Origin of the sequence: Aminobacter sp. HY435 (assembly GCF_027568395.1) — a bacterium.
Classification (GTDB): domain Bacteria; phylum Pseudomonadota; class Alphaproteobacteria; order Rhizobiales; family Rhizobiaceae; genus Aminobacter.
In genome coordinates this window covers 333,071-389,412 of the sequence record NZ_JANKZL010000006.1, presented here as the reverse complement: position 1 = coordinate 389,412, position 56,342 = coordinate 333,071, and the positions used below count along the sequence as shown (strand labels likewise).

Below are 56,342 nucleotides of genomic sequence, written 5' to 3'. Positions count from 1 at the left end.
GACCAAAAATGCGGCCGAACTGGCCGCCAGGGCGGAAAGTCTCAAAGATTTGATCGCCTCGCTGGACAAGCAGGCAGCCCGGAAAGCCGCCGATGCGGAAGCCGCCAGAAAAGCCGCAGAGGCGGCGGCAAAAGCGGCCAACGAACCGATCGTCGCGGTCGTTCCGGAGGCCAACCAACTGATTGCTTCTGCTCCGTTTTCGGTGCTTCAGGGGCAAGTTTCGCTGCCCGTCGCCGGGCGCATCAAACGCCGCTTTGGCGCCGATGACGGGATCGGCGGAACCATGCTTGGGGACATGGTTGCGACACAATCGGGAGCCATCGTAACCGCTCCGGCGGATGGAAGCGTTCTTTATGCGGGGCCTTTCCGCTCCTATGGTCAACTCTTGATCCTCAATGCCGGCGACGGCTATCATGTCGTCTTGGCGGGGATGAGCAGAATCAGCGTCGCGCCGGGTCAGTCCGTACTAGCAGGCGAACCGATCGGTGCGATGGGAGAGGCGAGGGTGGCGAGCACCTCAGCCTCTGACAATGCAAATGCGACGCCGGAGCTCTATGTCGAGTTCCGAAAAGATGGAAAACCCGTCGATCCGGCCCCATGGTGGGCGGACCGCACCTCTGGAAGGACATGAAATGATGCGTAAACTGTCGCTTCTGCTTGCCGGAGCGCTGATGGGGGCCACGGCAATGAGCGTGGTCTATGGAGCGGCCGGCACTGCGGCCAATGCGGCAGGTTCCGAAACCTATCGCCAGCTCGCCATCTTCGGCGATATCTTCGAACGGGTGCGTGGCCAGTATGTGACCCCGCCGGACGAGAAGTCGCTGATTGAGAATGCCATCAATGGCATGCTGACCTCACTCGATCCGCACTCCTCCTATCTCAACGCTGAAGCCGCCAAGGACATGCGCGTCCAGACCAAGGGCGAGTTCGGCGGCCTCGGCATCGAGGTGACGATGGAGAACGAGCTGGTCAAGGTGATCACGCCGATCGACGATACGCCGGCGTCCAAGGCCGGTGTGCTGGCCGGTGACTACATCTCCAAGATCGATGGCGAAGAGGTTCGCGGCCTGACGCTGAACGACGCCGTCGAGAAGATGCGCGGCCTGGTCAACACACCGATCAAGCTGACGATCCTGCGCCAGGGCGCGGACAAGCCGATCGAGCTGTCGATCATGCGCGACATCATCAAGGTGAAGGCGGTCAAGTACCGGGTCGAAAACGACGTCGGCTACATGAAGATCACCTCGTTCACCGAGAAAACCTTCGACGATCTGCAGAAGGCGATTGCCGACATCAAGAAGCAGGTGCCCGACGACAAGCTCAAGGGCTACGTTCTCGACCTCCGCCTCAATCCGGGCGGCCTGCTCGACCAGGCGGTCAGCGTCTCCGACACCTTCCTCGACCGTGGCGAGATCGTTTCGACCCGCGGCCGCGATCCGAAGGACATCACCCGGTTCGACTCGCGCGCGGGCGATGACATCGACGGCAAGCCGCTGATCGTGCTGATCAATGGCGGCTCGGCGAGCGCGTCTGAAATCGTCGCCGGCGCGCTGCAGGACCTGCGCCGCGCCACGGTGGTTGGCACGCAGTCCTTCGGCAAGGGATCGGTGCAGACGATCATCCCGCTGGCCGAGAACGGCGCGCTCAGGCTGACGACGGCGCTGTATTACACGCCGTCGGGCAAATCGATCCAGGGCAAGGGCATCACGCCCGATATCAAGGTCGACCAGCCGCTGCCGGAAGACATGCAGGGTCGCGACGTGACCCGTGGCGAGTCGGAACTCAAGGGTCACATCAAGGGTGCCGAAGAGAGCGACCAGGGCTCGGGCTCTGCAGCCTATGTTCCGCCGGAAGCCAAGGACGACCTGCAACTGCAATATGCGCTGGAACTGCTCCGCGGCCAGAAGACGGATCCGGCTTTCCCGCCGAATCCCGACAAGGCCGTGATGAACCAGCAGTAATGGCGGCCAGCGAAAAGCTGGCCTGCACGACGAGGCAATGCAATGCTGCCGGGACCGCAAGGTTCCGGCAGTCTGATTCGGGGCAGGCGTAGAGCGCCGGGCGTCTGTTCGGACGCGCAAGGGACGCTCTAAGTTTTTGAATTCGTGCATCGAGCTTTCCGAGAATCGTTTCCGGTTTTCGGGCCGATGCGCCAGGCCACAGGGCACGGCGTGGTGCAGATCGACAAGGAAATCGACCGTCCTCTTGGACAGGCGCCGAAGCGCCGTCCGGCGGCTGCGCGGACGCCATGGCTGCGCAAGGGCACGGTTGCGGCGAGCGTCGGGGTCCTCGCAGTTGTTGCGGTCTCCGCCGGCATCGCCTGGCGCGACAAGCCGTTTCGCGTGCCGGAAGTGGTTGCCGAGGTCCAGCCGGCGGTGCCTGCGGCCGCGCCGGCTGCAGCGCAGCACAAGGCGCCAGCTTCCAATGGTGGGCCGACGATCATCAAGGTCAATCCGCAGGCCGGCGACAGCGGCGCCATCGTCATCAGGGATCCATCAGCAGTCAGCCAGAACGAACGCATCGCGCATCTCCCCGACAGGGCGCTGATCGAAGACAGCGCCAGCGGGCCGCTGCCGGTCCGCGCAGCGGACGGCCGGCGGCCGTTCGACGTCTATGCCCGCGCCTGGTCGGGTGCACGCGGCGCGCGCGTGGCAATCGTGATTGGCGGGCTGGGGCTGTCGCAGACCGGGACGCAGCAGGCGATAGGCAGGCTGCCGCCGGAGATCACGCTTGGCTTCGCACCGCAGGGCAACAGCATCGGCCGGTGGATGCAGGAAGCACGGCGCGAGGGCCACGAGATCGTCATGCAGGTGCCGCTCGAGCCCTTCGACTTCCCCAACGTCAATCCCGGCCGCAATACATTGACTGTCGATGCAAGCGCCGACGAGAACCTCAAGAACCTGCGTTGGGCGCTGTCGCGCACCACCAACTACACTGCCGTGATGAATTACATGGGCGCGCGGTTCTCGACGTCGCCGGAAGCGATGGAAGCGATGATGGCCGAGCTTGGCAAGCGCGGCATAGGCTATGTCGACGACGGCTCGACGGCGCGCAGCCTGGCTCCCGAGTTCGCGCTGAAGAACGCGGTGCCTTTCGCGGCGGGCGATGCGATCATCGATGCTGTCCAGGAGCGCAGCGCGATATTGAACAAGCTGGACGAACTGGAGCGGACGGCGCGCGCCAAGGGATTTGCCATCGGCACCGGCAACGCCTTTGACGTGACTGTCGATGCGGTGGCGTCCTGGGCAGGCGAAGCGCGCAAGCGCGGCATCGAGATCGTGCCGATCTCGGCGGTCGCGAGCGATCCGGAGCGAGGGTAGGAAAAGCATGTCGAAAAACAAGGTTGCGCCTCAGGATCTGCCCTATCGGCCCTGCGTCGGGATCATGGTGCTGAATGCCGCCGGCCTGGTGTGGGCCGGCCGGCGCATTGCCGAGCCGGACAGCGAGCTGTCGAATACCGACCGGCTTTGGCAGATGCCGCAGGGCGGCATCGACAAGGGCGAGGATCCGTTGCCGGCGGCCTTGCGCGAACTCTACGAGGAGACCGGCATGCGCAGCGTCTCTCTGCTGGCCGAGGCGCCGCAGTGGATCAATTACGACCTCCCGGAACATCTGATCGGCATCGCGCTCAAGGGCAAGTATCGCGGCCAGACACAGAAATGGTTCGCCTTCCGCTTCGAAGGCAGCGAGGACGAAATCGCCATCAACCCGCCGCCCGGCGGCCACTCGGCGGAGTTCAGCAACTGGGCGTGGAAGCCGATGCCGGAACTGCCGGAACTGATCGTTCCGTTCAAGCGGCCTGTCTATGATCAGGTTGTCGCTGCGTTCAGGCATCTCGCCTGACGGCTCATTTCTGACGCTGAAAAACCATCGAGAACAAATAGATAGCCTGTCTCCTCTGCCCGGCCTTGACATTGCAGGCCGGGTCGGCAACCCTTGGGCGATGTGCAATTTCGCTCACATCGGCAGCTTTGCCCTGTTTCGGGTCTGCCCCATCGCGGGATCTTAGCCCCGGCTCGGTCGCCATGCGACTTCCGAGCCCTGGGGGCGCACACTCCAACGCATGAAATCATCAGTACCGAGCCGCGTCGCGGTTCGGCTTGAATTTTGACCACGTCCGCTTGCAGCGGGCGACCGGACGCGCGCCATCGATGCGGCGGCCGGACGAGAACTTATGAGGCTTCCATTGCGCCAGAACATCAAGCAACGCCGCGAGCACGACATCGTGCTGAGCGAGAGCGATCATGCCAGGCTGACCGGCCTTGCCGAGTCCAGCCTCGACCGCCTGCCGGAAATCGCCGAGGAACTGCTCTCCGAAATGGAGCGCGCCAAGATCAAGCCGCTGGGCCGCATCCCGGCCAATGTCATCCGGATGGGGTCCAAGGTGACGTTTCGTGGCGACGACGGCGAGGTCAAGATAGTGACGCTTGTCTATCCCGGAAAGGCTGACATTGCCGAAGGCAAGGTCTCGATCCTGACACCAGTGGGCGCTGCCCTGATCGGCCTGCGCGAAGGCCAGTCAGTGGCGTGGACCTCGCGCGCCGGCCGCCGTCTTGAAATCGAGATCGTCGCTGTCGAGGCGCCGCTCGACGGCGTCAACTGAAGGTTCGCCTTGCCAACTTTGGAACTGTGCGCACGCCGGGCCGCAGCCCGCGTCCGTGGAGACAAGCCATGACCGAATGTCAGTTGACGACCAAGGATTTCGCCATCGTCCGGACCATGCTTGACCGGTTGGCCTGGTCCGGAGGCCCGCTTGTCGCGCTGTTGCGGCGCAAACTTGCAACGGCGCAGGTTGTGTTCTCGAACGAGGCCGACCCCGACGTGGTCACACTGAACAGCCGGGTGGTGTTCAGTGTCGACGGAGGCGCGCCGCATACGCGGGTTGTTACGCAGGGGGCGGTGGACGGCATGGTCGGACAGACCATTCCGATCACAGTTCCGCGCGGATTGGCGCTGCTCGGGTTGCGGAAAGGTCAGTCGATATCGGTCGAAGGCGGCCGAGGTGCGACCGAGACCGTTCGTGTCGACAACATCCTCTACCAGCCGGAAGCGACCCGCCCGGGCATTTCGTCGGTGCCGGACGTCAATGAAACGGCTCAACGCCGCTTCCCTGTGCTGGTGTTCAGCGCCGACGACCCGAAGCCACTTGGCGCGAGCACGAAAATCCGGCACATCTCGGGCAATGGCGATGATCCGGGGCCTTCGGCGGCCTAGCGCATCGGCCCGAAAATCGGACCCGATTTTCGGAAAGCACGATGCGCCAACTCAGTAAGTGGAGCGTCCTTTGTGCGTCCATTCGGACGCACGCCGCTCCAGGGTGCGCCACCGAGAGGGGAACAATGCGGGTAGTGGTCATAGGCGGCGGGGTGATCGGGGTCACGACTGCCTATTATCTCGCCGAAGCCGGGCATGAGGTGGTGGTCTACGATCGCCAGAGCGGTCCGGCGCAGGAGGCGAGCTATGCCAATGCCGGCGAGATTTCCTCCGGCCATGCCGCGCCGCTGGCCGCTCCGGGGATGCCGCTCAGGGCGCTCAAATGGTTGGTGGCCAGGGACAGCCCACTGGTCTTCAGGCCGAAGTTCGATCCGAAGTACTGGCTATGGATGGCCAGGACGTTGCGCAATTGCACGGCAGAGCGCTACGCGTCGAACAAAGCCCAAATGATGGCGCTTGCCGAATACAGCCGCGACTTGCTCAGGGTGCTGCGACAGGCGACCGGCATCTCCTATGACGAGCGCAGCATGGGTACGCTGCAGTTGTTTCGGAGCCAGGAGCAGCTTGACCAGGCAGTTGCCGATTCGAGCATGCTTGACCGTTTCTCGATCCCTTACGACATCCTGGATGCGGACGGCTGCCTTGCCGCCGAGCCCGGCCTGGGATCGCTGCGCGACAAGATTGCCGGCGGCATGCGCTTGCCCGATGACGAAACCGGCGATTGCCGGTTGTTTACCGAGCGCCTTGCCGAGCTGTGCGCGGCACGAGGTGTCGTCTTCAAGTTTGGCAGGAAAGTCGTTTCCATCGATCACTGGGGTGGCCGGGTACGCCGTATCGTTGCAACTGACGGCAAAGTCGAAGCCGATGCTTACGTAGTTGCTGCAGGCAGCTATTCCGAGCGCTTCATGCGCAAGCTCAGCCAGCGTTTGCCGGTCTATCCATTGAAGGGCTATTCGCTGACGGTTCCGATCTCCGATGCACGCTTGGCACCGGTCTCGACCGTGATCGACGAGACCCGCAAGGTTGCGATCACGCGGCTGGGCGACCGCATCCGTATCGGAGGTACGATGGAGATGTCAGGTTTCGACGTGGCGCTTTACGAATCGTGCCGCCCGCCGCTGGAGCGCGCGCTCGACGAACTGTTTCCGGGCGCCGGCGATCTTCGTGAGGCGCGTTTCTGGTGCGGGCTGCGGCCGATGACCCCCGATGGTCCGCCGATTGTCGGCAGAGCCAGGTTTCCCAATCTCTTCGTCAATTCGGGTCACGGCATGTTTGGCTGGACGATGGCCTGTGGCTCCAGCAAGATCTTGGCCGACATCATCTCGGGCCGTGCGCCGGAGATCGATGCGAGCGGCCTTGGACCTCAGCGGTACTGGAACTGAGCCAGGAAGCCGGCGATGTCGCCGCAGCCAGATGCCGGCGCTTCTTCCGACGCGGCGGCAGGGGCGATGAAGCACGTCGGAAAGGTCGGCGGTTCGGCATGCTCGGGCACGGCTGAAACGCCCGCGCCGTTGCGCCGGCGTCGCATTGTCGTCGAGCGTGACTCAACGGCTGCGCGACGACGCGACGCCCCCTTCGAGCCAACGGCGGTTCTCGACGCAGGTTCGTTCGACCGCCTTCAGATGAACAGGGCGCGTTCGTGCTCGACAGCCTTGGTGATGAACCCCGCGACCGTCTGGATGCGGCGAAGCGGCCGGACGGATTCGTGGTAGACAATCCAGTAAGCCCGCCGGATCGGAGCGACCGCGGCAACCGGGACGATCTCGGGAATGGTGCGGGCAATGAAGGTGTGCAGGATGCCGATGCCGGCACCCGAACGCACGGCCTCGACCTGGCCGAGCGCCGACGAGATCGAGAAGGCGGAGTCCCAGGCTGGATTGAACTCGGTTGCATAGTCGAGCGACTGGCTGACGACGAGGTCGGGGACGTAACCGATCAGGCGATGACTGGACAGGTCGCTGCGTGCTGCCGGCAAGCCATGCTCCTGTGCATAGGCGCGCGAGGCGAACAGGCCGAGCGAATAGTCGACAAGCTTGGCTGCCACCAGTCGACCTTCGCGGGGCCGCTCGGTGGTGATGGCGATGTCGGCCTCGCGCCGCGACAGGGAGAAGGTACGCGGCACCGGGACGAGCTGGATCTTGAGATCCGGATGCAGGGCGGTCAGCTGGCCCAGCCGTTGCGCCAGGAAGGCCACGCCGAAACCATCGGGAGCGCCGATGCGCACGGTGCCAGCTACCTCGTCGCCTTCTCCCGATATCTCGGCACGGGCAGTCAGCATGTCGGCTTCCATTCGCTCGGCTATTTCCAGGAAGCGCTCGCCTGACGGCGTCAGCTCGCTGCCGGTGGTCAGCCGCCGGAAGAGCTTTGTCTTGAGTGCCTCCTCAAGTGCTGCGACGCGGCGTGAGACGGTGGCGTGGTTGAGTTCCAGCCGACGTGCCGCACCCAAAATCTGGCCGGTGCGCGCGACTGCGAGGAAGATGCGGACGTCATCCCAGTTCATGTGGCCCCCTGGCGGACACATGACCCCTCACGCATGCAGTGCGGGGCCAATGTCTCAGCAGCACCTTACTATGCGTGAAATCGCATTCAATCCGACTTTGCACTTTATTTTTTGCACAACGGGTGCGTTTGCCGTCGCGTTGCAATGGGGCGCGTTAAGCAGGACAATGAATTATCCAACAAGGAATTGGGAGAGAAGCAATGGTCGACTATGGTCATTTCATCGGCGGCAAGCAGGTCGCCGGAACTAGCGGACGCAAGCAGGACGTTCTTCAGCCGATGGACGGCTCGGTCCGTGCAACGGTAGCACTGGCTTCGGCGCAGGAACTGCGTGCCGCCGTCGAAAACGCCAAGGCCGCACAGCCTGCGTGGGCCGCGACCAATCCGCAGCGCCGCGTGCGCGTGCTGATGCGCTTCCTCGAACTGGTCAACAAGGAATATGACTCGCTTGCCGAACTGCTGGCCCGCGAGCACGGCAAGACCATTGCCGACGCCAGGGGCGACATCCAGCGCGGCCTTGAAGTGGTCGAGACCTGCATCGGCGCCCCGCACATGATGAAGGGCGAGTTCACCGACGGCGCTGGCCCCGGCATCGACGTCTACTCGATGCGCCAGCCGCTCGGCGTCGTCGCCGGCATCACCCCGTTCAACTTCCCGGCGATGATCCCGCTGTGGAAGATCGCTCCGGCGATCGCCTGCGGCAACGCCTTCATCCTGAAGCCGTCGGAGCGCGATCCGGGCGTGCCGATGCGCATCGCCGAACTGTTCCTCGAAGCGGGTCTGCCGGCAGGCATCCTCAATGTCGTCAACGGCGACAAGACGGTGGTCGATGCGATCCTCGACGACCCTGACATCAAGGCCATCGGCTTTGTCGGCTCGACGCCGATCGCGCAGTACATCTACAGCCGTGGTTGTGCCAACGGCAAGCGCGTGCAGTGCTTCGGCGGCGCCAAGAACCACATGATCATCATGCCTGACGCGGACATGGACCAGACCGTCGATGCGCTGATCGGCGCCGGCTACGGTTCTGCCGGCGAGCGTTGCATGGCGATCTCGGTTGCCGTTCCGGTCGGTCATGAGACTGCCGAACGCCTGATGGAAAAGCTGGTCCCGCGCGTTGAAAGCCTGAAGGTTGGCCCGTCGACCGACTCGTCGGCCGATTTTGGTCCGGTGGTGACGCGCGAGGCGCTCGAGCGCATCAAGGGCTACGTCGACATCGGCGTGAAGGAAGGCGCAAAGCTCGTCGTCGACGGCCGCGGCTTCAAGATGCAGGGCTACGAGAACGGTTTCTACATGGGCGGCTGCCTGTTCGACAACGTGACGGCAGACATGCGCATCTACAAGGAAGAGATCTTCGGCCCGGTGCTCTCGGTGGTGCGTGCGCCGACTTATGAGAACGCCATCAAGCTCGCCAACGACCACGAGATGGGCAACGGCGTTGCCATCTTCACCCGCGACGGCGACGCGGCGCGCGATTTCGCTTCCCGCGTCCAGGTCGGCATGGTCGGTATCAACGTGCCGATTCCGGTTCCGATCGCCTACTACACCTTCGGCGGCTGGAAGGCGTCGTCCTTTGGCGACCTGAACCAGCACGGCCCGGATGCCTTCCGCTTCTACACCAAGACCAAGACGGTCACCTCGCGTTGGCCGTCGGGCGTCAAGGATGGTGCGGAATTCGTCATCCCGACGATGAACTGACCAGCCGCAATTTTTGTGATGAAAGGCAGCCCGGAACTCGCTTCCGGGCTGTTTGCTTGCAGGCCTTGCCGTCTGTCGTCTGGGTCACCATATCGAATCCAGGGAGCGCGATGACGCTCTCTTGTGACAGACCGGAAACAGAAGGAGCGACGCGATGAAGACGTCGGAGCCGGCCTGGATCGTTCCGGGACAGTGAGGCAGCCCATGGACCTGCCTTTGCCGGAACGTGAAGGCAAAGGAGGTGCCACATGGCACGCAATTTCTCGACCAAATGGATCAGAATGGCCACGCTTGGCGCTGCGATGGTGCTGGCCGCGGCACCCGCGCAGGCGCAATTTGTCTGCGATGCCCACGACAATCTGGTCGCGCGGCTCGCCGAGGCCTTCCAGGAAAGGCAGATCGGCTATGGCGTGGTCGGAAACTCGGCCGTCATTGAAGTTTTCGTTTCGGCGACCGGCACCTGGACGATGACCATGACCGACGTCAGGGGGCGGAGTTGCATCGTGGCCGCCGGTGATGGCTGGGAAAGCACGCTCGACGTCGTGGCTTCGGACCAGGGCCGCTGATTGCCGGTCGCCAGTTCCGCCGCGCAGCGGTGCCCGTTTTTGTCTTGGTATTTGTCCATCGATGACGGGTGGCATGTTGCGTCGCTTGCATTGCGAGCGCACCATCATTCTCTGCAGATGCGGCAAGGAGGTGCCAGATGGCACTCGTGCTCGTATTGCGCGTAGGCTGTCTCGTAGGGATGGGTGCTGCGCTGGCGTTGTCGTCAACCGAGACCGGCGCGCAAGTGATCTGCAGCGATCACGACGCAATCGTCGACGGACTTGCCGATGGCTTTCAGGAATGGCGGCTTGGCTACGGCGTGGCCAGCATCACCACCATTGTAGAGATCTATGTCTCCGACAGCGGCACCTGGACGATGCTGATGACCGACGTCAGGGGGCAGAGCTGCGTTCTGGCAGCCGGAGACGGATGGGAGAGTTCGGTCGATCTGGCCGACAAGACCGGGCCGCAGCGACACTGATTGCTCAGGCGCCCGGTTCGGCTCACCGCGTCGCGGCGGCTTCGGCGTGGGCGCGCAGCATCGACATCAGCCGCTCGGATTCCTGCGCTGCACCGTCTTCGTCATGTTCGAGGATCGAGCGGATCAGCGCCACATGATGTTCGGCCGAGGCGGCGAGGCCGGTGTCGCGCTGGTAGCGAAACCAGAAGCGGCGACTGTGGGTTTGCAATGGGGCCGCGAGACGTGCGGCGAAATCGTTGTCGGCGGCAAGCGCAAGGGCTTCGTCAAGCGCCTTGTCAGCGGCGAGGAAGCCGAGAACATCCGCTGCCAGAACGGCCTTCTGCATCGCCAGGGCCGCAGCGTGAAACTGGTTGGCCGCATCGCGGGTGACGAAACGTGCCGCCGAGCGGGCAAGCACGATCTCGACACCGCGTCGCGCATCGAGCACGCGCAGCCAGTCGCCGGGGTGCAGCGGCGCGATCGCCAGGCCGGCGCGCGGCCGGATCTCGACCAGACCTTCCCAGGCCAGGCGCTGGATCGCTTCGCGCACAGGCGTGCGGCCGAGACCGAGCATGTCGATCAGGGAGCCTTCCGTGGCGATGGTGCCAGGGGCCAGCTCCAGCGTCACGATGAGCCGCTCGAGCTCATGATAGGCGCGTGTCGCAGCCGGTTCCAGTTTCTCAGCTTGCATGACCGAATCGCTTGATAGTACAATGATATATTTTTGATATATCAGAGCTGAATCTGGATTGACAGCATTGGTTTGGTCGTCATATATCACTGATATATCAGAGGAGATATCGCCATGTGGGCCGGAGTCATTCCAGCAGTCACCACCAAGTTCACCGCGGAAGATCGTCTCGATCATGCCGAGATGGAACGTTGCTTTGCGCTGCAGATGGAGGCTGGGTGCGATGGCCTGATCGTCGCCGGCTCGCTCGGCGAAGGCCCGATGCTGTCGCATGACGAGAAGATCGAAGTGCTGAAGACGGCGCAGAAGGTGGCTGGCGGCAAGCCGGTGCTGCTCACTGTCAACGAGGCTGGCACCCGCGAAGCCGCCGCGATCGCCAAGCGCGCCGCCAAGGAAGGCGCCTCCGGTCTGATGGTCGTGCCGAGCCCGATCTACCACACCAATGCGGAAGAGACGGTCTCTGCCCTGCGCGCGGTCGCCGAAGCCGGCGATCTGCCCGTCATGATCTATTCCAACAGGCTCGCCTACCGCGTTGACGTCACCGTCGACCAGATGGAGGAACTGGCGTCCGACAAGCGCTTCGTGGCGGTCAAGGAATCGTCCGACGACATCCGCCGCTCGACCGAGATCATCAATCGCCTCGGCAATCGCTACGATCTCTTCACCGGCGTGGACAACCTTGCCTTCGAAGCGCTCTCGGTCGGCGCCATTGGCTGGGTCGCCGGCCTGGTGGTCGCCTTCCCGCGCGAGACGGTCGCCATCTACCAGCTGATGAAGCAGGGCCGCCGCGAAGAGGCGCTGGCGATCTACCGCTGGTTCCGCCCGCTGCTCGACCTCGACGTGTCGACCTATCTGGTCCAGAACATCAAGCTGGCGGAAGTGCTGGCGATCGGCTCCAACGATCGCGTGCGCATGCCGCGCAAGCCGCTGTCCGGCGAGCGCCGCAATGCGGTGGAAAAGATCATCAAGGACGCGCTGGCCGTTCGGCCCAAGCTGCCGTCTTTCTGAGTGGACGATCCCGAGGATCGAAACCGATTTTCTGGATCATGCGCTAGTTGAATGCCTTGCAGCGCTTGCGCGTCCAATGGGACGCGCGACACTGCTGGGGAAGAAGGCCCTGGGGGAGGGGCAAGGCATGAGCGTAGCGGTCGATGAGATCGACATCGCCATCATCGGCGCCGGCATTGTCGGCATCGCTGCGGCTGCCTATCTGGCCGAGGTCGGGCAGAAGGTCACCGTCATCGACCGCACCGGCATCTGCGAGGAGACGAGCTCGGGCAACGCCGCCGCCTTTGCGTTCTCCGACGTCTTGCCGCTCGCTCACAAGGGCATGATCGGCAATGTGCCGAAATGGCTTGCCGATCCGCTCGGTCCGCTCAGCATTCCGCCCGCCTATCTGCCCAGGCTGCTGCCCTGGCTCTATCGGTTCTGGCGCGCCGGCTCGTCCGCCAACTACGAGGCAAGTCTTGCGGCGCAGGCCGGGCTGATGAAGCTGGCCGAGCAGGAATGGGCGTCGCTGATGGCACGCTCGGGGACCGGCTCGATGCTGCGCGAGGATGGGGCGCTCGAACTCTACGAGAGCGACGACGAGTTTCGGGCTGCCCTGCCGAGCTGGGAGGCGCGCGAGCGCTTCGGAATTTCGGGCCGGCATCTCGGCAAGGCCGAGCTTGCCGGCTATCAACCGGGTTTGTCCGATCGCTTCACGCGCGGCACGTTCGTCCCCGGCTGGAAGACCGTGTCGGACCCCCAGGATCTCGGCAAAGCGATCTGGCGCCACGCCGAAGGCATGGGCGCGCGGTTCCTCAAGGGTGATGTCGCTCTCGTCCGGCCGGTCGACGGCCGTGTGCTCATACAGCTCAAGCAGGGGCGCACGCTGTTTGCGCAAAAGGTGCTGATTGCGGCGGGCGCGTGGTCGCACAAGCTGACGCGCCAGCTCGGCGACATCATCCCGCTCGAGACAGAGCGCGGTTACAACACGACGCTCCCCGTCACGGCCTTTGAGGTCAAGCGGCAATTGACCTTCCCTGGCCACGGCTTTGTCATTACGCCGCTTTCGACCGGCCTGCGCATTGGCGGTGCGGTCGAGCTTGGCGGCCTCACACGCCGGCCCGATTATGCGCGCTCCAGGGCCATGCTCGAGAAAGCGAAGAAGTTTCTGCCCGGGCTCGACCCATCTGGTGGACGCGAATGGATGGGCTTCCGTCCGTCCCTGCCCGATTCGCTGCCGGTCATCGGCGGTTCGCAGCAACACCCCAACATCCACTATGCTTTCGGCCACGGCCATCTTGGCTTGACCCAGTCGGCGGCGACCGGTCGGCTGATCCGCGACCGCATGCTCGGCAATCCGCTGCCGCTGGATATCGCCCCCTTTTCCGCCCAACGTTTCTGACGCAAGGTGTTACCCATCATGGCCCGCCATTCCTTCTTCTGTATCGACGGTCATACCTGCGGCAATCCGGTGCGGCTGGTGGCCGGCGGCGGTCCGCGCCTCGACGGTTCGACGATGATGGAGCGCCGCGCGCACTTCCTCGCCGAATACGACTGGATCCGCACCGGCCTGATGTTCGAGCCGCGCGGGCATGACGTGATGTCGGGCTCGATCCTGTATCCCCCGACGCGCGACGATTGCGATGTCGCGATCCTGTTCATCGAGACCTCGGGCTGCCTGCCGATGTGCGGTCACGGCACCATCGGGACGGTGACGATGGCGATCGAGCACGGTCTGGTGAAACCCAAGACCCCCGGCGTGCTGCGCCTGGATACGCCGGCTGGGCTGGTCATCGCCGAGTACAGGCAGGTCGGAGAATATGTCGAGGAAGTGCGCATCACCAACGTGCCGTCCTTCCTCCATGCCGAGGGGCTGACCGTCGAATGCCCTGGGCTGGGCGAGATCCGCGTCGATGTAGCCTATGGCGGCAACTTCTACGCCATCGTGGAGGCGCAGGAGAACTTCCGCGACATGGCCGACTACTCGGCTGGCGACTTCATCGCCTGGAGCCCGGTCGTGCGCCAGCGGCTGAACGAGAAGTATTCGTTCGTGCATCCCGAGAACCCCGGTATCAACCGTCTGTCGCATATGCTGTGGACCGGCGTCGCAAAGCACCCGGAAGCCAGCGCGCGCAACGCCGTATTCTATGGCGACAAGGCGATCGACCGTTCGCCTTGCGGCACAGGCACCTCGGCGCGGATGGCCCAGCTGCACGGCAAGGGCAAGCTCAAGGTTGGCGAGGACTTCATCCATGAATCGATCATCGGTTCGCTGTTCAAGGGACGCGTCGAACGCGAGGTCGAGGTAGCCGGCAGGAATGCCATCATACCTTCCATCGGCGGCTGGGCGCGGATGACCGGGCTGAACACGATCTTCATCGACGAGCGCGATCCGTTCGCACACGGCTTCGTAGTCAATTAGTCGTATGGAAGGTGTTTTGCAGGGCTAATATGTCTAGACAATCTTTAGGAGGAGATTGACGGCGAGACGCAAGAACCTGTTGCTTTTGTGCAATCGAACGCAGAATTCTTCGGTATTTGCGCAAAATGTGACCGGAATCGACAAAGACATTGCGTTGAGCCAATGTTAGGTTCGCGATGGTCCAGAGCCTGGATCAGACAAAAACAACGGCGGTCGCAAGGCTGCTCCATAAGGCGCGGCGAGGTTGAAAAATCCCGTTGCAATCCGGGCTCGAAACTTTAGGACTAGGGGAAATATCAATAGGAATGCGCGTTTGCGCGACATTCCAGGGGAGCCGCTTTCATATGCAGTATTTTGTCCAGCAGATGGTCAACGGGCTGACGCTTGGGTCCATCTATGGCCTGATCGCGATCGGCTATACGATGGTCTACGGCATCATCGGCATGATCAATTTCGCCCACGGTGACATCTTCATGCTCGGGGCCTTCGCCGCCCTGATCGTGTTCTTGATCCTCACTGCGATGTTCACGTCGGTGCCTGTCGTCGTCGCCTTGTTGCTGATGATGGTCGTGGCGATGGCGATGACCAGCCTCTACAACTGGACCATTGAAAAGGTCGCCTACCGGCCGCTGCGAGGGTCGTTCCGACTGGCGCCGCTGATTACGGCGATCGGCATGTCGATCGCGCTGTCCAACTTCGTCCAGGTCACCCAGGGTCCGCGCAACAAGCCGATCCCGCCGATGGTTTCGACCGTCTACAACGTCAACGGCATCTCGGTTTCGCTGAAGCAGATCATCATCGTCATCGTTACGGTGCTGCTGCTGGCCCTGTTCTGGTATCTGGTCAACAAGACTTCGCTCGGACGCGCCCAGCGTGCCTGCGAGCAGGACCGCAAGATGGCTGCGCTGCTCGGCATCGACGTCGATCGCACCATCTCGATCACCTTCATCATGGGCGCAGCCCTGGCCGCCGTCGCCGGCACGCTGTTCCTGATGTACTATGGCGTCGTCGCCTTCTCCGACGGTTTCGTGCCCGGCGTCAAGGCGTTCACCGCAGCGGTTCTCGGCGGCATCGGCTCGCTGCCCGGGGCGATGCTCGGCGGACTGATGATCGGTTTCATCGAAAGCATGTGGTCGGCCTACTTCTCGATCGACTACAAGGACGTCGCCGCCTTCTCGATCCTTGCCATCGTGCTGATCTTCCTGCCCTCCGGCATCCTTGGCCGGCCTGAAGTCGAGAAGGTCTGAGATCATGGCCAATATCGCCAAAATCGATCGCGAAGATACCAGCCCCATCCAGCGCGGCATACGCGAGGCACTGTTTGCGGGCGTCATCTCCTTCGGCCTGTTCTTCCTGTTCATCGGCCTGAAGACCGACCAGAACATCTCGAACGAACTTATCCTGGTTCAGCGCTGGGGCCTGCTCGCCATCGTCGTCGCCCTTGTGATGGCCGGTCGCTTCACCATGGTCGCCTTCGTGCGGCCGATGATCGACCGCCGCAACGCCGAAAAGGCCAAGCTGCCGCCGGTTGCCGAGGAGGCAGGCTTCTTCCGCAAGAACTTTTCCAAGATCGCGATCCTGGTGCTGTTCATCTACCCGGTCCTGATGGTGCTGCTGTTCGGCTTCCAGGGCTCGCTCAAATGGGTCGACAATTTCGGCATCCAGATCCTGATCTATGTGATGCTGGCCTGGGGGCTGAACATCGTCGTCGGCCTCGCCGGCCTGCTCGACCTCGGCTATGTCGCCTTCTACGCGGTCGGTGCTTACGCCTATGCCCTGCTTGCAACGCATCTCGGATGGTCGTTCTGGATCCTCTTGCCGGTCGCCGGCATCATGGCCGCCTTCTGGGGCGTCATCCTCGGCTTTCCTGTCCTGCGCCTGCGCGGCGACTATCTGGCGATCGTGACGCTGGCGTTTGGTGAAATCATCCGTCTGGTGCTGATCAACTGGCGCGAAGTCACCAACGGCGCCGCCGGCATCTCCGGCATCCCCAAGATCAGCTTCTTTGGTCTGGTGTCGTTCAATGTCTCGGACCCGAACTACATCGCCAAGGTGCTCGGCATTGCCCAGTCCGGCGCCTACTACAAGATCTTCCTCTACTACCTGATCCTGCTGCTGGCGCTGCTGACGGCCTTCGTCACCATCCGCCTGCGCCGTATGCCGGTGGGCCGCGCCTGGGAAGCGCTGCGCGAGGACGAAATTGCCTGCCGTTCGCTCGGTATCAACACCACGACGACCAAGCTGACGGCATTCGCCACGGGAGCCATGTTCGGCGGCTTCGCCGGCTCGTTCTTCGCTGCGCGCCAGGGTTTTGTTTCGCCTGAATCCTTCGTGTTCCTGGAATCGGCGATCATTCTCGCCATCGTGGTTCTGGGAGGCATGGGCTCGCTGGTCGGCATTGCGGTGGCTGCCGCGCTGATGATCGGCGGTACCGAAATCCTGCGCGAAATGGAGTTCCTGAAGCACGTCTTCGGACAGGACTTCACGCCTGAACTGTACCGCATGCTGCTGTTCGGCATGGCCATGGTGATCGTGATGCTGTGGAAGCCGCGAGGTTTCGTCGGCAGTCGAGAACCCACAGCCTTCCTGCACAAGCGAAAGGCCGTCTCAAGCGCCTTCACCAAGGAAGGACACGGCTGATGAACGCGAGCGTTTCCATGAACAAGCCGATCCTCCAGGTCGAGCATCTGTCGATGAAGTTCGGCGGCCTGGTCGCCATCGGCGACCTGTCCTTCGAGGCCAAGCGCGGTGAGATCACCGCGCTGATCGGCCCCAACGGCGCGGGCAAGACCACGGTCTTCAACTGCATCACCGGCTTCTACAAGCCGACCGAAGGCATGATCCGGTTCAACGGCCGTGACGGCGGGGAATTCCTGCTCGAGCGCATGCCCGACTTCCAGATCACCGCCAAGGCCAAGGTGGCGCGCACCTTCCAGAATATCCGGCTGTTTTCGGGCATGACGCTGCTTGAAAACCTTCTCGTGGCACAGCACAACAAGCTGATGAAGGCTTCGGGCTTCACCATCCTGGGCTTGCTTGGCCTTGGGGGCTACCGTAGCGCGTCAGCGGAGTCGATCGAACTGGCCAAGCACTGGCTTGAGAAGGCCGAGCTCATCGACCGGGCCGACGATCCGGCGGGCGATCTGCCCTACGGCGCCCAACGGCGGCTCGAGATCGCCCGCGCCATGTGCACAGGTCCCGAACTGCTCTGTCTCGACGAGCCGGCGGCTGGCCTCAATCCCAAGGAGTCGCTGGCGCTCAACACGCTGCTCAACGACATCAAGGACAACACCGGCACATCGATCCTGCTCATCGAGCACGACATGTCGGTGGTCATGCAGATCTCCGACCATGTCGTGGTCCTCGAATATGGTCGCAAGATCTCCGACGGCGACCCGCTGTCGGTTCGTACCGATCCGAAGGTCATCGCCGCCTATCTCGGCGTCGACGACGAAGAGGTCGCGACCGTCCTGGTCGAGGTCGGCGACGAACAGGTCATCGAGGAACTGGAAGGCGTGCCGGATCCGGCGCATGGCCCAGCCTCGTCCGCATCGATGATGGCCGGCCCGGTCAGCGACACCATCAACCATCCCGTCGACCATGGCGAGATCGTCAGCGTCGCCAAGGGAGCGTCGAAGGCGGCCCAGGTCGAGGCGCGTTCGGCAGCGGCCAAGGCCAAGACGAAAACCGAAAAGCCCGTGGGCCTGATGGCTTCACCAGCCACCAAGACAGCCGCGCCAGCTGCCAAGCCTGCAAAGGCTGCGGTTGCGCCAGCCGCCAAGGCTCCGGCCAAGGCTGCTGCAAAGCCGGCTGGAAAGGCCGCTGCGCCGAAGGGCGTGACAGTCTCCAAGGCGGCAGTTGCGGCAAAGCCCGTGGCGGCGAAGGCCGAGCCCAAGCCGGTGGCCAAGGCTCCAGCCAAGCCAGCCGCGTCGGCAAAGCCGACTGCCGGCAAGAGCGCAGCGGCGAAGCCTGCCGCAGCTAAGGTTGCCCCGGCGGCCAAGCCTGCGCCGGCTGCTGCCAAGCCGGCCGCAAGCAAGAGCGCTCCGGCAAAGCCGGCGGTGGCAAAAGCAGCGAAGGCGCCTGCGGCGGCGAAGACCATCGCCAACGTGCTGGCTGCGCCGCGTGGCGGCGTCGCCGACCGGCTGATCCTCATCAAGGGCATCGGTCCGGTCAACGAAAAGAAACTCAACGATCACGGCATCTTCCATTTCGACCAGATTGCGGCGTGGAAGAAGTCCGACATTGCCGCGGCGGAGGCGTATCTCGCCTTCGACGGCAGGATCGAACGGGAAGACTGGGTGGGGCAGGCCAAGGCGCTGGCGCGTGAAGCGGCCAAGCCGGCGAAAGCCAAGCGCGGAGGTGGCAAGTGACGGACCAGGTCTTGCTCGACGTCAAGAATGTCGAGACTTACTACGGCAACATCCGGGCGCTCAACGGTGTCAATGTCACCGTCAACCAGGGCGAGATCGTCGCCCTGATCGGAGCCAATGGTGCTGGCAAATCGACCCTGATGATGACCATCTTCGGCACGCCCCGGGCGCGCAGCGGCACCATCACCTTCGCCGGCACAGACATCACCGACATGCCGACGCATGAAATCGCCCGGCTGCGCATCGCGCAGTCGCCGGAGGGGCGGCGCATCTTCCCGCGCATGACGGTGCTGGAAAACCTGCAGATGGGCGCGAGCCTCGACAAGCTGCAGCATTTCGACGAGGACGTGGAGAAGGTCTTCACCCTGTTCCCGCGTCTGAAGGAGCGCATCAACCAGCGCGGCGGCACGCTGTCGGGCGGCGAACAGCAGATGCTGTCGATCGGCCGCGCGCTGATGGCGCGTCCGAAGCTGCTGTTGCTCGACGAGCCTTCGCTGGGCCTTGCGCCGCTGATCGTCAAACAGATTTTCGACGCCATCCGCGAACTCAACCGCACGCAGGGCCTGACCGTGTTCCTGGTCGAGCAAAATGCGTTCGGCGCGCTCAAGCTCGCCACACGCGGCTATGTCATGGTCAACGGCGTCGTCACGATGAGCGGCTCCGGCAAGGACCTGCTCGCCGATCCAGAGGTTCGCGCCGCCTATCTCGAAGGCGGTCGCCACTAGGAGTTCCTATCATGCAAGGTATTCTCTACGAGGAACCCTCGATCTGGCAGTTCTTTTTCGTCACCTGCCTTTTGGGCGGGTGGGCGGCGTGGATGACCGGCCGCGCCTGCGCCCAGACCTGGCGCAGCTATCCGCAGCTGCTGATCTACATTCTCGGGCTTGGGCTCGGCGTGCGGTTCATCCATCACGCCCTGTTCAACGGCACGATGTTCTCGCTGCAATACTACGTGGTGGATACTATCGTGCTGCTGGTGTTGGCGACGCTTGGCTACAAATACACGCGCACCAACCAGATGGTGAAGCAATACCACTGGCTCTATGAAAAGGCGTCGCCTCTTTCTTGGCGCGCGAAGACTTAAGGGGTTCTACGACGCCGATTCGCCAATGAATCGGCGTGACAACTGCCGGAAAATCGGCAAACTCGCCTTTCTGCGATATGGGTGGGCATCGCATGAAAGAAACTCCACGCCCACTCAATTAATGGGAGTGTGTCAATGAAGAAGTCACTTTTGTCGGCGGTTGCGCTGACGGCGCTCGTCGCTTTCAGCGGCAGCGCATGGGCCGAGATCATCGTCGGCGTGGCCGGCCCGATCACCGGTCCTAACGCTGCCTTCGGAGCGCAGCTCCAGAAGGGCGCGGAGCAGGCCGTTGCAGACATCAACGCAGCTGGCGGCATCAACGGCGAGCAGATCAAGCTCGTGGTCGGCGACGACGTCTCCGATCCGAAGCAGGGCATTTCGGTCGCCAACAAGTTCGTCGCCGACGGCGTCAAGTTCGTTGTCGGTCACTTCAACTCGGGCGTCTCGATCCCGGCCTCGGAAGTTTACGCCGAGAACGGCATCCTCGAAGTCACCCCGGCTGCGACGAACCCGCAGTTCACCGAACGCGGCCTGTGGAACACCTTCCGCACCTGCGGCCGCGACGACCAGCAGGGCGCCATCGCCGGCGCATATCTCGCCGAGAAGTTCAAGGACGGCAAGATCGCGGTCATCCACGACAAGACGCCTTACGGCCAGGGCCTCGCCGACGAAACCAAGAAGGCGATGAACACAGCCGGCCTGACGGAAGTCATGTACGAAGGCGTCAACATCGGCGACAAGGACTTCTCGGCGCTGATCGGCAAGATGAAGGAAGCCGGCGTCACGATCATCTACTGGGGCGGTCTGCACACCGAAGCCGGCCTGATCATCCGTCAGGCAGCTGACCAGGGCCTGAAGGCAACCCTCGTCTCGGGCGATGGCATCGTGTCGAACGAACTGGCCTCGATCGCCGGCGACGCGGTTGCCGGTACGCTCAACACCTTCGGTCCCGATCCGACGCTGAACCCGGAAAACAACGCGCTGGTCGAGAAGTTCCGCGCTGCCGGCTTCAACCCTGAAGCCTACACGCTGTACTCCTATGCAGCCATGCAGGTGATCGCCGACGCCGCCAAGAAGGCCGGCTCGACCGATCCGCAGGAAGTGGCGAAGGCCATGAAGGCCAACACCTTCCCGACCGTGCTCGGCGAGATGGGCTTCGACGAAAAGGGCGACCCGAAGCTGCCAGGCTACATCATGTATGAATGGGTCAAGGGCGACGACGGCAAGTACACCTACAAGCCGCAGAAGTAAGCTCTCGACGTCGTTTTACGACAGATGCCCGGCGCTTTGCGCCGGGCATTTTTATTTGCCGGTCCGCAATAAATGACGGCCCTGCCGCTACGGAAATTAAATCGGTTTAAAGACTTCTGATTTGGGTTGCACTGCAGCATTTTCCCGCTAATCATTCGCCGCTTCTCAATTTCCGGTGTTTGGAGTGTTTACGTGCCGATCAGCAAGATCCTCGTCGCCAACCGATCTGAAATCGCCATCCGCGTCTTCCGCGCGGCGAACGAGCTGGGGCTCAAAACGGTGGCGATATGGGCTGAAGAGGACAAATACTCGCTGCACCGCTTCAAGGCCGACGAGAGCTATCAGGTCGGCCGCGGCCCCTGGCTCGCCAAGGACATGGGGCCGATAGAAAGCTACCTGTCGATCGACGAGATCATGCGCGTCGCCAGGCTGTCCGGCGCCGACGCCATCCACCCGGGTTATGGCCTTTTGTCCGAGAGCCCGGAATTCGCCGAGGCCTGCGCCGCAAATGGCATCACCTTCATCGGGCCGAAGGCCGAGACAATGCGCCGCCTCGGCAACAAGGTCGCCGCGCGCAATCTGGCCATCGAGGTCGGCGTGCCGGTCATCCCCGCCACGGACCCGCTGCCTGACGACATGGAGGAGGTGAAGAGGCTCGCCGCCCAGGTCGGCTACCCTGTCATGCTCAAGGCGTCGTGGGGCGGCGGTGGGCGCGGCATGCGGGCCATCCGCAGCGAGGCCGACCTCGCCCGCGAGGTGACCGAGGGCAAGCGCGAGGCCAAGGCGGCGTTCGGCAAGGACGAGGTCTATCTCGAAAAGCTGATCGAGCGCGCCCGCCATGTCGAAGTCCAGATCCTCGGCGACACGCACGGCAATGCGGTGCACCTGTTCGAACGCGACTGCTCGATCCAGCGCCGCAACCAGAAGGTCGTCGAGCGCGCGCCGGCGCCTTATCTGAGCGAAGAGCTGCGCCAGGAGCTGTGCGGCCATGCGCTCAAGCTGGCCCGCGACACCGCCTATGTCGGCGCGGGAACCGTCGAGTTCCTGCAGGACGCGGATACCGGCAAGTTTTACTTCATCGAGGTCAATCCGCGCATTCAGGTCGAGCACACCGTCACCGAACAGGTGACAGGCATCGACATCGTCAAGGCGCAGATCCACATTCTCGACGGCTTCGCCATCGGCACGGCGGAATCGGGCGTGCCAGCGCAGGCCGATATCCGCCTCAACGGCCACGCCCTGCAGTGCCGCATCACGACGGAAGATCCCGAGCAGAACTTCATCCCCGATTACGGCCGGATCACTGCCTATCGCGGCGCGACGGGCTTCGGCATCCGTCTCGACGGCGGCACCGCCTATTCGGGCGCGGTGATCACCCGCTTCTACGATCCGCTGCTGGAAAAGGTGACCGCCTGGGCGCCGTCGCCCGACGAAGCGATCGCGCGCATGCACCGGGCGCTGCGCGAGTTCCGCATCCGTGGCGTGGCGACCAACCTGACCTTCCTCGAAGCGATCATCACGCACCCGTCCTTCCACGACAATTCCTACACCACCAAGTTCATCGACTCGACACCGGAGCTGTTCGCCCAGGTCAAGCGCCAGGACCGCGCCACCAAGCTGCTCAACTACCTGGCCGACGTGACTGTCAACGGCCATCCCGAGACGCGCGGCCGCGCGGCGCCCAATCCGGATGCGGCAGCACCGGTCGTGCCCTGGTTCACCGGGCCTGTTCCCGATGGCACCAGGCAGAAGCTGGACCAGCTCGGGCCGGAAAAGTTCGCCGCCTGGATGCGCGCGCAGAAGCCGGTGCTGATCACCGACACGACGATGCGCGACGGACACCAGTCGCTTCTTGCCACGCGCGTGCGCACCCATGACATCGCCAAGATCGCCGGTACCTATGCCCGCGCGCTGCCGCAACTGCTGTCGCTTGAATGCTGGGGTGGAGCCACCTTCGATGTCGCGATGCGCTTCCTGACCGAAGACCCGTGGGAGCGGCTCGACAAGGTGCGCCAGGCGGCTCCCAACATCCTGTTGCAGATGCTTTTGCGCGGCGCCAACGGCGTGGGCTACACCAACTATCCCGACAATGTCGTGCAGCATTTCGTGCGCCAGGCTGCGGCCGGCGGCGTCGACCTGTTCCGCGTCTTCGACTGCCTGAACTGGGTCGAGAACATGCGCGTGTCGATGGATGCGGTCGGCGCCGAGGGCAAGTTGTGCGAAGCCGCGATGTGCTACACCGGCGATCTGCTCGACCCTGACCGCGCCAAGTACGATCTCAAATATTACGCCGGGCTCGCCAAGGAGCTCGAGGCTGCCGGCGCGCACATCATCGCCGTCAAGGATATGGCCGGCCTGCTCAAGCCTGCCGCAGCGCGGGCACTGTTCAAGGCGCTGCGCGAGGCGACCGACCTGCCGATCCATTTCCACACCCACGACACATCGGGCCTGTCGGCGGCGACGGTGCTGGCGGCGGTCGAAAGCGGCGTCGACGCCGTCGATGCGGCGATGGACGCCTTTTCCGGCAATACGTCGCAGCCTTGCCTGGGCTCGATCGTCGAGGCGCTGCGCGGCTCGGATCGCGCGCCGGCGCTCGACCCGCACTGGATCCGCCGGATCTCGTTCTACTGGGAAGCTGTGCGCAACCAGTATGCCGCCTTCGAAAGCGACCTGAAGGGACCGGCCTCGGAAGTCTATCTGCACGAGATGCCGGGCGGACAGTTCACCAACCTCAAGGAGCAGGCGCGCTCGCTCGGCCTCGAAACCCGGTGGCACGAGGTGGCGCAGGCCTATCACGACGTCAACCTGATGTTCGGCGACATCGTCAAGGTGACGCCGTCGTCCAAGGTCGTCGGCGACATGGCGCTGATGATGGTGAGCCAGGACCTCAGTGTCGCCGACGTCGAGAACCCGGCCAAGGACATCGCCTTCCCGGACTCGGTCGTGTCGATGCTGCGCGGCGACCTCGGCCAGTCGCCGGGTGGCTGGCCGGCGGCGCTGCAGAAGAAAGTGCTGAAGGGCGAGAAGCCGATCACCGTCCGCCCCGGTTCGCTGCTCAAGCCCGCCGACCTCAAGGCCAGCCGCAAGGACATCGAGGGCAAGCTCGGCCGCAAGATGAGCGAAAACGAGTTCGCCTCGTGGCTGATGTATCCCAGGGTCTTCACCGACTTTGTCGGCGCGCAGGAGAACTACGGCCCGGTCAGCGTGTTGCCGACGCCGACCTATTTCTACGGCATGAAGCCCGAGGATGAGGTTTTCGTCGACATCGAAAAGGGCAAGACGCTGGTCATCCGCTGCCTGGCCGTCGGCGATGTCGACGAAAAAGGCATGGTAACGGTGTTCTTCGAACTCAACGGCCAGCCGCGCCGCGTCAAGGTGCCTGATCGGGCGCATGGCGCATTGGCTTCCAAAGTCCGGCGCAAGGCAGAGGCGGGCAATGACACCCATGTCGGCGCGCCGATGCCGGGGGTGGTCTCGACGCTCGCGGTTGCGGCCGGCCAGCCGGTCAAGGCCGGCGACGTGCTGCTGTCGATCGAGGCGATGAAGATGGAAACGGCATTGCACGCCGAGCGCGACGGCACCATCGCCGAGGTGCTGGTGCGTGCCGGCGACCAGATCGACGCCAAGGATCTGCTCGTCGTCTACGGCTGATTGCAGATGTGCCGCGCGTCATAACGTGCGGCGCGCCAGCCTTAGCGCATTTTCGCTTTTCTTCGGATCGCGAAAACGCTCTATCTCCTTGTTTTGACGCAATTCCGAACGGAAAACCGCGTCACACTTTTCCTGGGATTGCTCTAGAACAGCCCCTGGCCGCTCGAGGCTTCCTCGGCCACGCTGCGGCGGATCAGGCTCTTGTACATGAAGCCGCGCTGGCCGTTGTAGACGACTGTGCACCAGTTGCAGTCGGTTTCGGCCTCGATTGCGGCATTCGCCGGCACGACAAGAATGACATTCGACTCGTCAGCGGGACCATCGCGCAGATTGGCGTATTTGGCCGCCTTGGCAGGACGAAGAGCGGGCAGCGGGCCGTTCAGTGCCGCAGCTTCGCCGCTCGCCAATGGGTCGATCATGCCGGTCGACGCCTCAAGCATCGCCACCTCGGCCTCGCTCTCCGCCACCTGGACGTCGATCGAGCCGCGCAACCCCTCGGCAATCCCGGCAACTGTCGAGGGGATGGCTGGCTGGACAAAGGTCCCCAGGCCTGAGCCTGGGCCGGTGCGCTCGTCTGGCCCGGAAGCCGCCACGTTCTCGAAGCGTGAGGTCGTTACCGGCAGGACCTCTGCTTCACGCATGACGGGCGCGGGCTGGCGCGCCTGCTTGGTGGCGACGGTGTCGCCGGCGCCTGCCGACGCGTCGGCGCTGACCGCGGCAGTGGTGTCGACTGTTGCGTGCTGCACAGGCACGGCCGCAGTCTGCGTCGGGTCGGTTGGGGCAGTTGCCGGCCAGAGTGACCCGGCAGCGACGATGGCCACGGCGGCAATGCAGCCAGCAGCGATGACCGCTGTGCGAGAGGCCAGGAAACGGGACGGCGACAGGCTGCTGAGCTGACCGTGCAGCGCAAGCGTGCCGCCAGTCGCGACAGCAGGGAACGCGGGGGTATTCATGGTACAAAACTCCACAACGATGCGATCCGGCTGCCAGCCGGCATCGACCCCCAACCCAAGACATGCTGCAAATGCGTGCGAGCGGAAGTGTTGCCTGTTCCGCCGCGGTTCCTCGGAATTCGCCTACATCGGCTATTGGACGGAATTCGGGCAGAAATTAACCTTGGTTAACCGTTGGCCCAATCGATGTGCCCAGCTTCGGGTTGACGTCAATTTCAATCGATTTAAAGTTGTGTCGATCAGGCCATTCATCGACCGCCTTGGGCAACGGCGTGCCAGCCGTTTGAATCTGAAGTATGTGCGGCGGCCTGAAATCGATTTCGGCGGCAGCGCCGCTATGCTAGGAGCCGCAACCTATGAACGCCATCAACGCCTCCGACATCGCCAGGCGCGGCCGCTGGGCAGTCGCCGCCGCTTTCTTCATCAACGGCTTCGTCACCGGCAGCTGGGCGACGCAGATCCCGTTGCTGCTCGGCCGCCTCGGGATCAGCGAGTTCATCCTCGGCATGCTGATCCTGGTGTTCGGCCTCGGTGCGCTGACCGCCATGCCGGTTTCGGGCTACCTGATGACCAAGCGTGGTTCACGACCGGTGGTGGTCGGTTTTGCCTGGGTCGTGGTGTTCGCGCTGCTGCTGGTGGCGCTTGCGCCCAATGTCTGGCTGGCGGCGATCACCATGTTCATCTTCGGCGGCTCGATTGGCGCCATGGACGTGGCGATGAACGCCAATGCGGTGGCGGTGGAAAAGAAGCTCGGCCGCGCCATCATGTCGTCTTCGCACGGCTTCTGGAGCCTTGGCGGCTTCGCTGGCGGCGCGATCGGCGGCATTCTGATCCAGAGTTTCGGCTATCTGGCGCATGCCGGTTTCGTTACCATCGCTGCCGCTGCGATGTCGGCATTCGCGCTGCGCCACCTCGTCGGCGAAGACAAGCCGGTGGCGCTTGAGCATCGTCATTTCCGCCTGCCGCGCCTGCCCACCATCTATCTGGTCGGGATCATGGCGCTGTTTTCGATGGTGCCCGAAGGGGCCGTTCTCGACTGGGGCGCGCTCTATCTCCAGCAGGAGCTCGGCGCCGACATCGCCACCGCCGGTTTCGCCTTCGCCGCGTTCTCCGGCATCATGGCGTTGATGCGATTCCTTGGCGACGGCGTGCGCAACCGCTTCGGCGCGGTCAACACGCTGCGCGTTTCGGCGCTGCTTGCCGCGGCGGGCATGTTCGCGGCCGGCCTCGCGCCGAGCCCATGGGTCGCCATCGCGGCGTTCGCGATGTGCGGCCTCGGCGTCGCCAACATGGTGCCGATCGCCTTCTCCGCTGCCGGCAACCAGCCCGGCGTGCCGTCGAACATCGGCATGAGCGTGGTCACGACCATGGGCTATTCCGGTATCCTCGTGGCGCCCTCGGCCATCGGCTTCGTCGCCGAGCGCACCGGCTTCGCGCCGATCTTCGTCACGCTTTCGGGGCTGCTTGTCGTCGTCAGCCTGATGGCGGGGCTTGCCCGTCACGCCGACTTCAAGCCGATGTCGCAGGCCGCGCCCGCCGAATAGGATGTACATCCTCTCAAGCGCCGCGACAGCTGCGGAGAGGGCCGCTGCCGGAGGGGCCGTTGCCCCACGAGCGCGAGTGCGGCCACGCGGTATGGCGCCGATCAGGATCAGGATCAGGATGACGAGCAGCAGTGTCGTCAATGTCATGGATCAAGCCCCGGATTCCCTGTTTCCAAAAGCTGAACGCAAAAGGCCGCCCGGCGTTTCGGGCGGCCCTTGATCCGGTTTGCGCGTGCCGGCTATTCGGCGGCCTTGGGGAAGGCCACGTCAGGCGCGTCGTGCTTTGGCGCAGGCGGCATGCCGGTGTCGCGCGAGAAGCGCTCCCGGCCCCACCTGAACATGTTGCCGAACCAGCTGCGCTGACCTGGCTTCCGCTTTTCACGCGTGAACACCATCAGCATCGCCGGCGTCACCACCAGCGTCAGCACGGTGGCAAAGGACAGGCCGAAGACAATCGCCGACGACAAGGCAATCCACCATTGCGTCGACGGCGCATTGATCGTCGTCTCGTGATGGAAGATTTCCAAGCCAAGGCCAAAGGCGATCGGCAGCACGCCGAGGATCGCCGACAGTGCGGTCAGCACCACCGGGCGCGCACGCTCGCGGCAGGTCTGCAGCACCGCGTCGGTCTTGTTCCAGCCTTCCTCGCGCAGCCGGTCGTAGGTGTCGATCAACACGATGTTGTTGTTCACCACCACGCCCGCCAGCGCGATCATGCCGATGCCGGACATGACGATGACGAAGGACTGTCCCGTCAGCAGCATGCCGAGCAGGGCGCCGACGGTCGCCATGACCACGCAGGTCAGCACCAGGATCACGCTGGTGAACTTGTTGAACTGCGCCAGAAGCACGATGAAGATCAGGAAGATCGCCGCGCCGAAGGCATTACCCAGGAAGGCGCTGGCCTCGGCGCTGTCTTCGTTCGAACCGGCCAGCTTCCAGTCGATGCCGGGCTGGGCCATCTCGCTGACGGCCTTGCTGACTTCCGCCTGCACCGCCGCAACCTGGTAGCCGGTCGCGACGTTGCCCTGGATCGTGATCGTGCGCTTGGCGTCGATGCGGTTGAGGATACCGACGGTCAGTTCGGGCTTGCGCGAGACGAAGTTGGAGATCGGCACCGAACCCTGCGGGGTGACGATGCGCAACTGGTCGAGGGCTGCGAGCGTGCGGCGGTCCTCGGGCAAACGCAGGCGGATGTCGACGGCGTCGTCGGCGCCCGCCGGGCGATAGTCGGTCAGCTTGAGACCTGTCGTCACCAGCTGGACGACGGTGCCGACAGCGGTCGGGCTGACCCCGTACTGGGCGGCCTTGGAGCGGTCGACTTCCAGCGCCCAGTCGATGCCGGGCGGCGGCAGGCCATCGGAAATGTCGATGACGCCGGGCACCTTGGCGACCGCAGCGGCGACCTGCTTGGCGTAGTCGTTGAGGCCGGTGGGGTCGACCGCGGACAACTGCACCTGGATCGCCTTGCCGGTCGGCGGGCCTGCGTCGGGCACGCGCACCTCGACGTCGACGCCGGGAATGCCGGCCATCGCGGTGCGCAACTCATCGAGGATGGTGTGCGCCGACTTGCGTTCGCGCCAGTCGACGAACTCGTACTGGATCACGCCGACGACATCTTCGGGGATGTCCTGGCCGCCACGCGTCTTGCCCGAGCGGGTGTAGACGGACTTGATGCCCGGCCAGCCCAGCATGCGGTTTTCGGCCTCGCGCGTGGCTGCGTCCATCTCCTCGAGCGAGAGGTTGCCGCGGGCGTGGACATAGAGCAGGCCGTAGTCGGGCTCGACGGTCGGGAAGAACTCGACGCCGTTGCCAAGCTTCACATAGGCGTAGGTGCCGCCGACGAGCAGCGCGACCGTCAGCACCAGGGCGGTGACCGGGAAGCGCACGGCCTTCTTGACGACGGCCATGTAGGTGCCGTCCTTGTGGTCTTCCTCGGTGTGGGCCGGGGCCTTGGCGAACAGGGCGCCAAGCGTCGGCGCGAAGATCAGCGCATAGGCCATCGACGCCGCCAGCGTCACGATCAGCGTGATCGGCAGATACTTCATGAAGTCGCCGATGATGCCGGGCCAGAACAGCAGCGGCGAAAATGCCGCGATGCGGGTCATGGTGGCGGCGATGACCGGGCCGGCCATGCGCTTGGCCGCCAGCTCGAACGCCTCTTCCTTGGGCATGCCTTCCGACATGCGCCGCTCGGCGAACTCGGTGACGATGATGGCGTCGTCGACGAGCATGCCGACCGCAAGGATCAGCGAGAACAGCACGATCATGTTGATCGTGTAGCCCATCAGCGCCAAGGCCAGGATGCCCATCAGGAACGACGACGGGATGGCCAGGCCGATCAGCAGCGAGGCACGACCCGACAGCGCGTAGAGGATGACGATGAAGACCAGGATGACGGCGATCAGGACGTGGTTCTGCAGGTCGGTCAAAAGCTGGTTGACGAAGACCGACTTGTCCTGCGTGTAGGTGACCTGCATGCCCTCTGGCGCAGTCTTGACGAATGCATCGGCCACGGCCTTCGCGCCGTCGATGGTTTCGACGATGTTGGCGCCGATGCGCTTCTTGACCTCGATCGCGATGGCCGGCTTGCCGTCTAGGCGCGTGATGGTCTCGGCGTCCTTGAACGTCGAGCGCACAGTGGCGAGATCCTGGACGCGGACGACGGCATTGGGCGTTGCCACGACAGGCAGGCGCGCGACATCCTCGGGCGTTTCGATCAGCGCCGGAACCTTGACGGCATACTTGCCCTCGGAGCCTTCGATCGCGCCGGCGGCAACCAGGCTGTTGGACTGGCTGATGCCCTGGATCAGCTGGTCGAGCTGGAGCCCGTAGGACGACAGCTTGACCGGGTCGATGATCGCCTCGACGAGTTCGTCACGCGAGCCCTGCAGCGTGCCTTCCAGCACGCCCGGAACTTCCTCGATCTGGTCGCGCAGTTTCTTGGCGGCGACCGTCAGCGCCCGTTCCGGCACGTCGCCCGACAGGGTGACGACCAGAACCGGGAATTCCGACAGGTTGACTTCGTTGACCGTCGGCTCCTCGACGCCCGCCGGCAGGTCGCGCTTGGCATCCTGCACCTTGTTGCGGGTGTCGATCAGCGCGTCGCTGAGGTCGGTCGACGGATCGAATTCGACGATGACGTTGGCGCCGCCCTGAAAGGCGTTGGAGCGCATCTCCTTGAGCCCCTTCAGGCTCTTGAGCTGCGATTCAACCGGCCTCAGAAGCAGCCGCTCGGCGTCTTCGGGTGAAATGCCCTGATAGATCAGGCTGACATACATGATCGGAATGGCGACGTCCGGCTCTGCCTCCTTGGGCACCGCGCGGTACGAAAGCGCACCGGCGATGACCAGAAACAGCAGGACCGACAGGGTCAGCCGCGCATTGCGGATCGCAAGCTTGACGATGTCCATGGGTTAAAGCGTCCCGGTGGCGTCTTTTGTGAGCTTCTGGATGACGGCTTCGCTGGCGGGCTGGGCGTTGACTTGGTCGCCCTCCTTCACCAGGTCCTGGCCGGCGATGATGATCTTCGCATCGGCGGGAATGCCGCCCAAAACGAGGCCGTCCTGGGTGTCGTCTACGAGGTCGATCGGATAGAAAACCACCTTCGACGAGGCGTCGACAGCGCGGATGCCAAGGTCGCCGTTTTCGCCCAGCGTTACCACGGAACGCGGCAGCATCACGGCGTCGATCGGCTCGGCACGCACGGTGATCTCGGCCGTCATGCCGGCGGGGATGGCGCCATCGCCGTTCGGAATGGCGATCTCGACCGGGAAGGTCCTGGTCTGTGCGGTGGCATCGCGGCTGATGTAGCGTAGCGTGCCCTTGACCACCTTGCCGTCGACCAGCTTGACTTCAGCTTCGTCGCCGATCTTGACGTAGTGCAGGTCGCGCTCGGAAATCTCGCCCTTGCCGAGGATGGGATCGAGGCTGAGGATCGTTGCGACTTCGGCTCCCTGCATGACCGAGCTGCCCATTTCGACGCTGACCTTGTCGACGACGCCGTCAAACGGCGCCTTGACCTGATTGCGCGCAAGCTCTGCCTCAGCGGCTTGCAGCTGGCTCTGGGCCAGCGTGAAGGCCGACCACACCGCATCGGCCTGGAGCTTCGGCGTATTGCCCGACTTGACCAGCTTCTGCGTGGCTTCCCACGAGCCGCGACGCTCGTCGAGGGTAGCTCGAGCGGTCTCAACCGCGGCGGTCTTTTCCTCGGCGTCAAGCATCAGGACGAGATCGCCCTGCTTGATGTGCTGGCCCTGCTTGGCCGGCAGTTCGGCGATGATGCCGGCGGCACGTGTGGCAAGCGTGGCGCGCTTGTCTGCCTCGGTCTGGCCCGAAACACGGATGGCGCGAGCATGTTCGACGCGCGGTGGCGTGACCACCATCACCGTGCGCAACGGCGCCTTCGGCTGCTCGACATTGGCGGGTTTCTCTTCGGGTGAGGTCTGTGCGCTGCCTACCGACGAAAATTTGCCGGTGCCCATCCAGGCCGCAAAAGCGACGAGCACGACCAAGGCTGCAAGCTTATGGAACCTAATCTTCGACATTGTCGTTATCCGTTAAGGACGGTTACGGCTCACCGCCATCTTGCTTGGCGCGTCGTCCCGATATGGTAGCGCGCAATGCCGCATTCAATCCGCCGCGGGGGCAAAGCGGGGGAAGGGCGTCTTCTACTCCAAATGTGCCGCGCGAAACAGTCAGAAAAAGTAATCGGTACATCATCCTGACAAAACTGGCAGGAAGAGTCAGCACGCTGCGGTTGCGCAGCGAAAACCCAGCAAATTCGCGGGCTGGTTGTGACTCAAGCAGCCGCCGGCCTGGTCCGACTGGCGAGAAACTCCCGAACGCGGCGTCCGGCCGAGGGCTGTCGCATCGGCTTCATGCCATCGTCGAATTGCCCGGACAGGTCGAGTGTGGCGCTCTCGCCAACCGAATCAAAGTTGTCTTCCAGCCAGTCGCTGGCTGCGGTGCGGCCGAGGTCGCGCAAGTATTCGAGGAAGGCCCATTCGGCGTTGATCTTGGAGGACGGAACGAGATCCTCGAATGCTTCGTCGGCATCGATCCGGTGCATGCGCATGTCGCGGAACTCGCCTTGCGGAAGCCGACCTCCGTGCGAGCCTCCGCCCTGCAGCGCGATATTGATCGGTTTCGTCTCCTCCGCCGTGCCGTTTCCAGTCATGGCGTTCATGTCTGCTCCTTTTGAGGGTAGGGGCTATTGCGCGGTCCAGCCGCCATCGACCGAGATGTGGGTGCCGTTGATCTGGGCTGCGGCGTCAGAAGCGAGAAACACAGCGGTCGCCGCGATCTGCTCGACGGTGACGAATTCCTTGGTCGGCTGGCGGTCGAGCATGACCTCGCGCACGACAGTGTCGCGGTCCATGTTGTGCGCCTTCATCTGGTCGGGGATCTGGGCCTCGACCAGCGGCGTCAGCACGTAGCCGGGGCATATGGCATTGCAGGTGATGTTCTGCTGCGCCACTTCCAGCGCCACCGTCTTGGTCAGCCCCATGATGCCGTGCTTGGCCGACACATAAGCCGATTTGTAGGCCGAGGCGACGAGGCCGTGGGCAGAGGCGATGTTGATGATCCGCCCGCCGCCGGCCTGCTTCATCAGCGGCAGGGCGGCCGCGATGGTGTGGAACGCCGAGGTCAGGTTGATAGCGATGATCGCATCCCACTTGTCGGTCGGAAACGCGTCGACGGGGGCGACATGCTGGATGCCGGCATTGTTGACGAGGATATCGACGGACCCGAAGCGCTTGGCCGCCTCGGCCACCAGCGTGCGGCATTCCGCGCCCTTCGACATGTCGGCCTTGAGGTAGACGGCCTCGGTCTTGTGCGCGGTGGCAAGCCTTTCGGCGATGGCGTGGTCGGCCGGCGTGTCCGAAAAGGAGTTGAGAACGACGTTGCAGCCTTCCCTGGCGAAGGCTTCGGCAATTGCCAGCCCGATGCCCGAGGTCGAGCCGGTGACAATTGCGGTCTTGCGAGTGCTCATTTCGAAAAGTCCTTGGCAGTGGTCACGGGGAAACGTTCATGTTGCCATGCAGCATATTTGCGCAAGGCGGCGCAATAGAAGCGTGCGCCCGACAATTTTTACGAAACCGCGACTTACCAATCGTCGTAGGCGGGACACTCGGAGTCCGGGACCTGCGAAAGCAGGAAGCGCTTGTCGTCGGTTCCTGATGTCAGTTCGAAGGCGTTGTCCTCGTCCTCGCCGCAATCGGCCGTCATGCGCAGGCGGCCGATCGCCTCGAGATCGACCAGGATCTTGCCGGCGTCATTGCGCTTGACCTTGACGCCGCCGCCGTCGCAATCGACGCCGCAGAAGATGGCCTTGCCGTCGGCGGTCGGGCTGCACTCGCCCATGGCGGAAAGCGGCTTGGCCTGCTTTGTGTCGCGCAACTTCGCCAGCAGCTGGAAATAGTAATTGCGCTGGCCTTTTGGTGCGAACTCGTCGGGATCATGGATGTAGTAGGCGATGCGGAACTGCATTTCCGTCACCGCCTGCTTCGGATGGCCCTTGAGGTGGGCCTGATCGTAGACGCGCCGGAAGCAGGCGCGGGCACCTGCCTGGGGCGAAACAAAACTGGCCAGCTCGCCTTCCTTCCCCGGCTCGATGGCCTGCGCGGCAACGTCGCAGGCGGAGAAAAGGCACAGGACCAGTGCAAGCGACTGCGAGGCAAGGCGAGGCATCGGCAGCATCCCCCATGGATCGAACCATCATAGCGCAATCCCCGGCGCTGTTAAGCCAAGGCGCTGACAGGTGGAGCTTCGATTGACAAGCCGCCCGGCCTCGGACACTTCTTGCCGCATGTCCGACATCAGCTATCACGATCCGCGCCTGGCAGCCGTCTACGACGCGCTGAATCCGTTGGGCGACGACTCGGCCTTCTATCTCGAAATGGCTGGCGCCGAGCCAAGAACCATCCTCGACATGGGCTGCGGAACCGGTCTGTTGACGACGGCCCTTGCCGCGCGCGGCCATCTGGTGACCGGCGCCGACCCGGCCGCGGCGATGCTCGACATCGCAAGGCAGCGCCCGCATGGCGACAGGGTGAAGTGGATCGAAAGCGATGCCGCGCGACTTGATCTTGAGGCGCGCTTCGATCTGATCGTCATGACCGGTCATGTCTTCCAGGTGTTTCTCAGCGACGAGGCGATATCCGCGGCGCTCGGCAATCTTCGCCGGCATCTCGCGCCCGATGGCCGCCTCATTTTCGAAACCCGCAATCCGGCGCGTCGGCAGTGGCTGCAATGGACGCCTGAGGCGACGCGGCGGCGGCTCGACATCGCGGGCGTCGGATCTGTCGATGTTCACTACGAGGTCACGGCTATGGATGGCCAGATGGTCAGCTACGCCAGCCATTTCCGCTTCGGAAACGGCGATGCCGTGATCGCGCCCAGCACGCTGCGGTTCGTCGAGCCGGCGCAACTGGCCACGGCGCTTGCCGGCGCAGGCTTCGGCGAAGTCGCATGGTACGGCGACTGGGACCGGTCGCCACTGCTTGCCATGAGCGCTGAAATCATCGTGGTCGCCAGCCAGCCCAGCTTCGCCCTTGGCGGGCGCGGCGACCTGCGATATTGACATCGCGCCCAGCACGCGCCACCTCAGACGCTGATACCTCGAGCTTACAAAGGCCGTCCATGTCCGGCTATTTTTCCTCTCCATTCCCGCGCCGCACCTCGGTGGGCGTCGACGTCGGCGGCGTGATCGTCGGCGGAACCGCCCCTGTCGTCGTCCAGTCGATGACCAACACCGACACGGCCGACATCGACAAGACAGTCGCCCAGGTGGCTGCATTGCATCGCGCCGGCTCGGAGATCGTGCGCATCACCGTCGACCGCGACGAGAGTGCTGCCGCCGTGCCGCACATCCGCGACCGGCTTGCCCGCGTCGGCATCGATGTGCCGCTGGTCGGCGACTTCCACTATATCGGCCACAAGCTGCTGGCCGATCACCCGGCCTGCGCCGAGGCCTTGGCCAAGTACCGCATCAATCCGGGCAATGTCGGCTTCAAGGACAAGAAGGACAAGCAGTTCGCCGACATCGTCGAAATGGCGATCCGCCACGACAAGCCGGTGCGCATCGGCGTCAACTGGGGCTCGCTCGACCAGGACCTGCTGACCCGTCTCATGGACGAGAACCAGGCGAACGGCTCGCCGCTCACCGCCAACCAGGTGATGCGCGAGGCGATCGTGCAGTCGGCGCTGATCTCTGCCGACCTCGCTGAGGAAATCGGCCTGCCGCGCGACAAGATCATCCTGTCGGCCAAGGTCAGCCAGGTGCAGGACCTGATCGCTGTCTACACCATGCTCGCCGCTCGGTCCGACCATGCGCTGCATCTTGGCCTCACGGAAGCCGGCATGGGCTCCAAGGGTATCGTCGCTTCGTCGGCGGCGATGGGCATCCTGTTGCAGCAGGGCATCGGTGACACCATCCGCATCTCGCTGACACCGGAGCCGAACGGTGACCGCACCCGCGAGGTGCAGGTGTCGCAGGAGCTGTTGCAGACGATGGGCTTCCGCCAGTTCGTGCCGATTGTAGCCGCCTGCCCGGGCTGTGGCCGCACGACGTCGACCGTGTTCCAGGAACTGGCCCAGACCATCCAGGAAGACCTGCGCAAGAACATGCCGGTATGGCGCGAGAAGTACCCGGGCGTCGAGGAACTGAAAGTCGCCGTCATGGGCTGCATCGTCAACGGCCCCGGCGAATCCAAGCATGCCGACATCGGCATCTCCTTGCCCGGCACCGGCGAAACGCCGTCCGCGCCGGTCTTCATCGACGGCAAGAAGGCCGCCACCTTGCGTGGTCCCGCCATCGCCGCCGACTTCGAGAAGATGGTCGCCGACTACATCGAGCAGCGCTTCGGGCGCGGCGGCAGAGCGGCGGCCGAATAGGGATGGCGGTCACGGCGAGGGTTGCACTGGCATTCCTCGTCGCCCTGACCATGTGCGCCGAGGCGCTGGCCGACCCGCCACGCTCGCGCAAGAAGGATCACGTCGCTCGCGTCTGCGATCTGATCGACACTCATGCCAGGCGGCATGGGCTGCCCAGCGAGTTCTTCGCCCGCCTGATCTGGAAGGAAAGCCGTTTCGACCCCAATGCGGTCAGTCCGGCGGGGGCGGAAGGCATCGCCCAGTTCATGCCCGGGACGGCACGCATGCGCGGCCTTGCCGACCCGTTCGACATGGAGCAGGCGATTCCGGCCTCGGCGCGCTATCTCGGCGAACTGAAGACCGGTTTCGGCAATCTCGGGCTGGCGGCCGCGGCCTACAATGCCGGCGAGAACCGGGTGACGCGCTGGTTGTCCTCGGGAGGGTTCCTGCCGCTCGAGACCGAAGACTACGTGCTCGACATCATGGGCGAGCCCGCCGACAATTTTTCTGAAAAGACCCATGCCGGCACCAACCGGCCGCTCGATGCCAAGGCGACGTTTCTCGAAGCCTGCCGCAACCTGCCCATCATCATGTCGGCGACGGTTGCGATGGCCACAGTCCACGCCAAGCCGTGGGGCATCCAGGTCGCAGGCAACTTCCGGCGTTCGGCGGCTATCAAGCAATGGCAGCGCATCCAGGGACGCTTTCCGGCGCTTCTGGGCGACCACGATCCGGTGGTCAGTCGGGTGCGCACGCCGATCGGCAGGCGCGGCCTCTATGCGGTGCGTATCGGCGCCGACGACCGCGCCGAAGCGGGCATCATCTGCGGCAAGTTGCGGGGCATCGGCGGTTCCTGCATCGTCGTCAGGAACCGCTGACGACTGATCGTTCAGGCGGCGGCGGTGGCCGTAGATAACGACGGGTCGCCACCGAGCAGACGATGGATGGCGGCTGTGTCGTCGCTCTGACGGAGGCGTGCCACCAGCTCTGCGTCGCGCAGCAGGCGGGCGATCCTGGCAAGCAGGTTGAGATACTCTTTGGGCGATGTCTCCGGCAGCAGCAGCAGAACCACGATGTCGACGTTCTGGTCGTCGACCGCTTCGAATGGGCAGGGCCTGGCGAGACGGACAAAAGCGGCGAACGGCTTCGCCAGGCCGCGCACCTTGGCGTGCGGAATGGCGATGCCGTCTCCGAGCCCTGTGGAGCCGAGCCGTTCCCGCGCGGCCAGCGCTGCGGTGATGTCGGAAGCGCTGGCATCGCTGCGCTGGGCGGCGTGACGGGCAAGCTCCTTGAGCAACCGCGTCTTGCTGTCGACCTCAAGCCCGAGGATGACGTCCTCGGGCTGTATGACGTCATGGAAGTTCATTGGTCGGCGCGCCGTCAGGTCGCGAGCATGCTGGCAAGCGCCAGTCCGCCGAGCACGACGGCCGTGACAAAAAACAGGCGCGTGAACATGAACGGGTCGGTCTGGCCCCTGACCGGGCGCTGATCGTTGGCGGGCTGCCTGACGTCGGGGATTTCCGAATGGACGAACCTGTCCGGGATATGGGTGCGAAGCATGGAGATCTTCCTTTTGTTTCGCGCCGGAGCGGCAGGGTCTGCCGTCGTCCGGTGCGCCCAGGAAGCTAAGAGCCGCCGCATCAGTATTCGAGAGAGGCAAACACCCGAAGAAATAGGAAAGTCATAAAGGGGCGGAACGCAGATCCCGCACCGAATTCGGGTCAGGCCGACTGCACCAACTCGATGCTTTCGCTGAGCCATGTGCCGATCTTGGCGCCCAGCTTGTCCGGCGACACCGGCTTGGGCAGGTAGTCGTCCATGCCGGCCTCGATGCATTTTTCGCGGTCGCCCTTCAGCGCATGCGCGGTCACGCCGATGATCGGGGTGTGCCGGCCGCTATCGGCCTCCTCGGCGCGGATGGCGCGGGTGGCCTCGTAGCCGTTCATTTCCGGCATCGAGACATCCATCAGCACCAGCTTGGGACCAAAGGTGCGGTACATCTCCACCGCCGTGCGGCCGTTGCCGGCGATGCGGTGGCTGAGGCCGAGGCCGGACAGGATTTGACCGAAGACGAGCTGGTTGACCTCGTTGTCCTCCGCCACCAGAACGTCGAGCGCCTCGCCATGCAGCGACATCGGCTCCGGCTGGACCAGGGGGGTGGGGGCCGGACCGCGAATGACGGTGAAGGGCGGCGGCGCATGCCGGACGGGCTCGCGCACGAATTCGGTCCTGGAGCTCTGCGCGCGCGCCTTTTGCACGGCGGCGATGACGGTGCCGAGCAGCACCGCCGAACGCGCCGGCTTGGTGAGGTGGGCGGCGATGCCGAAATCCAGCACCATGCGGCCGAAGTCGACCTGGTCGACGGAAGTCAGCAGCACGACCGGGATCGAAGATGTACGGCTGTCGGCGGCGATCGCCTTGGCGACGTCGGCGCCGTTCATGCCCGGCATCTGGTAGTCGAGGATGACGCAGTCGACGCTGGCGCCGAGTTGCGCGGCGCGGTCGAGGAAGGCAAGGCCGATGGCGCCGCTTTCGGCGGCGGCGCAGTCGAAGCCCCAGCTGCGCAGCTGCTCGAGCAGGATCTCGCGGTTGACGGGATTGTCGTCGACGACCAGCACGCGCGCGCCGGTGACGTCGACCGGGACGATGCCGCCACTCTCCTGCGCTTCGTAGACCGGCAACATCGCCGTGAACCAGAAGACCGAGCCCTTGCCGAGCTCACTCTCAACGCCGATATGGCCGTGCATCAGGTCGACAAGGCGTGCGGCGATGGCGAGCCCAAGTCCGGTGCCCTCGTGGCGGCGGGTCGAGCTGCCGTCGACCTGGGCGAACTTCTCGAAGACGCTCTGCAGCTTGTCGGCGGGAATGCCGATGCCGGTGTCCTCGACGCGGACCTTGAGCGCCACCATGTCGTCGGTCTGCTGGCCCGACACATCGACAAGCACGTGGCCGCGTTCGGTGAACTTGACCGCGTTGCCGAGCATGTTGGTGATGATCTGGCGGAAACGCCCGACATCGCCGACGAGATGGGTCGGTAGCTTGGGATCGATGCGGACGATGAGCTCGAGGTTCTTTTCGGCGACCCGGGCGGAGATCAGGGTGGCGACGTCCTCGACCGCTTCGCCGAGAGCAAAAGGTGCCGGATCGAGCGTCAGCTGACCGGCATTGATCTTGGAGAAATCGAGCACGTCGTTGATGATGGTCAAAAGCGCGTTGCCCGACTTCACGATGACATCGGTGAAGGTTTTTTGGCGCGGCGTCAGGTCTGTTCGCGCCAGAAGTTCGGCCATGCCGAGCACCCCGTTCATCGGCGTGCGGATCTCATGGCTCATGTTGGCGAGGAATTCCGACTTGGCGCGGTCGGCGGCCTCCGCCTTGGCCAAGGAGGCAGAGCTTTCGGCGAAAGCCTTGCGGATGGCGCTTTCCATCGGGCGGAACACCCACAGGGCGACGGCGCCGATGACGAGCACCAAAAGCAGGCTTGCGGTCATCAGCAGCCTGTCGCTGCGCGCCTCGGCAAGCTTGCGCTCCTCCTCCATGACATTGCGCGCCCTGATGAGCATCGGCTGGGCGAACAGGTCGTTCTGGTTGCGAATCGCGCGGTGGGTCCATTCATCCGGCTTCTGCGCCGCAGCCAGGCCGGTCAGGTTGAGGGCCATGTCGCGGGCCGACCAGAACAGATCGCCGTTGACGGCGGCGCTGTCGAGTTCGCGCAGCGACTTTTCGCCCATTGCGGGGCGCACCCCGGCGATTGCCGCGGTCAGGCTTTCGATGCCTGCCTCGATCCTGGCCGCATGGTTGCGTGCGGCGGCGGCAAGCGCCTCGCGCGTCTCGGGCCGCCAGGCGGAGGTGGTCGTTTCAGTGAAGTTGGAGGCGTTGCGCAGGTCGCGCGTGAAGGAAAGCAGCTCGGTTGCGATGGCGTCGACGCTGCGGCGATAGGCGTTGCCATTGCTGAAGGCAGCCATGACCGCGGCAGAGGTCAGCGCGAAGATCAGGAGACCCGACAGGTATCTGATCCGTATAGAACGGATGAAGGACGAGTGCTCCGGCATGCGCAACCCCAACACATACGCACAATCTTAACGAGCCGGAATAGACACCATTAACATTAAGAGTTTCTAACCCTGCGCGGTCGCCCGCGCAGGTTGCAACAGTCAAAGCGAAGCATTGTTCAACTGTTGCGGTTGGCAATAAAGCTTGCGGCGGCTTTCAGCATGATCGCCCGCTCGCCGAAAGGCTCGATCAGGTTGTGGGCCTGGCCGACAAGCCCGGCGAGTTGCGTTCTTGCCCAGTTGGCGCCATGCAGCGAAACCAGCGTCGCCTTGCCGGCGGCGGCGTCCTTGCCGGTTGCCTTGCCCATCGTCTCCGCGTCCGCCGTCAGGTCGAGAAGATCGTCGGCGAGCTGGAAGGCAAGGCCGATAGCCGAACCGAATTCAGCCAGCCTCTCGCGATCCTGAGGCGAAGCCCCGGCGATGATGGCCCCGGCTTCGCAGGCAAAGCGCAGCAAGGCCCCGGTCTTCATCGCCTGCAGGCGGATGATGCCGGCTTCGTCGGGCTTGTTGCGCTCGGCGTCGAGGTCGAGCGCCTGGCCACCAACCATGCCGCCCGGACCGGCGGCGCGCGCCAGCGCCAGCACAAGTGCTGCCCGGCGGTCGGCCGGCAGTTGCGTCGCCTCGTCGGCTATGATGTCGAAGGCATGGGTCAACAGGCCGTCGCCGGCGAGGATCGCGGTTGCCTCGTCGAAGGCCTTGTGCACGGTCGGCTGGCCACGGCGCAGGTCGTCATCGTCCATTGCGGGCAGGTCGTCGTGGATCAGCGAATAGCAATGCACGCATTCAAGCGCGGTCGCGATGCGCAGCGCCGCTTCGCCGTCGGCGTCGAACAGGGCAGCACTTTCGAGAACGAGAAACGGCCGCAGTCGCTTGCCGCCGTTGAGCGCGCCATGACGCATCGCCGCCATCAGATGCTGGGGCCGGACGATTTCGCCCGGCAGGATTTGCTCGCTCAGCAGGAGCCTGAGTTCCGTCTCCACCGCGTCGGCGCGCAAGCGAAGGGCGGTTTCGAACATGATATCGCTGTCGATCGTCATGGCGGCGAGCGGTAGCCGACAGTCAGGCGTTGCGCAAGAAGCCAACCGCCTTTATGCCGAAAGGCTGACAGGCAAGGGCAGGGTGGGTTGTCGGAACCGATCGTAGAGCCGGAAACCGAAAGGCTGGAGATGGGAGCAAGACGCGGGTTTTCCTCGCGTGGTGGTCTGCGTCGCTGGATGCGGCTCGGTGTGCTCGCGATCGCGGTGATGGCGGCGCTGCCTGTCGTTCTGACGGTGCTCTACCTGCCGCCTTTCGTGCATCCGGTGTCGACCCTGATGCTCAAGGATCTCGCGACCTTGAGGGGCTATGACCGGCAATGGGTAGCGCTCGGCGACATCGCGCCGGTTCTCGCCCATTCTGTGATCATGTCCGAGGACGGGCAGTTCTGCTCGCATCGCGGCGTCGACCTTGGCGAGCTCAGGGGCGTGATCAGCGATGCGCTTGACGGCGAGGCGACTCGCGGCGCATCGACAATCCCCATGCAGACGGTGAAGAACCTGTTCCTGTGGAACGGGCGCTCGTTCGTGCGCAAGGTTGTCGAGCTGCCGCTGGCAATCTACTTCGACGCGCTGGTGCCCAAGCGCCGGATCATGGAAATCTACCTCAACATCGCCGAATGGGGGCCGAACATCTACGGCATAGAGGCGGCGTCGCAGCACTATTTCGGCAAACCGGCGAAGCAGCTGTCGCGCCGGCAGGCGGCACTTCTCGCGGTCACCTTGCCCAATCCGGCGGCGCGCAACCCGGCCAAGCCGGGGCCTGGCCTTCGGCGTCTGGCTTCGGTCATAGAGCGGCGTGCGTCTCGAGCAGGCGCCTACGTCCAGTGTCTCGACTGACTAGTATGTGGCTGGCTTGAAAAAAGAGTCGGTTCGGGCTGGTCAACGGCGGTTTCGCCGTGTATAGGCTCGCCAACTTATCTCAGTTTCCGGCCTTGGAGCGGCCCTTTCACGAGGGCGAACAGGGTCAATTGACCGATTGGTGGAGTATATCCATGGCTGTTCCAAAACGAAAAACCTCCCCGTCCAAGCGCGGCATGCGCCGTTCGGCCGATGCCCTCAAGGCGCCGACCTACGTCGAGGACAAGAATTCCGGTGAGATGCGCCGTCCGCATCACATCGACCTGAAGACCGGCATGTACCGCGGTCGCCAGGTTCTGACGCCGAAGGAAAGCTGAGAAGCTTTTCCGCGTCACGCGTGATAAAGAAAGGACCGGCCCTGCCGGTCCTTTCTTTTTGCGTGCCGGCCGGCAATTCGAAGCTTCGCGACTGATATGAGCGACGTCGGACCATTGTCCGACGAGCCAAGGCGGCTGTAGTAGTTTGAAGCTCGGCATGATTCTTTTCGGGGATCGATTCCGATTTACGGGGTCGGGCCCGGGCCGCGATGCCGCAAGGCGCCGGCGCAACGCGGAGAAGGCTCCATGCTCGCTGGCATTCCTCTTCTGATCATACCCTTTATTCTGTTCAATGCAGGGTTGGCGGGCTTGTTCGGGGCCGGTCCGGCCAGCGATCCGTGGTCGATCGAGGTGGTCTCGCTGACCATGATGTCGGGCGGCGTGTTCAGCCTGTCCCTCGGCGACCTGCTTGTGGTCGTCGCGCTGCTGTTGTTCTTCGTTGAAATCGTCAAGGCGACGCGCACGACCAGCGCCTCGGTCGTCGACCATCTGCTATCGACCTTCGTGTTCGTCGCGTTCCTGGTCGAGTTCCTGCTGGTGCGCGCGGCCGCGCACTCGGTATTCTTCATCCTGATGGTGATTGCGCTGCTCGACGTGCTCGCCGGGTTCTCGGTCTCGTTGCGCTCGGCGCATCGCGACGTCACCTTCGGCCGAGAATAGCGCGCCCGCGAAGGGCGCGCAGAGATCTACACCTTGGCGACGAAACCCGCGGCTTCGATTCCGGCTATCGCCGCCAGTTCATCATTGTCGGAGGTGTCGCCGGAAATGCCGACCGCGCCGAGGACGTCGTCGTTCTTGTTGCGGATCAGCACGCCACCGGGCACTGGCACGATCTTGCCGCCTGAGACCGCCGACAACCCCTGGAAGAAATGCGGGCGTTCGACGGCGGCTGTCCCCAAGGCCCGCGAACTGGTGCCGACGGCGAGCGCGCCGTAAGCCTTGCCGGAGGCCACTTCCGCACGGATAAAGGGCGCGCCATCCTGGCGCTGGAAGGCGAGCAGATGACCGCCGGCGTCGAGCACCGCCACGCCGAGCGGCTTGAAATTCTGCCGGGCGCCGAGTTCGAAAGCTGTGGCGATGATTACGTTGGCCTTGGCCAGGGTCAGTTCGGTCATGGCGGGTCCTCTGTTGTTGGGCGCCTTGTGGATCGCCCCGAAAAACGATCCCGGCAAGGCAAGATACTGGGGCGCTCCAAGTGGCTGAGCGCGGTCTGCGCGTCCAGCTGAATGCGCCACGCCTAGCAAACACGCTTGGCGCGCCGTGCAAAACCCTGCGTCAGGTTGAAAATCTCTCGCCCAAACGGGTAGTGGCGGTGCGGTGACCGGAGGCCGTTGCCGGCGACGCGCTCCCGCTCATGTGCAAGGGGCCGCCTTGGCGGCGGCCCGACTGGTCACATCGAATCGATCTTGCGCTGCATGGCGGCGATCTGCTCCTTGAGCTCCTTCAACTCGTCGGGCTTGTCGGCAGGCGCCTTGGCCGGCTCGGCCGGAGCGCTGCCAGCGCCGGCGGTCGGGAACGGGGTGAACATGCGCATCGCGTTCTGGAACATTTCCATGTTGCGGCGCGTCTGCTCTTCCAGCGCCTTCATCGGGGTGGCGCCCTTCATCATGTCGATCGGCGCCTTGCCGAAGCTCGACTGGATCTGCTCGCGAAAACGCTCCTGCTCCTTGGCGAAGGCGATCATCGACTGTTCGAGAAAGCTCGGAACGACCATTTGCATCTGGTCGCCGTAAAACGAGATCAACTGGCGCAGGAACGGGATCGGCAGCATGTTCTGCCCGTCCTTGTTCTCCAGCTCGAAGATGATCTGGGTCAGCACCGGATGGGTGATGTCCTCGCCGGTCTTGGCGTCCTGGACGGTGAACTCTTCGCCCTTCTTGACCATTTCGGCCAGGTCTTCGAGCGTCACATAAGTGCTCGTGCCGGTATTGTAGAGCCGCCGGTTGGCGTATTTCTTGATTGTTACAGGCTCGTCTTTTGCAGGCATCAGCATCCTCCCCCGGAAGACCGGTATGCCATGTAAGCAGCCGGTAACATTGCGCCTGCCTATCAGGATAAGCGTAAAGCAACCGCAAATCCAAGCAATTTGTGCAGTGCAAGAATGGGCGGCGGCGATGCGCCGGGAAAAGAATGCTGCGCAGCAATGCTGCACTGCGGCCGCAGCATGGACCGCGTTCGGATTTTTCCGGTTTGACTCGTGTCATGGAACGGGCAAGAAAAGTCGTGAGCGCCAATTCAAGACGCACACAAAACCATTTCGCTTCTCGAAGTCCGGAGAGAATCATGTCCGCCCCCACCTCCATCGTCGTAGCCAGCGCGGCCCGAACCGCCGTCGGCTCGTTCAACGGCGTCTTCGCCAATACGCCGGCCCACGAACTCGGCGCGGCCGCCGTCAGGGAAGCTCTGGCGCGCGCCGGCGTCGATCCCAAGGAAGTCGACGAGGTTGTGCTCGGCCAGATCCTGACCGCCGGTGCCGGCCAGAACCCGGCGCGCCAGGCTGCAATGGCAGCCGGCATTCCGCAGGAAGCCACCGCCTGGGGCCTCAACCAGCTTTGCGGCTCGGGCCTGCGCACCATTGCCGTCGGCATGCAGCAGATCGCCATGGGCGACGCCAGGATCATCGTTGCCGGCGGCCAGGAGTCGATGTCGATGGCCCCGCACTGCCAGCATCTGCGCAACGGCGTGAAGATGGGCGACTTCAAGATGCTCGACACGATGATCAAGGACGGCCTGACGGATGCCTTCTACGGCTACCACATGGGCAACACGGCCGAGAACATCGCTCGCCAGTGGCAGTTGAGCCGCGAGGAACAGGACGTGTTCGCCGTCGCTTCGCAGAACAAGGCTGAAGCCGCGCAGAAGGCCGGCCGGTTCGCCGACGAAATCGTGCCCTTCACCATCAAGGGCAAGAAGGGCGACACCGTCGTCGACCAGGACGAATACATCCGCCATGGCGCAACGCTCGAGTCGGTCGCCAAGCTGCGTCCGGCTTTCGACAAGGAAGGCACTGTTACTGCCGGCAACGCGTCGGGCATCAATGACGGCGCCGCCGCTGTCGTCCTGATGAGCGAAGCCGAGGCGGTGCGCCGCGGCGTTACCCCGCTGGTGCGCATCGTTTCGTGGGCGACCGCGGGTGTCGATCCGCAGATCATGGGCACCGGCCCGATCCCGGCTTCGCGCAAGGCGCTGGAAAAGGCTGGCTGGTCGGTCGGCGACCTCGACCTGGTCGAGGCCAACGAGGCGTTCGCGGCGCAGGCCTGCGCGGTCAACAAGGACATGGGCTGGAACCCCGACATCGTCAACGTTAATGGCGGGGCGATCGCCATCGGCCACCCGGTCGGCGCATCGGGCGCCCGCGTGTTCAACACGCTGGTCTACGAGATGCGGCGACGCGGGGCCAAGAAGGGTCTCGCGACCCTGTGCATCGGCGGCGGCATGGGCGTCGCGATGTGTGTCGAGGCGATGTAAACAGACAAACGAAAGGGCGGCCAATGTGCCGCCCTTTTTGTCATCATAAGCCTGTCACGAGATCAGGCCATCAAGCGGCAAAGCAGAAAAGGGGAAACGCATGAGCAAGGTTGCACTCGTCACGGGCGGAACGCGCGGCATCGGCGCCGCCATTTCGATGGCGCTCAAGAATGCAGGCTATTCGGTTGCCGCCAACTATGCCGGCAATGACGAAGCGGCGCAGAAATTCAAGGCGGAGACCGGCATCCCGGTCTACAGGTGGTCGGTCGCCGACTACGACGCCTGCGAAGCCGGCATCAGGCAGGTCGAGGCCGACCTCGGCCCGGTGGCGGTCCTGGTCAACAACGCCGGCATCACCCGCGATTCGATGTTTCACAAGATGACTCGCGACCAGTGGCGCGAAGTGATCGACACCAACCTGCACGGCGTCTTCAACATGACGCATCCGCTGTGGAGCGGCATGCGCGACCGCAAGTTCGGCCGCGTCGTCACCATCTCGTCGATCAACGGCCAGAAGGGCCAGGCCGGACAGGCAAACTATTCGGCATCGAAGGCCGGCGACATAGGCTTCACCAAGGCGCTGGCCCAGGAGGGCGCGCGCGCCGGTATCACCGTCAACGTCATCTGCCCCGGCTATATCGGCACCGACATGGTGATGGCGGTACCGGAAAAGGTGCGCGAATCGATCATCGCGCAGATCCCGGTCGGCCGCCTTGGCGAGCCGGAAGAAATCGCGCGCTGCGTGGTGTTCCTGGCTTCCGAGGATTCGGGCTTCATCACGGGGGCGACCATCACCGCCAATGGCGGACAATATTTCGCCGGCTGAGCCGCATCGCTGACAGGCAGGGACGGCGCCGCGAGGCGCCGTCTTTTTTGCATCATTCCCAGCCTGGCTGGCGCACAATAAGGAAGCCCGCAGTCGCAACACTGCGGGCTTTTTCTTTGAGACACGCCGATTTGGAGCGCGTGGGCGATCGAGGGCAGCATGCGGCCGAAGGCCGATGTTGCCCACGGTCTCATTCCGGCTCGAACAGTGCCTTGTGGGTGATGCCGGCAAGGACCGCGCCGACGATCGGGGCGACCCAGAACAGCCAGAGCTGCTGCAGGGCTATGCCGCCGACGAACAATGCCGGGCCGGTCGAGCGGGCGGGGTTGACCGAGGTGTTGGTGACCGGGATCGAAATCAGGTGGATGAGGGTCAGCGCCAGGCCGATGGCGATGGGCGCGAAGCCCTTTGGCACGCGACCATGGGTCGAGCCGAGGATGATCATCAGGAACATGAAGGTCAGAACGACCTCGATGATCAGCGCCGACGACAGGCCGTACTTGCCCGGTGAGGCGTCACCATAGCCGTTGGTGGCGAAGCCGCCGATGCCGGCAAAGTCGGCCTTGCCGGTGACGATCACATAGAGAACTGTCGAAGCCACGATCGCGCCCACCACCTGGACGACGATGTAGGGGATCAACTCCTTGGCTTCAAAGCGTCCGGCCACCATCAAGCCGACCGAGACCGCAGGATTGAAGTGTCCGCCGGAAATGCCGCCGACGGCGTAGGCCATGGTCAACACAGTCAGGCCGAAAGCAAACGCGACACCGAGAAATCCGATGCCGAGTTCGGGAAAGCCGGCTGCGAGCACCGCGCTGCCGCAGCCGCCGAAGACAAGCCAGAATGTGCCAAAGAACTCCGCAAACAGACGTTTGGTCATGAATAGTCCCTCCGTTCATCGCTCTGCACGGTGCACCGCATTCTTTCCGGAGGGCCCGTCCGGGCATTCCCCGCCGCGCAGACTCAACAATCGAATGGAGACACGGCTCGATCCGTCGCACAATTGGTGTGCTTACCTTAAGGGAATGCAATCACAGATTTTTTCGACTTGGGCAAAGCGTGCCGAAACGGCACGCAATGGTTAACGCTGCTTGCGCTGCCGGTGGGCAAGCTTGTGCATGGCTTGTGGGCAATCGGTGGAGCGCCAGTGGAAAACACAAGATGTAGCGGTGAACAAACCGGGAAAATGTCGCCGACAGTGATTCGTCGCCAGTTCGTTCCGCATTTGGTTCAATTCTTAATCAAATGCCGGTTGCATGGTCCCTCGCGCTTAACGTAAAGGTAGGAAAGGTGAATATTTTCATGGTTTTGACTGAGTGCCGGCAGGTGCGAGAACCTGGCAGCCGGAAAAAGTTAACGCAGGCACGTCTGAGCGGAACGGAAATATTTTAGTGAATCTGCATGTGGTGCGGATTGTCCAGGCTTCTTCTATATGTTGGGGTGAACAAAACCTGAATCATCGGGAGTCAGTGATTCGTCGCTGATTCGTTCCAGACTCGTTCCAACTCTTAAGGCTGGAACATTTCTGCTTTCGCTTCGGCCCCGAAATCCCTATGTGTCCACTCGGCGCGACGAGCGCCGCAACGCCGGGCGCGCCTGGTGCCGAGGGTGGTTCCTTAGAATGAATGTGCACTCCAGGCAGAACGATCCCCTGATCCTCTCGGGCAGAGATGTGACAGCGGTGCTGGGGCCGACCAACACCGGCAAGACGCACCTCGCCATCGAGCGCATGGTCGCTCATGAAAGCGGTGTCATCGGACTGCCGCTGCGCCTTCTGGCGCGCGAGGTCTATGGTCGGCTGTGCGAGAAAGTCGGCGCGCACAAGGTCGCGCTTGTCACCGGCGAAGAGAAGATCCTGCCGCCGGGGGCGAGATATTCGGTCTGCACCGTCGAAGCGATGCCGCGCCAGACCGACGCCGCGTTCGTCGCCATCGACGAGGTGCAGCTTGCCGGCGATCTCGAGCGTGGCCACATCTTCACAGACCGCATCCTGCATCTGCGTGGCCGGCAAGAGACCTTGCTGCTCGGCGCGCACACCATGCGCGGCATTCTTGAAAGGTTGCTCAAGGGCGTGTCGGTCGTCACCCGGCCGCGCCTGTCGCATCTCGCCTATGCCGGTTCGAAGAAGCTGACCCGGCTGCCGCGCCGCTCGGCCATCGTCGCGTTTTCGGCCGACGAGGTCTACGGCATCGCCGAGCTGATCCGGCGCCAGCAGGGCGGCGCTGCCGTGGTGCTCGGGGCGCTCAGCCCGCGGACCCGCAATGCGCAGGTCGAGCTCTACCAATCCGGGGACGTCGACTATCTGATTGCGACCGACGCCATCGGCATGGGGCTCAACCTCGATGTCGATCACGTGGCCTTTGCCCAGAACCGCAAGTTCGACGGTTATCAATTTCGCCAGCTGACCGCCGCCGAGCTCGGCCAGATCGCCGGTCGCGCCGGGCGGCACCTGCGCGACGGAACGTTCGGGGTGACCGGCCGCGTCGACCCTTTCGACGATGAGCTGGTCGAGAAGATCGAGGCGCATGATTTCGACCCGGTGAAGGTGCTGCAGTGGCGCACTGCCTCGTTCGACTTCGCCAGCATCGACGCGCTCAAGCGCTCGATTGACACGGTCGCGCCGGTCGAAGGGCTGACGCGCGCGCTGCCGGCTGTCGACGCCCAGGCGCTGGAGCATCTGTCGCGCGATCCTTCGATCCGCGACCTCGCGACCGGCAGGGAGCGCGTGGCGCTGCTGTGGGAAGCCTGCGCGCTGCCCGACTATCGCAAGATCGCGCCGGCTCAGCATGCCGATCTCATCGCGTCGATGTATGACGATCTTGCCCGCCGCGGTCATGTCGACGAGAACTACATGGCTGAACAGGTGCGCCGGGCCGATTCCACCGAGGGCGACATCGATACGCTTTCGCACCGCATCGCCCAGATCAGAACCTGGACTTTTGTCTCCAATCGTCCCGGATGGCTTGCCGATCCGGCACATTGGCAGGAAAAAACGCGCAACATCGAAGACAGATTGTCAGATGCACTGCATGAGCGGTTGACGAAACGCTTCGTAGACCGCAGGACTTCCGTCCTCATGCGCCGCCTTAGAGAAAACAGTATGCTTGAAGCCGAAATCAGCCAGTCCGGAACCGTCGTTGTCGAAGGTCACCATGTAGGTGAATTGCAAGGGTTCCGTTTTACCGCCGATCAAAGCGTCGGCGGCGAAGACGCCAAGGCGGTGCGCAACGCGGCGCAAAAGGCGCTGGCCGCCGAATTCGAAGCGCGCGCCGAGCGCTTCGCTACCTCGCCAAACGGCGACATCGCGCTAGGCTCGGATGGCGTGCTGCGCTGGATCGGCGCGCCGATCGGCACCCTGGTCGAGGGCGAGGATGCGCTGAAGCCGCGCGTCGTGCTTCTGGCCGACGAGCAGCTGACGGGTCCGGCCCGAGACAAGGTTGCCGCGCGCGCCGACCGTTTCGTCAATTTCCAGATCGAGCTTTTGCTCAAGCCGCTGGTCGATCTGAAGTCGGCCGACCAGTTGTCCGGCATCGGCCGCGGCATCGCGTTCCAGCTGGTCGAGAATTTCGGCCTTATGAACCGTCGCGACATTGCCGAAGAGGTGAAGTCGCTGGATCAGGAAGGCCGCGCGGCGCTGCGCCGTCTCGGCGTGCGCTTTGGCGCCTACCACGTGTTCGTGCCGGCTCTGATCAAGCCGGCGCCCGCCGGTCTCGTGACGCTTTTGTGGGCGCTCAAGAATGACGGCAAGGACAAGCCGGGCTTTGGCGACGTCGTCCACGCGCTGGCCGCCGGCCGCACGTCCGTCGTCATCGATCCGACCTTCGACAAGACCTTCTACAAGCTGGCTGGCTTCCGCAATCTCGGTCGTCGCGCCGTGCGCGTCGACATCCTCGAGCGTCTCGCCGATCTCATCCGTCCGGCGCTTGCCTGGAAGCAGGGAACCGGCACGCGTCCGGAAGGCGCTTACGATGGCAGCGCTTTTGTCGTCACCCCCCAGATGATGTCGATCCTCGGCGCCACCGGCGACGACATGGAAGAAATCCTGAAGGGCCTGGGCTACCGCGCCGAGCCGAAGCCGGCCGCCGAGGTCAAGGAAAAGCTGGAAGCCATCGATACTGCCGTTCGCGATGCAGTCGCCAAGGCAGCCGCCGCGAAAGCCGCAGCTGCCGAGGCTGCCGCTGGCAGTGAAGCCGCCGATGTCTCTGCCGAGCCATTCGCCGAGACGGCCGAAGCCGCCGGCGAAGCAGCACCCGTTGCCGAGGTTGCGGAGCAGCCGGAAGCCGTCGCCGAGGCAGTCGTCGAGGTTGCCGCGGAGCCGGTGGCCGAAGTCGAGGCTGCTGCGCCGGAAGCCGAAACCGTTGCGGCCGAAACGCCCGCAGCCGAAGCCGGTGCAGCGGAAACGCCTGTTGCTGAAGCAGCAGAGCCCGCCGAAGAGCCCAAGCCCATCTTGTTGTGGCGTCAGGGCCGCTTCGAGCAGCGTCCGCGCCACCGTCAGGACAATCGTCCGCGTGGTGGCCAGCGCGACCAGCGCACGGCAGGTGCCCCCGCGGCCCGTCAGGGCGAGGGCAATCGCAGCCGCGAGGCAGGCGAGGGCGGGCGCGACAACGGTCGTCCGCGCTTTGACCGCAAGCCTGGCGGCAAGCCGCAGGGCGAGGGCGGACGTCCCGAGCAGCGCAACCGTGGTGAACGCCCCGCCGGCGACAAGCGTGACGGCGATCGCGGCGGCTTCAAGGGAAAGCCGGCGTTCCAGCAGAAGCCACGCGAGGAGCGTCCGGTGCGCATCGATCCCGATTCGCCCTTCGCCAAGCTCGCCGCGTTGCGTGACCAGTTGAAGAAGTAGAAGCCTTGGCCGGCGAGGGAAGACAGCGCATCGACAAGTGGCTGTTCTTCTCGCGCGCGGTGAAGTCGCGCTCCCTCGCCGCCAAGCTGGTGCAGGGCGGCGGCGTCAGGTCAAACGGCCAGAAGCTTGGCCAGGCTTCCGACCTGGTCAAGTCCGGCGATGTGCTGACGATCACGCTGGACCGCCGCATCCTGGTCTACAAGGTGCTGTTGCCGGGCGACCGGCGCGGGCCGGCCGAGGAAGCGCGGCGGCTCTACGAAGACATCTCGCCGGCGTCGACCCCCAAGGATCAGGCGCCGCCTGACGCCCGCCCGCCGCTGCGCGACATGGGCAGCGGACGCCCGACGAAGAAGGAACGCCGCGCCACCGACCGCCTGCGCGGCGAGTAGCCGCCTTGCCGGCGGGATCGATTGCCGTTTGTTCAAGGCCTATGGCAACGCCTTCGCCCGAGTGCCGCGCAAGATGAGAAAGACGTTCCGCCAACCCGGCTCTGCGCGGAATGGCCGCCCTTGCAACAGCCCGGCAAAGGGGCTACCTCACCAAAAACGATACGAAGTACGGGAAGTTCCGGAGCCACCTCATGACCTACGTCGTCACCGACAACTGCATCAAGTGCAAGTACACCGATTGTGTCGAGGTCTGTCCGGTCGACTGCTTCTATGAAGGCGAGAACATGCTCGTCATCCATCCCGACGAGTGCATCGATTGCGGCGTTTGCGAGCCGGAATGCCCGGCTGACGCGATCAAGCCGGACACCGAGCCGGGTCTCGACAAATGGCTCCAGATCAACACCGAATATGCCAGCAAGTGGCCCAACCTGACGACCAAGAAGGACGAATTGCCCGAGGCCAAGGAGTTCGACGGCGTCGAGGGCAAGTTTGAGAAGTTCTTCTCCGCCGAGCCGGGCGACGGTAACTGAGGGCAGCGGAGCCGGAAGGTTCCGCGCCAGGGGGCTTGAGCGCTGCCATTGTCTCTTGACGTGGCTAACCCTTCGCGTATGCAGCAAAATCTTGATTCTTGCGACTTTTTGTGTTACAGCTCGGTCAACATGCCGATGACACAACGTCGATCTATGGCTCAAAGCCTAAATCACTGAAAGGTGCAACCCCAATCCGGACCAGAGTAATCTGGGCACGGCGGTCGCGTTATTTGCGGTTTGCTGGGTCCAAGTTCTCCGATTGGGGGGGTGACTGTCGTGCGGCAGAATGTCGCGTGTTGCGACTATCCTCGTTCAGCCGGCCTCGGCGGGCCGGTGTTACAAGAAGGAGTTCAGGGCGTATGGCAACAACTACCATCCCGCAGAAGAAATCCGCAGGGCGTCACGGTTTCAAGACCGGCGAGTATATCGTCTATCCGGCGCACGGCGTAGGCCAGATCGTTTCGATCGACGAGCAGGAAGTGGCGGGACACAAGCTGGAACTCTTCGTCATCGATTTCCAGAAGGACAAGATGCGCCTGAAGGTGCCGGTCGCCAAGGCGACGTCCATCGGCATGCGCAAGCTGTCGGAGACCGACTATGTCGAACGCGCGCTGAAGGTCGTTCAGGGCCGCGCCCGCGTGAAGCGCACCATGTGGTCGCGCCGCGCGCAGGAGTATGATGCGAAGATCAACTCCGGCGACCTGATCTCGATTTCGGAAGTCGTTCGCGACCTCTACCGTGCCGAGAACCAGCCCGAGCAGTCCTACTCCGAGCGTCAGCTCTATGAGGCAGCACTCGATCGCATGGCGCGCGAACTGGCTGCGGTCAACCGCCTGTCGGAGACCGAGGCCGTCCGCCTGATCGAGGCAAACCTCAACAAGGGTCCGAAGCGCGGCGCCAAGGCCGACAATGAAGAAGCCGAAGTCGACGAGCAGGAAGAAGCTGCCTGATCCGGCCTTCGGTCCCGTACAAGAAACCCGGCCATTGGCCGGGTTTTTTTGTTGGTGACGGGCGTGGTGCCTGTTGGTTTTGGGGGGTAGGGCGCCTGCGGTGACGCCCCAGTACCCTCATGGTGAGCCTGTCGAACCACGAGGGCGCTGGACGGGGCCATGAGGTCAACTCAATAGCAGGCTGCACGACCTTTGCGGTCTCAAGCGGTCGCAGCCTGGCGCGCTGATGGTTCGACAGGCTCACCACGAGGGCTACCGGGACCGCGGGTATGTGCTTCGCTGCATACGTCTCGGCGACGCGGCTAGCCTTCGCCACCCTCGCCGCCACCCTCATGCGCGTGCTGGTGGGTGATCGAGGCGATGAAGCGCCGGGTGCGTTCGTGGCTGGGGTTGCCGAAGACTTCCGCCGCCGGCCCTTGTTCGACGATCGCGCCGGCTTCGAGGAAGACCACCTCCTGCGCCACCTTTGAAGCCAGCCTGAGGTCGTGCGTCGCCATCACCATGGTGGTGCCTTCCTTGGCGAGCTGGTTCAGCACGTCGACGACTTCCTGCGCCAGTTCCGGGTCGAGCGCCGAGGTCGGCTCGTCGCAGAGCAGCACCTTGGGCGAGGGGGCAAGCGCGCGGGCAATCGCCACACGCTGCTGCTGGCCGCCCGACAGCGTCGCCGGCCAAGCATCCTCCTTGTGCGACATGCCGACCTTGTCGAGCAGCGCTGCCGCTCGTTCGCGCGCCTTCGCCTCCGGCCACTTCAGCACCGTCACCAGACCCTCCATGACGTTTTCGATCGCCGTGCGGTGCGGGAACAGCTGGAAGTTTTGGAACACCATGCCGGTCTGGCGGCGCAGCTGCTGGATGGCCCTGGTGGAAACCTTGACGCCGGGTTCGAACGCGATCGCGTCGTCGCCTATGCGCACCGTGCCCGACGTCGGAATCTCGAGCAGGTTGATGCAGCGCAGAAGCGTGCTCTTGCCGCCGCCCGAGGGGCCGACGAGTGCGGTGACGCTGCCTTCGCGGATGCTTACCGAGACGTCCTTGATGACGGTATTGTCGCCGAAGCGCTTGACGATGTTGGAAAGACCGATCACGACCGCGCCTCCAGGAAGCCGCCATAGCGGTTGAGCCGTTTCTCGAGCCGGACCTGCAGCGCCGACAGCACCGAACTCATCGCAAGGTAGAGCAGGGCCGCTTGGACGTAGAGGATCAGCGGTTCGTAGGTGGTGGCGACGATACGCTGCGCGGCCTGAAACATCTCCGGAACGGTGATGGCGGCGGCAAGCGAGGTGTCCTTGACCAGCGAGATGAAGGTGTTGGAGAGCGGCGGCACGGCAACCCGCGCCGCTTGCGGCAGGATCGTCCGGCGCATTGCCTGGCTCCAGGTCATGCCGATCGAGTAGGCGGCCTCCCATTGTCCCTTGGCGACCGAGCTGATGGCGGCGCGGATGATCTCGGAGGAATAGGCGCCGACATTCAGCGTGAAGCCGATCAGGGCCGCGGGAAACGCGTCGAGCACGATGCCGACGCTGGGCAGGCCGTAGAAGATCAGGAACAGCTGCACCAGCAATGGGGTGCCACGAATGACCCAGACGTAGAAGCGGACGATGGACGCCAGCCACCACGGTCCGAACAGGCGGGCCAGGGCGGCCCCCAGACCGACCGTCAGCCCGAAGGCGAAGGACAGCAGCGTCAGCGGCGCCGTGAAGACAAGCGCGGCCCACAACAGCGGGCCGAGCGATTCCAGCATCAATTGCAGCCAGTGTGGCAAGATAATGCTCCCTCCCCAAAACGGGCGAGCCCGGAAAATCGCAGATTTTCCGGGCAAGTTCATGGGGAAAATGAAAATGGGAATTCAGGACATGGAAAAAGGGGTAGCCGCCTTGCGGCGGCCACCCCAGCGGGAGGAACTTGTTACTGCGAGACGTCGGTGCCGAAGTAAGTCTCGGAAATCTTCTTGTAGGTGCCGTCGGCCTTGATCTCGGCCAGCGCCTTGTTGATCGCTTCGACGAGTTCCGGCTCGCCCTTGCGCACGATCACGCCCGAAGCGTCGGCCTTGTCTTCCTCGGCGACGATCTTCACGTCGGCATCGGGCTTCTGCTTCTTGAAGTCGTAGAATGAGAGCGAGTCGTTGATGGTGGCGTCGGCGCGGCCGTTAAGCACGAGCTGTATCGACTGGTCGAAGCCATCGGTTCCGACGAGCTCGGCGCCGTTGGCCTCGGCGATCTTGCCGAAGTTGCTGGTCAGCGACTGGGCCGATTTCTTGCCCTTCAGGTCGGCGAAGCCCTTGATGTCGTCGTTCTTGCCGCTGACGATCAGCACCGCCTTCGAGATGATGTACGGATCGGAGAAATCATATTTGGCCTTGCGCGCCTCGGTAATGCCGACCTGGTTGATCACGGCGTCGTAGCGCTTGGCGTCGAGGCCCGCGATCAGGCCATCCCACTTGCCTTCGAGGAATTCGGCCTGCACGCCGAGACGCTTGGCGATCTCGCGGCCGATCTCGACGTCGAAACCGACAAGCGCACCCGCTGCGTCGTGATAGGTGAAGGGCGCGTAGGTTCCCTCGGTGCCGATCTTCAGCGTGCCTGCCGACTTGATCTGATCCAGATTCTCGCCGGCGTGACCGGCTGCGATCGCCGCAAGTTGCAGCGTTGCGGCGACGGTGAACGTTTTCAACCAGTTCATCTTGTTCGATCCCGAATTTTGTTGCCGCCAATTTTTGGCGCGCAGATTGTGATTGAGCTCAATCTGCCAGAAGCAGAAGCACATATTAAGGAACGAAATTCCAATTCTGCTGCCAAAGTGAAATCAGAATCCTGAGGCTGGCCGGCCTC

General features: G+C 63.8%; 51 protein-coding genes and 1 pseudogene (1 of these 52 cut by a window edge). 33 read left to right on the top strand and 19 right to left on the bottom strand.

Going from position 1 to position 56,342, the window contains the following annotated elements:
* From PCJ21_RS11250 to PCJ21_RS11220, 7 genes are all read left to right on the top strand, one after another.
* Positions 1-631, top strand: partial view of a murein hydrolase activator EnvC family protein gene (locus PCJ21_RS11250; RefSeq protein ID WP_269931484.1) — the final stretch only. Its footprint begins 689 nt before the window's first position; 631 of the gene's 1,320 nt are visible here — the last part of the coding sequence; its start codon lies beyond the left edge, outside the window; its stop codon occupies positions 629-631.
* Position 632: 1 nt separating this feature from the next.
* Complete coding sequence (locus tag PCJ21_RS11245) at positions 633-1,961, top strand: S41 family peptidase (protein WP_269931483.1); 1,329 nt, start codon at positions 633-635, stop codon at positions 1,959-1,961.
* 186 nt (positions 1,962-2,147) lie between these two features.
* A complete protein-coding gene (locus PCJ21_RS11240; protein ID WP_442865999.1) occupies positions 2,148-3,320 on the top strand; it encodes a divergent polysaccharide deacetylase family protein in 1,173 nt (390 codons plus the stop codon).
* 7 nt (positions 3,321-3,327) lie between these two features.
* Entirely contained in the window at positions 3,328-3,843 is a 516-nt protein-coding gene (locus tag PCJ21_RS11235) for an RNA pyrophosphohydrolase (RefSeq protein WP_269931482.1), read from the top strand.
* 331 nt (positions 3,844-4,174) lie between these two features.
* A complete protein-coding gene (gene rnk, locus PCJ21_RS11230; RefSeq protein WP_269931481.1) occupies positions 4,175-4,603 on the top strand; it encodes a nucleoside diphosphate kinase regulator in 429 nt (142 codons plus the stop codon).
* Positions 4,604-4,671: 68 nt separating this feature from the next.
* Entirely contained in the window at positions 4,672-5,214 is a 543-nt protein-coding gene (locus tag PCJ21_RS11225) for a nucleoside-diphosphate kinase (protein WP_269931480.1), read from the top strand.
* Positions 5,215-5,339: 125 nt separating this feature from the next.
* Complete coding sequence (locus PCJ21_RS11220; RefSeq protein WP_269931479.1) at positions 5,340-6,596, top strand: D-amino acid dehydrogenase; 1,257 nt, start codon at positions 5,340-5,342, stop codon at positions 6,594-6,596.
* Here the strand turns inward: PCJ21_RS11220 and PCJ21_RS11215 are convergent.
* Positions 6,578-6,742, bottom strand: coding sequence for a hypothetical protein (locus tag PCJ21_RS11215; RefSeq protein ID WP_269931478.1), 165 nt, complete (start codon positions 6,740-6,742; stop codon positions 6,578-6,580). The genes PCJ21_RS11220 and PCJ21_RS11215 overlap by 19 nt on opposite strands.
* A 90-nt stretch (positions 6,743-6,832) precedes the next feature.
* Positions 6,833-7,714 carry a LysR family transcriptional regulator gene (locus tag PCJ21_RS11210; protein WP_269931477.1) on the bottom strand — a complete coding sequence of 294 codons (882 nt, stop codon included), beginning with the start codon at positions 7,712-7,714 and terminating at the stop codon, positions 6,833-6,835.
* A gap of 200 nt (positions 7,715-7,914) precedes the next feature.
* Between PCJ21_RS11210 and PCJ21_RS11205 the strand changes: the two genes are divergently transcribed.
* The 3 genes from PCJ21_RS11205 (at position 7,915) to PCJ21_RS11195 (ending at position 10,438) form a co-directional block, all read left to right on the top strand.
* The gene (locus PCJ21_RS11205; protein WP_269931476.1) at positions 7,915-9,411 is read left to right on the top strand and encodes a CoA-acylating methylmalonate-semialdehyde dehydrogenase; all 1,497 of its coding nucleotides are present in this window, start codon (positions 7,915-7,917) and stop codon (positions 9,409-9,411) included.
* Positions 9,412-9,659: 248 nt separating this feature from the next.
* The gene (locus tag PCJ21_RS11200; RefSeq protein ID WP_269931475.1) at positions 9,660-9,977 is read left to right on the top strand and encodes a hypothetical protein; all 318 of its coding nucleotides are present in this window, start codon (positions 9,660-9,662) and stop codon (positions 9,975-9,977) included.
* A gap of 137 nt (positions 9,978-10,114) precedes the next feature.
* Positions 10,115-10,438, top strand: a complete 324-nt coding sequence (locus tag PCJ21_RS11195) for a hypothetical protein (protein ID WP_269931474.1) — start codon at positions 10,115-10,117, stop codon at positions 10,436-10,438.
* 22 nt (positions 10,439-10,460) lie between these two features.
* Here the strand turns inward: PCJ21_RS11195 and PCJ21_RS11190 are convergent, their stop codons facing one another.
* Positions 10,461-11,108, bottom strand: a complete 648-nt coding sequence (locus PCJ21_RS11190) for a GntR family transcriptional regulator (protein ID WP_269931473.1) — start codon at positions 11,106-11,108, stop codon at positions 10,461-10,463.
* Between the two features lie 114 nt (positions 11,109-11,222).
* Between PCJ21_RS11190 and PCJ21_RS11185 the strand changes: the two genes are divergently transcribed.
* From PCJ21_RS11185 to pyc, 10 genes are all read left to right on the top strand, one after another.
* Positions 11,223-12,116, top strand: coding sequence for a dihydrodipicolinate synthase family protein (locus PCJ21_RS11185; protein ID WP_269931472.1), 894 nt, complete (start codon positions 11,223-11,225; stop codon positions 12,114-12,116).
* A 127-nt stretch (positions 12,117-12,243) separates the two neighbouring features.
* Positions 12,244-13,497 (top strand): NAD(P)/FAD-dependent oxidoreductase, encoded by a 1,254-nt coding sequence (locus PCJ21_RS11180; protein WP_269931471.1) that lies wholly within the window; start codon positions 12,244-12,246, stop codon positions 13,495-13,497.
* Positions 13,498-13,515: 18 nt separating this feature from the next.
* On the top strand, positions 13,516-14,517 hold the full coding sequence (locus PCJ21_RS11175) for a 4-hydroxyproline epimerase (protein WP_269931470.1): 1,002 nt from the start codon (positions 13,516-13,518) through the stop codon (positions 14,515-14,517).
* A 344-nt stretch (positions 14,518-14,861) separates the two neighbouring features.
* A complete protein-coding gene (locus tag PCJ21_RS11170) occupies positions 14,862-15,764 on the top strand; it encodes a branched-chain amino acid ABC transporter permease (protein ID WP_269931469.1) in 903 nt (300 codons plus the stop codon).
* A gap of 4 nt (positions 15,765-15,768) precedes the next feature.
* Positions 15,769-17,157, top strand: a complete 1,389-nt coding sequence (gene livM / locus PCJ21_RS11165; protein ID WP_269931468.1) for a high-affinity branched-chain amino acid ABC transporter permease LivM — start codon at positions 15,769-15,771, stop codon at positions 17,155-17,157.
* Positions 17,157-18,887, top strand: coding sequence for an ATP-binding cassette domain-containing protein (locus PCJ21_RS11160; protein ID WP_269931467.1), 1,731 nt, complete (start codon positions 17,157-17,159; stop codon positions 18,885-18,887). Before livM ends, PCJ21_RS11160 begins: the two co-directional genes overlap by 1 nt.
* Positions 18,884-19,612: an ABC transporter ATP-binding protein gene (locus PCJ21_RS11155; RefSeq protein WP_269931466.1), complete on the top strand. Its 729-nt coding sequence runs from the start codon at positions 18,884-18,886 to the stop codon at positions 19,610-19,612. Before PCJ21_RS11160 ends, PCJ21_RS11155 begins: the two co-directional genes overlap by 4 nt.
* Before the next feature lie 11 nt (positions 19,613-19,623).
* Entirely contained in the window at positions 19,624-19,971 is a 348-nt protein-coding gene (locus tag PCJ21_RS11150; protein WP_269931465.1) for a DUF6867 family protein, read from the top strand.
* Positions 19,972-20,106: 135 nt separating this feature from the next.
* On the top strand, positions 20,107-21,222 hold the full coding sequence (locus PCJ21_RS11145; protein WP_269931464.1) for a branched-chain amino acid ABC transporter substrate-binding protein: 1,116 nt from the start codon (positions 20,107-20,109) through the stop codon (positions 21,220-21,222).
* A 192-nt stretch (positions 21,223-21,414) separates the two neighbouring features.
* Positions 21,415-24,873 (top strand): pyruvate carboxylase, encoded by a 3,459-nt coding sequence (gene pyc, locus PCJ21_RS11140; RefSeq protein ID WP_269931463.1) that lies wholly within the window; start codon positions 21,415-21,417, stop codon positions 24,871-24,873.
* 143 nt (positions 24,874-25,016) lie between these two features.
* On the opposite strand, the gene PCJ21_RS11135 is transcribed toward pyc, so the two are convergent.
* Complete coding sequence (locus PCJ21_RS11135; RefSeq protein ID WP_269931462.1) at positions 25,017-25,826, bottom strand: SH3 domain-containing protein; 810 nt, start codon at positions 25,824-25,826, stop codon at positions 25,017-25,019.
* 356 nt (positions 25,827-26,182) lie between these two features.
* Between PCJ21_RS11135 and PCJ21_RS11130 the strand changes: the two genes are divergently transcribed.
* Complete coding sequence (locus PCJ21_RS11130) at positions 26,183-27,370, top strand: MFS transporter (protein WP_269931461.1); 1,188 nt, start codon at positions 26,183-26,185, stop codon at positions 27,368-27,370.
* Positions 27,371-27,609: 239 nt separating this feature from the next.
* Here the strand turns inward: PCJ21_RS11130 and PCJ21_RS11125 are convergent, their stop codons facing one another.
* The 5 genes and pseudogenes from PCJ21_RS11125 to PCJ21_RS11105 all read right to left on the bottom strand — a co-directional run bounded on the left by PCJ21_RS11125 (position 27,610) and on the right by PCJ21_RS11105 (position 34,063).
* Positions 27,610-30,783 carry an efflux RND transporter permease subunit gene (locus PCJ21_RS11125; protein WP_269931460.1) on the bottom strand — a complete coding sequence of 1,058 codons (3,174 nt, stop codon included), beginning with the start codon at positions 30,781-30,783 and terminating at the stop codon, positions 27,610-27,612.
* A 3-nt stretch (positions 30,784-30,786) separates the two neighbouring features.
* On the bottom strand, positions 30,787-31,917 hold the full coding sequence (locus tag PCJ21_RS11120; protein ID WP_269931459.1) for an efflux RND transporter periplasmic adaptor subunit: 1,131 nt from the start codon (positions 31,915-31,917) through the stop codon (positions 30,787-30,789).
* Between the two features lie 254 nt (positions 31,918-32,171).
* Positions 32,172-32,477 (bottom strand): annotated as a pseudogene (locus PCJ21_RS11115) (patatin-like phospholipase family protein); the annotation flags it as partial.
* A gap of 105 nt (positions 32,478-32,582) precedes the next feature.
* Positions 32,583-33,365, bottom strand: coding sequence for a 3-hydroxybutyrate dehydrogenase (locus tag PCJ21_RS11110; protein ID WP_269931458.1), 783 nt, complete (start codon positions 33,363-33,365; stop codon positions 32,583-32,585).
* Between the two features lie 113 nt (positions 33,366-33,478).
* Positions 33,479-34,063, bottom strand: coding sequence for a hypothetical protein (locus PCJ21_RS11105; protein WP_269931457.1), 585 nt, complete (start codon positions 34,061-34,063; stop codon positions 33,479-33,481).
* A gap of 118 nt (positions 34,064-34,181) precedes the next feature.
* Here PCJ21_RS11105 and PCJ21_RS11100 point away from each other — a divergent pair, with 118 nt between their 5' ends.
* From PCJ21_RS11100 to PCJ21_RS11090, 3 genes are read left to right on the top strand one after another with little or no spacing between them, the layout of a single operon-like run.
* Positions 34,182-34,955 carry a class I SAM-dependent methyltransferase gene (locus PCJ21_RS11100; RefSeq protein ID WP_269931456.1) on the top strand — a complete coding sequence of 258 codons (774 nt, stop codon included), beginning with the start codon at positions 34,182-34,184 and terminating at the stop codon, positions 34,953-34,955.
* A 59-nt stretch (positions 34,956-35,014) separates the two neighbouring features.
* Positions 35,015-36,268, top strand: coding sequence for a flavodoxin-dependent (E)-4-hydroxy-3-methylbut-2-enyl-diphosphate synthase (gene ispG / locus PCJ21_RS11095; protein WP_269931455.1), 1,254 nt, complete (start codon positions 35,015-35,017; stop codon positions 36,266-36,268).
* A gap of 2 nt (positions 36,269-36,270) precedes the next feature.
* Positions 36,271-37,125: a transglycosylase SLT domain-containing protein gene (locus PCJ21_RS11090; RefSeq protein WP_442865998.1), complete on the top strand. Its 855-nt coding sequence runs from the start codon at positions 36,271-36,273 to the stop codon at positions 37,123-37,125.
* Between the two features lie 11 nt (positions 37,126-37,136).
* Here the strand turns inward: PCJ21_RS11090 and PCJ21_RS11085 are convergent, their stop codons facing one another.
* The 4 genes from PCJ21_RS11085 to PCJ21_RS11070 all read right to left on the bottom strand — a co-directional run bounded on the left by PCJ21_RS11085 (position 37,137) and on the right by PCJ21_RS11070 (position 41,336).
* Positions 37,137-37,613 (bottom strand): PTS sugar transporter subunit IIA, encoded by a 477-nt coding sequence (locus PCJ21_RS11085; RefSeq protein WP_269931454.1) that lies wholly within the window; start codon positions 37,611-37,613, stop codon positions 37,137-37,139.
* A gap of 14 nt (positions 37,614-37,627) precedes the next feature.
* A complete protein-coding gene (locus PCJ21_RS11080) occupies positions 37,628-37,807 on the bottom strand; it encodes a hypothetical protein (RefSeq protein WP_269931453.1) in 180 nt (59 codons plus the stop codon).
* A 161-nt stretch (positions 37,808-37,968) separates the two neighbouring features.
* Complete coding sequence (locus PCJ21_RS11075; RefSeq protein ID WP_269931452.1) at positions 37,969-40,299, bottom strand: response regulator; 2,331 nt, start codon at positions 40,297-40,299, stop codon at positions 37,969-37,971.
* 119 nt (positions 40,300-40,418) lie between these two features.
* Complete coding sequence (locus PCJ21_RS11070) at positions 40,419-41,336, bottom strand: polyprenyl synthetase family protein (protein WP_269931451.1); 918 nt, start codon at positions 41,334-41,336, stop codon at positions 40,419-40,421.
* A gap of 129 nt (positions 41,337-41,465) precedes the next feature.
* On the opposite strand from PCJ21_RS11070, the gene mtgA reads away from it, so the two are divergent.
* The 3 genes from mtgA to PCJ21_RS11055 all read left to right on the top strand — a co-directional run bounded on the left by mtgA (position 41,466) and on the right by PCJ21_RS11055 (position 43,171).
* Complete coding sequence (gene mtgA, locus PCJ21_RS11065; protein WP_269931517.1) at positions 41,466-42,173, top strand: monofunctional biosynthetic peptidoglycan transglycosylase; 708 nt, start codon at positions 41,466-41,468, stop codon at positions 42,171-42,173.
* Positions 42,174-42,328: 155 nt separating this feature from the next.
* Positions 42,329-42,511 (top strand): 50S ribosomal protein L32, encoded by a 183-nt coding sequence (gene rpmF, locus PCJ21_RS11060; RefSeq protein WP_008834724.1) that lies wholly within the window; start codon positions 42,329-42,331, stop codon positions 42,509-42,511.
* A 246-nt stretch (positions 42,512-42,757) separates the two neighbouring features.
* Positions 42,758-43,171, top strand: a complete 414-nt coding sequence (locus tag PCJ21_RS11055) for a hypothetical protein (RefSeq protein ID WP_269931450.1) — start codon at positions 42,758-42,760, stop codon at positions 43,169-43,171.
* 26 nt (positions 43,172-43,197) lie between these two features.
* Here PCJ21_RS11055 and PCJ21_RS11050 read toward each other — a convergent pair whose 3' ends face one another.
* Together PCJ21_RS11050 and phaR are read right to left on the bottom strand one after the other, a co-directional pair.
* Entirely contained in the window at positions 43,198-43,626 is a 429-nt protein-coding gene (locus tag PCJ21_RS11050) for a GlcG/HbpS family heme-binding protein (protein WP_269931449.1), read from the bottom strand.
* A gap of 275 nt (positions 43,627-43,901) precedes the next feature.
* Complete coding sequence (phaR, locus tag PCJ21_RS11045; protein ID WP_269931448.1) at positions 43,902-44,498, bottom strand: polyhydroxyalkanoate synthesis repressor PhaR; 597 nt, start codon at positions 44,496-44,498, stop codon at positions 43,902-43,904.
* Between the two features lie 296 nt (positions 44,499-44,794).
* Here phaR and PCJ21_RS11040 point away from each other — a divergent pair, with 296 nt between their 5' ends.
* Positions 44,795-45,979 (top strand): acetyl-CoA C-acetyltransferase, encoded by a 1,185-nt coding sequence (locus tag PCJ21_RS11040; protein ID WP_269931447.1) that lies wholly within the window; start codon positions 44,795-44,797, stop codon positions 45,977-45,979.
* 100 nt (positions 45,980-46,079) lie between these two features.
* Positions 46,080-46,805: a beta-ketoacyl-ACP reductase gene (locus tag PCJ21_RS11035; RefSeq protein ID WP_269931446.1), complete on the top strand. Its 726-nt coding sequence runs from the start codon at positions 46,080-46,082 to the stop codon at positions 46,803-46,805.
* Between the two features lie 190 nt (positions 46,806-46,995).
* Here the strand turns inward: PCJ21_RS11035 and aqpZ are convergent, their stop codons facing one another.
* Positions 46,996-47,685 (bottom strand): aquaporin Z, encoded by a 690-nt coding sequence (gene aqpZ / locus PCJ21_RS11030; RefSeq protein WP_269931445.1) that lies wholly within the window; start codon positions 47,683-47,685, stop codon positions 46,996-46,998.
* A gap of 741 nt (positions 47,686-48,426) precedes the next feature.
* Between aqpZ and PCJ21_RS11025 the strand changes: the two genes are divergently transcribed.
* The 4 genes from PCJ21_RS11025 (at position 48,427) to PCJ21_RS11010 (ending at position 53,514) form a co-directional block, all read left to right on the top strand.
* Entirely contained in the window at positions 48,427-51,645 is a 3,219-nt protein-coding gene (locus PCJ21_RS11025) for a helicase-related protein (protein ID WP_269931444.1), read from the top strand.
* A 5-nt stretch (positions 51,646-51,650) separates the two neighbouring features.
* Positions 51,651-52,034: an RNA-binding S4 domain-containing protein gene (locus PCJ21_RS11020; protein WP_269931443.1), complete on the top strand. Its 384-nt coding sequence runs from the start codon at positions 51,651-51,653 to the stop codon at positions 52,032-52,034.
* A 191-nt stretch (positions 52,035-52,225) separates the two neighbouring features.
* Complete coding sequence (gene fdxA, locus PCJ21_RS11015) at positions 52,226-52,564, top strand: ferredoxin FdxA (protein ID WP_269931442.1); 339 nt, start codon at positions 52,226-52,228, stop codon at positions 52,562-52,564.
* A gap of 359 nt (positions 52,565-52,923) precedes the next feature.
* Entirely contained in the window at positions 52,924-53,514 is a 591-nt protein-coding gene (locus PCJ21_RS11010) for a CarD family transcriptional regulator (protein ID WP_269931441.1), read from the top strand.
* Between the two features lie 302 nt (positions 53,515-53,816).
* On the opposite strand, the gene PCJ21_RS11005 is transcribed toward PCJ21_RS11010, so the two are convergent.
* The 3 genes from PCJ21_RS11005 to PCJ21_RS10995 all read right to left on the bottom strand — a co-directional run bounded on the left by PCJ21_RS11005 (position 53,817) and on the right by PCJ21_RS10995 (position 56,193).
* Positions 53,817-54,599: an amino acid ABC transporter ATP-binding protein gene (locus PCJ21_RS11005; RefSeq protein ID WP_269931440.1), complete on the bottom strand. Its 783-nt coding sequence runs from the start codon at positions 54,597-54,599 to the stop codon at positions 53,817-53,819.
* Complete coding sequence (locus PCJ21_RS11000) at positions 54,596-55,276, bottom strand: amino acid ABC transporter permease (RefSeq protein ID WP_269931439.1); 681 nt, start codon at positions 55,274-55,276, stop codon at positions 54,596-54,598. Before PCJ21_RS11000 ends, PCJ21_RS11005 begins: the two co-directional genes overlap by 4 nt.
* Positions 55,277-55,419: 143 nt before the next feature.
* A complete protein-coding gene (locus PCJ21_RS10995) occupies positions 55,420-56,193 on the bottom strand; it encodes an amino acid ABC transporter substrate-binding protein (protein ID WP_269931438.1) in 774 nt (257 codons plus the stop codon).
* Positions 56,194-56,342 lie beyond the last annotated feature (149 nt).

Excerpts from the sequence above, each read along its gene's own strand:
- PCJ21_RS11245 (WP_269931483.1), top strand. The coding sequence starts at position 633 with ATGATGCGTAAACTGTCGCTTCTGCTTGCCGGAGCGCTGATGGGGGCC.
- PCJ21_RS11105 (WP_269931457.1), bottom strand. The coding sequence starts at position 34,063 with ATGCCTCGCCTTGCCTCGCAGTCGCTTGCACTGGTCCTGTGCCTTTTC.
- PCJ21_RS11180 (WP_269931471.1), top strand. The coding sequence starts at position 12,244 with ATGAGCGTAGCGGTCGATGAGATCGACATCGCCATCATCGGCGCCGGC.
- livM (WP_269931468.1), top strand. The coding sequence starts at position 15,769 with ATGGCCAATATCGCCAAAATCGATCGCGAAGATACCAGCCCCATCCAG.
- PCJ21_RS11215 (WP_269931478.1), bottom strand. The coding sequence starts at position 6,742 with ATGCGACGCCGGCGCAACGGCGCGGGCGTTTCAGCCGTGCCCGAGCAT.
- PCJ21_RS11145 (WP_269931464.1), top strand. The coding sequence starts at position 20,107 with ATGAAGAAGTCACTTTTGTCGGCGGTTGCGCTGACGGCGCTCGTCGCT.
- PCJ21_RS11085 (WP_269931454.1), bottom strand. The coding sequence starts at position 37,613 with ATGAACTTCCATGACGTCATACAGCCCGAGGACGTCATCCTCGGGCTT.
- PCJ21_RS11170 (WP_269931469.1), top strand. The coding sequence starts at position 14,862 with ATGCAGTATTTTGTCCAGCAGATGGTCAACGGGCTGACGCTTGGGTCC.
- PCJ21_RS11125 (WP_269931460.1), bottom strand. The coding sequence starts at position 30,783 with ATGGACATCGTCAAGCTTGCGATCCGCAATGCGCGGCTGACCCTGTCG.
- PCJ21_RS11090 (WP_442865998.1), top strand. The coding sequence starts at position 36,271 with ATGGCGGTCACGGCGAGGGTTGCACTGGCATTCCTCGTCGCCCTGACC.
- PCJ21_RS11185 (WP_269931472.1), top strand. The coding sequence starts at position 11,223 with ATGTGGGCCGGAGTCATTCCAGCAGTCACCACCAAGTTCACCGCGGAA.
- PCJ21_RS11150 (WP_269931465.1), top strand. The coding sequence starts at position 19,624 with ATGCAAGGTATTCTCTACGAGGAACCCTCGATCTGGCAGTTCTTTTTC.
- PCJ21_RS11130 (WP_269931461.1), top strand. The coding sequence starts at position 26,183 with ATGAACGCCATCAACGCCTCCGACATCGCCAGGCGCGGCCGCTGGGCA.
- PCJ21_RS11190 (WP_269931473.1), bottom strand. The coding sequence starts at position 11,108 with ATGCAAGCTGAGAAACTGGAACCGGCTGCGACACGCGCCTATCATGAG.
- PCJ21_RS11100 (WP_269931456.1), top strand. The coding sequence starts at position 34,182 with ATGTCCGACATCAGCTATCACGATCCGCGCCTGGCAGCCGTCTACGAC.
- PCJ21_RS11200 (WP_269931475.1), top strand. The coding sequence starts at position 9,660 with ATGGCACGCAATTTCTCGACCAAATGGATCAGAATGGCCACGCTTGGC.
- PCJ21_RS11235 (WP_269931482.1), top strand. The coding sequence starts at position 3,328 with ATGTCGAAAAACAAGGTTGCGCCTCAGGATCTGCCCTATCGGCCCTGC.
- phaR (WP_269931448.1), bottom strand. The coding sequence starts at position 44,498 with ATGCCTGCAAAAGACGAGCCTGTAACAATCAAGAAATACGCCAACCGG.
- PCJ21_RS11210 (WP_269931477.1), bottom strand. The coding sequence starts at position 7,714 with ATGAACTGGGATGACGTCCGCATCTTCCTCGCAGTCGCGCGCACCGGC.
- ispG (WP_269931455.1), top strand. The coding sequence starts at position 35,015 with ATGTCCGGCTATTTTTCCTCTCCATTCCCGCGCCGCACCTCGGTGGGC.
- PCJ21_RS11080 (WP_269931453.1), bottom strand. The coding sequence starts at position 37,807 with ATGCTTCGCACCCATATCCCGGACAGGTTCGTCCATTCGGAAATCCCC.
- PCJ21_RS11225 (WP_269931480.1), top strand. The coding sequence starts at position 4,672 with ATGACCGAATGTCAGTTGACGACCAAGGATTTCGCCATCGTCCGGACC.
- PCJ21_RS11120 (WP_269931459.1), bottom strand. The coding sequence starts at position 31,917 with ATGTCGAAGATTAGGTTCCATAAGCTTGCAGCCTTGGTCGTGCTCGTC.
- PCJ21_RS11240 (WP_442865999.1), top strand. The coding sequence starts at position 2,148 with ATGCGCCAGGCCACAGGGCACGGCGTGGTGCAGATCGACAAGGAAATC.
- PCJ21_RS11025 (WP_269931444.1), top strand. The coding sequence starts at position 48,427 with ATGAATGTGCACTCCAGGCAGAACGATCCCCTGATCCTCTCGGGCAGA.
- PCJ21_RS11075 (WP_269931452.1), bottom strand. The coding sequence starts at position 40,299 with ATGCCGGAGCACTCGTCCTTCATCCGTTCTATACGGATCAGATACCTG.
- PCJ21_RS11010 (WP_269931441.1), top strand. The coding sequence starts at position 52,924 with ATGGCAACAACTACCATCCCGCAGAAGAAATCCGCAGGGCGTCACGGT.
- PCJ21_RS11195 (WP_269931474.1), top strand. The coding sequence starts at position 10,115 with ATGGCACTCGTGCTCGTATTGCGCGTAGGCTGTCTCGTAGGGATGGGT.
- PCJ21_RS11175 (WP_269931470.1), top strand. The coding sequence starts at position 13,516 with ATGGCCCGCCATTCCTTCTTCTGTATCGACGGTCATACCTGCGGCAAT.
- PCJ21_RS11205 (WP_269931476.1), top strand. The coding sequence starts at position 7,915 with ATGGTCGACTATGGTCATTTCATCGGCGGCAAGCAGGTCGCCGGAACT.
- mtgA (WP_269931517.1), top strand. The coding sequence starts at position 41,466 with ATGGGAGCAAGACGCGGGTTTTCCTCGCGTGGTGGTCTGCGTCGCTGG.
- aqpZ (WP_269931445.1), bottom strand. The coding sequence starts at position 47,685 with ATGACCAAACGTCTGTTTGCGGAGTTCTTTGGCACATTCTGGCTTGTC.
- PCJ21_RS11040 (WP_269931447.1), top strand. The coding sequence starts at position 44,795 with ATGTCCGCCCCCACCTCCATCGTCGTAGCCAGCGCGGCCCGAACCGCC.
- PCJ21_RS11135 (WP_269931462.1), bottom strand. The coding sequence starts at position 25,826 with ATGAATACCCCCGCGTTCCCTGCTGTCGCGACTGGCGGCACGCTTGCG.
- PCJ21_RS11035 (WP_269931446.1), top strand. The coding sequence starts at position 46,080 with ATGAGCAAGGTTGCACTCGTCACGGGCGGAACGCGCGGCATCGGCGCC.
- PCJ21_RS11055 (WP_269931450.1), top strand. The coding sequence starts at position 42,758 with ATGCTCGCTGGCATTCCTCTTCTGATCATACCCTTTATTCTGTTCAAT.
- PCJ21_RS10995 (WP_269931438.1), bottom strand. The coding sequence starts at position 56,193 with ATGAACTGGTTGAAAACGTTCACCGTCGCCGCAACGCTGCAACTTGCG.
- rpmF (WP_008834724.1), top strand. The coding sequence starts at position 42,329 with ATGGCTGTTCCAAAACGAAAAACCTCCCCGTCCAAGCGCGGCATGCGC.
- PCJ21_RS11160 (WP_269931467.1), top strand. The coding sequence starts at position 17,157 with ATGAACGCGAGCGTTTCCATGAACAAGCCGATCCTCCAGGTCGAGCAT.
- PCJ21_RS11070 (WP_269931451.1), bottom strand. The coding sequence starts at position 41,336 with ATGACGATCGACAGCGATATCATGTTCGAAACCGCCCTTCGCTTGCGC.
- fdxA (WP_269931442.1), top strand. The coding sequence starts at position 52,226 with ATGACCTACGTCGTCACCGACAACTGCATCAAGTGCAAGTACACCGAT.
- PCJ21_RS11220 (WP_269931479.1), top strand. The coding sequence starts at position 5,340 with ATGCGGGTAGTGGTCATAGGCGGCGGGGTGATCGGGGTCACGACTGCC.
- PCJ21_RS11050 (WP_269931449.1), bottom strand. The coding sequence starts at position 43,626 with ATGACCGAACTGACCCTGGCCAAGGCCAACGTAATCATCGCCACAGCT.
- PCJ21_RS11110 (WP_269931458.1), bottom strand. The coding sequence starts at position 33,365 with ATGAGCACTCGCAAGACCGCAATTGTCACCGGCTCGACCTCGGGCATC.
- rnk (WP_269931481.1), top strand. The coding sequence starts at position 4,175 with ATGAGGCTTCCATTGCGCCAGAACATCAAGCAACGCCGCGAGCACGAC.